The sequence below is a fragment of the Spirosoma terrae genome (genome assembly GCF_010435915.1).
Lineage (GTDB): Bacteria > Bacteroidota > Bacteroidia > Cytophagales > Spirosomataceae > Spirosoma > Spirosoma terrae.
In genome coordinates this window covers 1-57671 of sequence record NZ_JAAFZH010000024.1, presented here as the reverse complement: position 1 = coordinate 57671, position 57671 = coordinate 1, and the positions used below count along the sequence as shown (strand labels likewise).

The 57671-nt window shown below is 47.3% G+C and carries 38 protein-coding genes (1 of these 38 running past the window's edge); 18 read left to right on the top strand and 20 right to left on the bottom strand.

The genetic code is table 11. The annotated features are described in order from the left end of the window. The 4 genes in view from GK108_RS29920 to GK108_RS29905 are tightly spaced (at most 59 nt apart) and all read left to right on the top strand, a layout consistent with a single transcriptional unit that may run on beyond the window. Positions 1-337, top strand: partial view of a Gfo/Idh/MocA family protein gene (locus GK108_RS29920; protein WP_163955271.1) — the final stretch only. Its footprint begins 1031 nt before the window's first position; only the last 337 of its 1368 coding nucleotides appear in the window; its start codon lies beyond the left edge, outside the window; the stop codon is at positions 335-337. A 23-nt stretch (positions 338-360) separates the two neighbouring features. Further along, a complete protein-coding gene (gene nagA, locus GK108_RS29915) occupies positions 361-1560 on the top strand; it encodes an N-acetylglucosamine-6-phosphate deacetylase (RefSeq protein ID WP_163955270.1) in 1200 nt (399 codons plus the stop codon). Positions 1561-1619: 59 nt separating this feature from the next. After that, positions 1620-2384 (top strand): glucosamine-6-phosphate deaminase, encoded by a 765-nt coding sequence (locus GK108_RS29910; RefSeq protein WP_163955269.1) that lies wholly within the window; start codon positions 1620-1622, stop codon positions 2382-2384. Between the two features lie 37 nt (positions 2385-2421). Next, entirely contained in the window at positions 2422-3735 is a 1314-nt protein-coding gene (locus tag GK108_RS29905) for a sugar MFS transporter (RefSeq protein WP_163955268.1), read from the top strand. 134 nt (positions 3736-3869) lie between these two features. Here the strand turns inward: GK108_RS29905 and rpsU are convergent, their stop codons facing one another. Then, a complete protein-coding gene (gene rpsU, locus GK108_RS29900; protein WP_163955267.1) occupies positions 3870-4067 on the bottom strand; it encodes a 30S ribosomal protein S21 in 198 nt (65 codons plus the stop codon). A 56-nt stretch (positions 4068-4123) separates the two neighbouring features. On the opposite strand from rpsU, the gene GK108_RS29895 reads away from it, so the two are divergent. The 3 genes from GK108_RS29895 (at position 4124) to GK108_RS29885 (ending at position 7627) form a co-directional block, all read left to right on the top strand. Next, positions 4124-5047 (top strand): Ppx/GppA phosphatase family protein, encoded by a 924-nt coding sequence (locus GK108_RS29895; protein WP_163955266.1) that lies wholly within the window; start codon positions 4124-4126, stop codon positions 5045-5047. Positions 5048-5152: 105 nt separating this feature from the next. Next, complete coding sequence (locus GK108_RS29890; protein ID WP_163955265.1) at positions 5153-6139, top strand: bile acid:sodium symporter family protein; 987 nt, start codon at positions 5153-5155, stop codon at positions 6137-6139. A 126-nt stretch (positions 6140-6265) separates the two neighbouring features. Then, the gene (locus GK108_RS29885; RefSeq protein WP_163955264.1) at positions 6266-7627 is read left to right on the top strand and encodes an FAD-dependent oxidoreductase; all 1362 of its coding nucleotides are present in this window, start codon (positions 6266-6268) and stop codon (positions 7625-7627) included. 71 nt (positions 7628-7698) lie between these two features. On the opposite strand, the gene GK108_RS29880 is transcribed toward GK108_RS29885, so the two are convergent. After that, positions 7699-9126 (bottom strand): SusD/RagB family nutrient-binding outer membrane lipoprotein, encoded by a 1428-nt coding sequence (locus GK108_RS29880; protein ID WP_163955263.1) that lies wholly within the window; start codon positions 9124-9126, stop codon positions 7699-7701. Positions 9127-9141: 15 nt separating this feature from the next. Then, positions 9142-12267: a SusC/RagA family TonB-linked outer membrane protein gene (locus GK108_RS29875; protein WP_163955262.1), complete on the bottom strand. Its 3126-nt coding sequence runs from the start codon at positions 12265-12267 to the stop codon at positions 9142-9144. A gap of 399 nt (positions 12268-12666) precedes the next feature. Here GK108_RS29875 and GK108_RS29870 point away from each other — a divergent pair, with 399 nt between their 5' ends. The 4 genes from GK108_RS29870 (at position 12667) to GK108_RS29855 (ending at position 16694) form a co-directional block, all read left to right on the top strand. Continuing rightward, positions 12667-13320: an alpha/beta hydrolase gene (locus GK108_RS29870; protein ID WP_163955261.1), complete on the top strand. Its 654-nt coding sequence runs from the start codon at positions 12667-12669 to the stop codon at positions 13318-13320. Positions 13321-13521: 201 nt separating this feature from the next. Further along, positions 13522-14319 carry an alpha/beta fold hydrolase gene (locus GK108_RS29865; protein ID WP_246225277.1) on the top strand — a complete coding sequence of 266 codons (798 nt, stop codon included), beginning with the start codon at positions 13522-13524 and terminating at the stop codon, positions 14317-14319. A 72-nt stretch (positions 14320-14391) separates the two neighbouring features. Further along, the gene (locus tag GK108_RS29860; RefSeq protein WP_163955260.1) at positions 14392-15966 is read left to right on the top strand and encodes a sensor histidine kinase; all 1575 of its coding nucleotides are present in this window, start codon (positions 14392-14394) and stop codon (positions 15964-15966) included. A gap of 38 nt (positions 15967-16004) precedes the next feature. Next, positions 16005-16694: a carboxylesterase family protein gene (locus GK108_RS29855; RefSeq protein WP_163955259.1), complete on the top strand. Its 690-nt coding sequence runs from the start codon at positions 16005-16007 to the stop codon at positions 16692-16694. A gap of 69 nt (positions 16695-16763) precedes the next feature. Here GK108_RS29855 and GK108_RS29850 read toward each other — a convergent pair whose 3' ends face one another. The 3 genes from GK108_RS29850 to GK108_RS29840 all read right to left on the bottom strand — a co-directional run bounded on the left by GK108_RS29850 (position 16764) and on the right by GK108_RS29840 (position 19831). Then, positions 16764-18140, bottom strand: coding sequence for a Gfo/Idh/MocA family protein (locus GK108_RS29850; protein WP_163955258.1), 1377 nt, complete (start codon positions 18138-18140; stop codon positions 16764-16766). Positions 18141-18607: 467 nt separating this feature from the next. Next, positions 18608-19180 (bottom strand): RNA polymerase sigma factor, encoded by a 573-nt coding sequence (locus GK108_RS29845; protein ID WP_317166598.1) that lies wholly within the window; start codon positions 19178-19180, stop codon positions 18608-18610. A 246-nt stretch (positions 19181-19426) separates the two neighbouring features. Beyond that, positions 19427-19831: a c-type cytochrome gene (locus GK108_RS29840; protein ID WP_163955257.1), complete on the bottom strand. Its 405-nt coding sequence runs from the start codon at positions 19829-19831 to the stop codon at positions 19427-19429. A gap of 178 nt (positions 19832-20009) precedes the next feature. Between GK108_RS29840 and GK108_RS29835 the strand changes: the two genes are divergently transcribed. Continuing rightward, positions 20010-20750: a class I SAM-dependent methyltransferase gene (locus GK108_RS29835; RefSeq protein WP_163955256.1), complete on the top strand. Its 741-nt coding sequence runs from the start codon at positions 20010-20012 to the stop codon at positions 20748-20750. A 75-nt stretch (positions 20751-20825) separates the two neighbouring features. Here GK108_RS29835 and GK108_RS29830 read toward each other — a convergent pair whose 3' ends face one another. Further along, the gene (locus GK108_RS29830) at positions 20826-23399 is read right to left on the bottom strand and encodes a DUF5686 and carboxypeptidase-like regulatory domain-containing protein (RefSeq protein ID WP_163955255.1); all 2574 of its coding nucleotides are present in this window, start codon (positions 23397-23399) and stop codon (positions 20826-20828) included. Between the two features lie 121 nt (positions 23400-23520). Beyond that, positions 23521-24060 carry a bifunctional pyr operon transcriptional regulator/uracil phosphoribosyltransferase PyrR gene (gene pyrR, locus GK108_RS29825; protein WP_163955254.1) on the bottom strand — a complete coding sequence of 180 codons (540 nt, stop codon included), beginning with the start codon at positions 24058-24060 and terminating at the stop codon, positions 23521-23523. Positions 24061-24234: 174 nt separating this feature from the next. On the opposite strand from pyrR, the gene pth reads away from it, so the two are divergent. Next, a complete protein-coding gene (gene pth, locus GK108_RS29820; RefSeq protein ID WP_163955253.1) occupies positions 24235-24795 on the top strand; it encodes an aminoacyl-tRNA hydrolase in 561 nt (186 codons plus the stop codon). Positions 24796-25035: 240 nt separating this feature from the next. Continuing rightward, on the top strand, positions 25036-25476 hold the full coding sequence (locus GK108_RS29815) for a hypothetical protein (protein WP_163955252.1): 441 nt from the start codon (positions 25036-25038) through the stop codon (positions 25474-25476). A gap of 457 nt (positions 25477-25933) precedes the next feature. Here the strand turns inward: GK108_RS29815 and GK108_RS29810 are convergent, their stop codons facing one another. After that, entirely contained in the window at positions 25934-28420 is a 2487-nt protein-coding gene (locus GK108_RS29810) for an outer membrane beta-barrel protein (protein ID WP_163955251.1), read from the bottom strand. Positions 28421-28658: 238 nt separating this feature from the next. Here GK108_RS29810 and GK108_RS29805 point away from each other — a divergent pair, with 238 nt between their 5' ends. Next, complete coding sequence (locus GK108_RS29805; protein WP_163955250.1) at positions 28659-29207, top strand: hypothetical protein; 549 nt, start codon at positions 28659-28661, stop codon at positions 29205-29207. An 82-nt stretch (positions 29208-29289) separates the two neighbouring features. Here GK108_RS29805 and GK108_RS29800 read toward each other — a convergent pair whose 3' ends face one another. Continuing rightward, complete coding sequence (locus tag GK108_RS29800) at positions 29290-30003, bottom strand: outer membrane beta-barrel protein (RefSeq protein ID WP_163955249.1); 714 nt, start codon at positions 30001-30003, stop codon at positions 29290-29292. Between the two features lie 216 nt (positions 30004-30219). Here GK108_RS29800 and GK108_RS29795 point away from each other — a divergent pair, with 216 nt between their 5' ends. Beyond that, positions 30220-33237, top strand: coding sequence for a two-component regulator propeller domain-containing protein (locus GK108_RS29795; protein ID WP_246225285.1), 3018 nt, complete (start codon positions 30220-30222; stop codon positions 33235-33237). Between the two features lie 35 nt (positions 33238-33272). On the opposite strand, the gene GK108_RS29790 is transcribed toward GK108_RS29795, so the two are convergent. The 10 genes from GK108_RS29790 to GK108_RS29745 all read right to left on the bottom strand — a co-directional run bounded on the left by GK108_RS29790 (position 33273) and on the right by GK108_RS29745 (position 54220). Next, positions 33273-35654, bottom strand: coding sequence for an ABC transporter permease (locus GK108_RS29790; protein WP_317166597.1), 2382 nt, complete (start codon positions 35652-35654; stop codon positions 33273-33275). Between the two features lie 69 nt (positions 35655-35723). Then, positions 35724-38075 carry an ABC transporter permease gene (locus tag GK108_RS29785; protein WP_163955247.1) on the bottom strand — a complete coding sequence of 784 codons (2352 nt, stop codon included), beginning with the start codon at positions 38073-38075 and terminating at the stop codon, positions 35724-35726. 195 nt (positions 38076-38270) lie between these two features. After that, a complete protein-coding gene (locus GK108_RS29780; RefSeq protein WP_163955246.1) occupies positions 38271-40655 on the bottom strand; it encodes an ABC transporter permease in 2385 nt (794 codons plus the stop codon). A gap of 270 nt (positions 40656-40925) precedes the next feature. Further along, the gene (locus GK108_RS29775) at positions 40926-43304 is read right to left on the bottom strand and encodes an ABC transporter permease (protein ID WP_163955245.1); all 2379 of its coding nucleotides are present in this window, start codon (positions 43302-43304) and stop codon (positions 40926-40928) included. 196 nt (positions 43305-43500) lie between these two features. Continuing rightward, on the bottom strand, positions 43501-45927 hold the full coding sequence (locus tag GK108_RS29770) for an ABC transporter permease (protein WP_163955244.1): 2427 nt from the start codon (positions 45925-45927) through the stop codon (positions 43501-43503). A gap of 45 nt (positions 45928-45972) precedes the next feature. After that, entirely contained in the window at positions 45973-48369 is a 2397-nt protein-coding gene (locus tag GK108_RS29765; protein WP_163955243.1) for an ABC transporter permease, read from the bottom strand. Positions 48370-48394: 25 nt separating this feature from the next. Next, positions 48395-48691 carry a hypothetical protein gene (locus tag GK108_RS29760; protein ID WP_163955242.1) on the bottom strand — a complete coding sequence of 99 codons (297 nt, stop codon included), beginning with the start codon at positions 48689-48691 and terminating at the stop codon, positions 48395-48397. Between the two features lie 67 nt (positions 48692-48758). Further along, positions 48759-51143 carry an ABC transporter permease gene (locus tag GK108_RS29755; RefSeq protein ID WP_163955241.1) on the bottom strand — a complete coding sequence of 795 codons (2385 nt, stop codon included), beginning with the start codon at positions 51141-51143 and terminating at the stop codon, positions 48759-48761. 101 nt (positions 51144-51244) lie between these two features. Then, a complete protein-coding gene (locus tag GK108_RS29750) occupies positions 51245-51817 on the bottom strand; it encodes a hypothetical protein (RefSeq protein ID WP_163955240.1) in 573 nt (190 codons plus the stop codon). Between the two features lie 12 nt (positions 51818-51829). Next, the gene (locus tag GK108_RS29745) at positions 51830-54220 is read right to left on the bottom strand and encodes an ABC transporter permease (RefSeq protein WP_163955239.1); all 2391 of its coding nucleotides are present in this window, start codon (positions 54218-54220) and stop codon (positions 51830-51832) included. A 222-nt stretch (positions 54221-54442) separates the two neighbouring features. Between GK108_RS29745 and GK108_RS29740 the strand changes: the two genes are divergently transcribed. Continuing rightward, entirely contained in the window at positions 54443-56662 is a 2220-nt protein-coding gene (locus tag GK108_RS29740; RefSeq protein WP_163955238.1) for a restriction endonuclease subunit M, read from the top strand. 29 nt (positions 56663-56691) lie between these two features. After that, a partial coding sequence (locus tag GK108_RS29735) for a restriction endonuclease subunit S (protein ID WP_212592928.1) occupies positions 56692-57671 on the top strand: 980 nt, incomplete at its 3' end.

Here is a 57671-nt window from a genome sequence, read left to right as displayed (position 1 = left end):
CGGCAATTCATATAAAGTCTTTGACCTGGACAATAAACTGGTTAAAGACGTTAAAAATGATCTTCAGATTGATCCTCGCAATCGGATGAATCCGTCGCAGGCGCTGGATGCCATTCACATTCAGAATTTTTTCGACAGCATCAAAAAAGGAACGCCACTGGCTTCTGATATTGATGGCGGTCATAAAAGCACGCTACTCTGCCAGTTAGGCAACATCGCACTGCGGTCGGGCGGTATGCTTAACATCGACCCATCGAACGGTCATATCAAAAATAACAAAGAAGCCGAAAAGCTCTGGAAACGGACGTATCAGCCAGGCTGGGAGCCAACCGTTTAATCGCCGATTTTATCAGCCATACCATGAGCTACATCAAGCTTAAAAACGGTACGCTCATTACTCCTTTCCGATCAGTTCGGGGCGGTACTGTTGTTATTCAGGATGGGATCATTGCCGGTGTACACGACCGGGATGTCGACGTACCGGATGCACTCGAACTGGACGTAAAAGGACGCTACATAGCGCCGGGCTTTATCGATATCCACGTTCATGGCGGTGGAGGTCACGATTTTATGGACGGCACCGATACCGCTTTCATAAAGATTGCCGAACTCCATGCTCAATACGGCACTACGTCGCTGGTACCGACCACGCTGACGGCCGAAAAAGACGACCTGCTCAAAACGCTCGACCACTACGAACGAGCTACCCGAAAAAATCGCCGGGGAGCCAATCTGCTGGGTATGCATCTCGAAGGACCTTATTTTGCGATGAGCCAGCGCGGTGCTCAGGACCCGCGCTACATCCGCAATCCTGACCCAGCTGAATATGAGGAAATTCTGGCTTATTCGTCATCCATTCTCCGGTGGAGCGCGGCTCCTGAACTGGAAGGGGCTGTTCCATTTGGCCGTCGCTTGCGCGATAAAGGCATTCTGGCCGCCATTGCCCATACCGACGCCGTCTATGATGAGGTGCTGGAGGCTTACGAGAATGGCTATACACTGGCGACTCATCTTTATTCGGCCATGTCGGGCGTAACCCGCCGGAACGCCTTTCGGTACGCAGGCGCTATTGAAAGCGCGCTGTTGCTCGACATGGATGTTGAACTTATTGCCGATGGCATTCATCTCCCTGCGCCCCTGCTAAAACTGGTTTACAAAATCAAAGGGGCCGACCGAATCGCGTTGATTACGGATGCCATGCGGGCAGCTGGTATGCCCGAAGGCCCTAGTATACTTGGCTCACTCAAAAACGGACTGCCTGTTCTGGTTGAAGATGGCGTAGCCAAACTCCCCGACCGATCGGCCTTTGCGGGGAGCGTCGCTACCGCCAATCAACTGGTGCGGAACATAGTACAACTGGCCGACGTATCGCTGCTCGATGCCGTTCGGATGGCCAGCACCACACCTGCCCGAATTATGGGCGTAGCATCGCGTAAAGGCTCACTCGTGGCAGGAAAAGACGCCGATCTGGTTGTGTTCGATGATGCGTTCACGGTCAGCACCACGATAGTTGGGGGAACTATTGTCTACAGCAGCCCGCAAACGGCCAGTACGCCCTAACGATTCAATCAGGAAGACTCGGCTTTTAAATACGTTTATGATTAGAAAAGACTTTTACAATGAAACCAGTAATTGAGCAAGTGGATGCCCTGGCAGTGCGCGTTTTTGAGAACCGACAGGATATGGGCACAGCCGCCGGTATAGACATTGCGGCCAAAATCAGAGAACTGTTGGCTAATCGGGAGGTCCTTCGGATTGTCTTTGCAGCCGCGCCGTCGCAAAATGAGATGCTGGCCTATTTAGCCAACGACGAAGCAATTGACTGGTCGCGCATCGACGTATTTCATATGGATGAATATGTCGGCCTACCTGCCGATGCACCGCAACGGTTCGGTCATTTTTTAACCGAGAAACTGTTTGGGAACGTATCGCCACGTACTGTCAACCTGATCGATGATTCGTTGGGCGCAGAGGAAGCCTGCAAGCAGTACAAACAACTGATCGAAGAAGCGCCAATTGATATGGTGTGTCTGGGTATCGGTGAAAATGGGCATCTGGCATTCAACGATCCGCCCGTAGCCGATTTTAATGATCCAGACGTAATTAAACGTGTTCAATTGGACACCATCTGTCGGCAACAACAGGTCAACGACGGCTGTTTCGCTACGTTCGACGATGTCCCCCAGGAAGCATTGACGCTAACTATTCCCACCTTATTAGCAGGCCAGCACCTGTTTTGCGTTGTTCCTGGAAAAACAAAACGCGAAGCGGTGAAAGCCATGCTCACCGGCCCGATTACAACGGAATGCCCGGCTTCTATTCTTCGTCAGCACCCCAACTGTACGTTGTATGTCGATCAGGACTCATACGGATCGTTAACGTAGTAGACTCTTTATTGCCGTTGCTTAACTGCTTCTGACTATGGTTACTACCGATACATTGGATAACAAGGCTGCCAGAACACCAAACACAACAGGACCGATCATCATCATAGGGATCATGTTTTTTGTGTTCGGCTTCGTTACGTGGATCAACTCAATCCTGATTCCTTATTTCAAGATCGCCTGCGAACTGACGCATTTTCAGTCCTATCTGGTTGCCTTCGCCTTCTACATCTCGTATCTGGTAATGTCGATGCCCGCATCGGTACTGCTGAAGAAAGTAGGGTTCAAGCGAGGTATGATGGTTGGTTTTTTCATCATGTCGCTGGGCGCACTGCTTTTTGTTCCGGCGGCATACACCCGCACGTATGGGCTGTTCCTGACGGGCTTGTTCACCATTGGTACCGGGCTGGCCATTCTGCAAACGGCATCAAATCCCTACGTAACGATTTTAGGCCCTATTGAGCGAGCTGCCCAACGAATCAGCATCATGGGCATCTGCAACAAAACCGCCGGTATTGTGGCTCCGCTGTTGTTTGCAGCCGTAATTCTGCGATCCTCCGACGCCGAGTTATTCAAGCAATTGCCCCAAATGACGGCTGAAGCACGTAGTGTGGCGCTCGACGAACTCATCCGCCGGGTTATGGTTCCCTACGCCTGCGTGAGTGCCGTCCTGTTCGGCCTGGGCTTATTTATTCGTTTTTCTTCACTACCCGAGATTGATACGGAACAGGAGAGTGCAGAAATCCTGATTGCGAATTCTGATAAAACCAGCGTAGTTCAGTTTCCGCATCTAGTGCTGGGCGCTCTGGCCATCTTCTTCCACGTCGGCTCGCAGGTTATTGCTATCGATACCGTTATCGGGTATGCCAGTTCAATGGGCGTTACGTTGCTGGAAGCGAAAGGGTTTCCCTCCTACATCCTGTTTGCTACGATCTGGGGCTACATTATCGGTATTATAACCATTCCCCGGTTTATCCGACAGGTCAACGCGCTACGTATCTGTACGCTTCTAGGCAGTTTGTTTAGCCTGGGAATTATTCTGGCACCCGGCACCATTACGCTATTTGGTCATACCATGCCCGTATCGTTCTGGTTTCTGGTAAGCTTAGGGTTGCCTAATTCGCTGATTTGGGCGGGTATCTGGCCACTGGCGATGGACCGGCTGGGACGCTTCACAAAAGCAGGCGCTTCGTTACTAATTATGGGACTATGCGGTAATGCCCTGATGCCGTTGGTGTACGGCTACTTTGCCGATAGTTTCTCACTCCGCGAGGCATACTGGGTTCTTCTCCCCTGTTATCTATACCTGCTCTTTTATGCTGTTTATGGCCACAAAATCAGGCAATGGTGATCATGATTTGGGTAGAAACAAAAAATCCGCAAGCCTGAGCCTGCGGATTTTCATAGTTCTGTTTCAGAAATCGCTGACTGCGCATTCAGCGATTATCGACTAGTACAGCCGAACATCATTGCCTACCACTGAGCCTATTGCTCGTTGTGGTTACCGTACATTCTTTCTTTGTAGGTAGCTTTGATAATCTCAGTACGGCGCTTTACCGACGGTTTTTGGAAAGCCGTCCGCGACCGCAACTGCCGCAACACGCCCGTTTTCTCAAACTTCTTTTTGAAGCGCTTGAGGGCTTTGTCGATCGACTCGTTGTCTTTTACGTTAACAATTAGCATGTTATAATATTCTGTTTTAGCTAAAACCGGACGGCAAAGGTAATAGATTTGCATCTATGAAACAAGCCATTATCGATTTAGGTACCAATACGTTCCACTTACTCATCGTTGAGAAGATCGATCAGTCGTATAAAACGTTATTCCGGGAAAGTCGGCCCGCTAAAATTGGGCAGGCCGGTATTAATCAGGGGATTATCACGGCAGAGGCTATCGAACGGGCCTTAACTGTATTGACTTACTTCCGGAAGGTTCTCGACGAGTTTGCTATCGCCCCGGAACAGGTGGCAGCCATCGGCACCAGCGCCATTCGGGTGGCCCGCAACCAACAGGAATTTATTGATCAGGTTCGGCAAGCAACGAGCGTTCAGATTCAGGTTATTTCGGGCGATACCGAAGCCGACTACATCTATAAAGGTGTTCGGATGGCCGGTACGCTAAACGACGCTACGTCGTTAATTATCGACATTGGTGGAGGGAGTGTTGAATTTATTCTCGGTAATCAGCAGCGTATTTATTGGAAACAAAGCTTCGAAATTGGTGGTCAGCGCCTACTCGAACGGTTCATGGCTACCGATCCAATTAGTCCGGGTAATAGGCGTCGGCTATACGATTATTTTCAGGAACAACTATTACCATTGGCCAACGCCATTCACCAGTACCAACCGAATGCGCTGGTTGGCTCGTCGGGTTCGTTCGATACGTTGGTCGATATGTGGTACATGCACGAATACAATCATCTGCCTGATCCGGAACAAACCGCTTTCACGCTTCCCGTTGAGGAGTTCTACCGGTCTTGTCAACTACTGGTTGGCAGGGATCATACAGAGCGAATGCAACTTCCCGGCATGATTGAATTACGGGTCGATATGATCGTTGTAGCCGTCTGTCTGATCGACTATATTCTCAAAACGTTTGGAATCTCAAGGATCAAAACATCGACCTATTCGCTGAAAGAAGGCGTATTGAGTAGCTTGCCATAAGGAGCTGCTTTTTAGATACGGTGGAGTTATTACGTCCACCGTACCTAAAACCTAACTCTTTGCCTGGGCCTGATTGCTAACAACCGGCCCGATTTAGCTAGTTACATGAAAGCCGAAACAAACGCTCGTTCATCGTATCAGAATCTTATTTACACGGCCCTGATTATTGCGGCCGTTGCTGTAGCATTGTCTTTTCCAGGACCATTTACTGAGATTAATGGCTTCCCGCTGAAGAAGCTCATTGTGCCTTTACTACAGATTATTATGCTTGGCATGGGAACAACCATGTCGATTAAGGATTTTGAAGGTGTTATTCAGCAGCCACGAGCTGTTTTTGTGGGGGTTGCCTGCCATTTTCTGATCATGCCATTGCTGGGTTTTACCCTGGCCACTACGTTCGATTTTCCGCCTGAAATTGCCGCTGGTGTGGTGCTGATCGGTTGTTCGCCCAGCGGGCTCGCATCGAACGTCATGTGCTTCATCGCCAAGGCCAACGTACCGCTTTCTATTACGGTAACGACGCTGTCGACGTTGATGGCACCTTTCCTGATGCCTGCCTTGATGAAGCTGCTGGCTGGTCAGTTCATTGAGATTTCGTTCCTGAAGATGATGGTCGAAATTATTGAGATCGTGATTTTACCCGTTGTTGTCGGGTTAATTCTGAATCGCATTTTCCATAAATCAGCCGTTATTATCAACAAAGTGATGCCGCTGATTTCTATGGCGGGCATTGTTCTGATCGTTGCCATCATTACCGCAGCCGGTCGCGATAGTCTGCTGACCGTTGGCTGGACACTGGCTTTCTGCGTTCTAATTCATAATCTGATGGGCTTCACGTTCGGCTATTGGTCGGCCCGACTGTTTGGCATGGACGAACAAAGCTGCCGCACCGTTGCCATTGAAGTTGGTCTGCAAAATGGCGGTCTGGCCTCTGGCATTGCTGTTCAACTGGGTAAGGTAGCTACTGTAGGTCTTGCTCCTGCCCTGTTTGGCCCGATCATGAATACAACCGGCTCGTTACTCGCTACGTACTGGAGTCAACACCCGCCTAAGGATGTTCCGGTGGTTGCTGAGCAGGAACCTGTCCAGTAGTTTATTCCGAAAACATACCTAAAAGCGTAGTGGAGCTACTGGCATCGCTACGCTTTTTTGTTGCTGGCTCGACTTACCTTTCCTACTAACTATCATAACTTTTAAGGCATATCCCTATCCTCAAAAATGAAATCGATCCACAGTTCGTATGATGCCCTAATTATTGGTTTTGGCAAAGGAGGAAAAACCCTGGCCGCTTATCTGGCCAATCAGGGCTGGACGGTAGCGCTGGTTGAACAATCTCCGCTTATGTATGGCGGTACCTGCATCAACATTGCCTGCATTCCTACCAAATTTCTTATCCACAATGGCGAACTGGGTAAGCCATACCCCGAATCAATTCAGGAAAAGGATCAGCTGACGGCTGCGCTCCGGCAACGCAATTTCAACATGGTTGACCAGTCGCCCAATGCCACAGTAATCACCGGTAAAGCCAGTTTCGTCTCTCCCCACCAGGTTTCCGTTCGACTTATCGATACCGACGAAGAAATAGTCATCGAAGCGGAGCGAATTTTCATCAACACCGGCGCCAAACCCATCATTCCGGTTATTCCAGGTATTGAGCAAAGCCAGCGTGTGTTTACCAGCACAACCCTTATCGATCAGCAGCAACTCCCCAGCGAGCTGGTCATTATTGGTGGCGGATACATTGCGCTGGAGTTCGCCACTATGTACGCGCAATACGGTGCTACGGTCACGATTCTGGATCGGTCAGCCCATTTCCTGCCTAATGAGGATCGGGATATGGCAGATGCCGTTTTGGCTACGCTGGTTGCCAAAGGCATTCGGATTGAACTGGGGGTAAGCGTAGATGAAATCATTCCTGGCGAAGGTCAACAGGATACGGTTCTCTTTCGGAGTCAGGAAGGCAATCAACAATCCATTCAGACCTCCGCCATACTGGTAGCTACGGGCAGACACCCCTACACAGAAGGATTGAACGTAGCAGCCGCCGGTGTGGAACTGGACGTCAAAGGATATATTCGGGTTAATGAACGTCTACAGACCAACGTTCCTCACATCTGGGCAATCGGGGATGTTAATGGCGGCCCTCAGTTTACCTACATATCGCTGGACGACTATCGTATCATTCGTAGTCAACTCTTCAACAGTAAACCCTATACACTGCTGGATCGAAACCTGGTTGCTTTCAGTTTGTTCACCAGTCCTCCTTTTTCTCATGTTGGGCTGCGTGAAGAGGAAGCTTTAGCCAAAGGGTATCGCATCAACGTAGCGACGCTACCGGCAGCTTCCATTACGCGCGCGCAGCTGTTAAAAGAACCCGCAGGGCTCTTAAAATGTATTGTCGATGCCGATACAGATCAAATTCTAGGGTGTACCCTGTTCTGTGCCGATTCCCATGAATTAATCAATCTGGTACAACTGGCCATGCGAGCCCGCTTCGATTATACGGTACTGCGGGATACCATTTACACGCACCCGACCATGAGTGAAGGCTTAAATGATTTGTTTGCCAGAGTGTCATAAGCCAGAAGGCAGCAAAAACAGAAGCGCGGGTTTAGGCCCGCGCTTCTGTCATTTCAATGATCTTGCAAACACTATTGCTTATCCCACCAAAGCGGAGTCGATAGCGGTACGTCAGCCGGTACGTTCTTGCCGTTTTTCGAGATTTCGCCGTTCGGATAGGCCACACGCCGAATAAAGGAAGTACCAAGCGCAGCATTGAGCGGCAACGTAAAGCCCTTGTACTTATAATCAAACCGCCGGGCGTCGTTCCAGGCTTCTGGATTTAAATACGTAGCGACATATTTTTCCTTGAAAATCAGATCAAGAGTCAAGGCATCAGCTCCTACACTGACCGCAGCATTAGCTACGTAAGCATCACGAGCGGCAGCCGCCACACCGAATTTATCCATGTTGGCCCGAATCCCGTTCAGATAAGCGGTATAGGCACGCGCTTTATCGCCCGACCGTAGGGCCGCTTCTGCTTCCACAAATCTCATTTCGGCATTAGTAACAATAAACAACGGCGATGCATCACCGGTCCAGGTCGAGTTGAGTGAAATATAGACTTCGTCTTTCACCGTGTTATTACCGCCCACATTACCCTGCCCATTGCGGGTACCGACATACGTACCGTTTACGGTTTTGTCGGTAATTTTTTCGATACGTGGATCGAATAGGCCATACGTAGTACCATTCAGTTGATTAACCAGTTGATTGGATAGCCAGCCATCGAGTACCAGGGCGGCATTATTACGAGCCACGGCAGCCCACGGACTACGTAGCAAATATGACGACATCTGGGCATCGTCGGTATTAGCCGTGTATGATTTCGATACAGCATCGAGTACATCGGCTGGTTTGTACGTACTTTTCTTCGACACCTTGTTCAGCATCCTGGCTTTCAGCGCGTTAGCTGTTTTGAGCCAGGCGGTATTGCTACCCTTGTGAATCAAATCGTTGGCGGCTGCCAGTTTTACTTTCGAGTCCGTTTTTGCCAGTTCGGTCACTGCTTCGTTGAGCAGGCCAAGAGCCGTTGTGTACAACGTTTCTTCTGAATCGTAGGTAGGCGTTAACGTAGTGCCCGTAAAGGCATCTGAGTATGGTCCCGACCCAAACGTATCGGCAATCAAATTAAGATGATACGCCAGCATCACATCGGCCACCCCAACGTAGTCGGTTGCCCCTTGCTCCTGCGCCTTCAGCTTCATGTCGCGCAGATCGGCCATGGCAAAATAGATGTAATCCCAGGTAGAGGTATAGTCTGTAATCTGATACGTATCGGTTTGGCCACCGGCACCAGGGCTGGCCAGATACTGCACAAAATAGGACGTAATGTTCCCCACCCGCTGCGAACTATAGGCTGTTTTCTGAGTTGTGGTCGACAGCAGCGAGTTCAGTGGTGGATTACTGATCAGGTTCGGATTATCTTTCATGTCGAAATAATCCTCCTTACAACCACCGGCGCCCATCAACAGAAGAGCGGCCGTGGCTAATGTGATATATTGAGTACGTAATTTCATAAGTCGTTTCAGGAATTAAAAGCCAGCGTTTATCGTAAACAGGAAACTCCGCACGGCAGGATAGGTAAAGCCCGTGAAGCCATCCACATTACTACCCGCACTGGTTGAACTGGTTTCTGGATCATAGCCACTGTATTTTGTCCAGAGAAGCAGGTTGTTGCCCGTTACGCTCAGCGACAGACTTCTGAAAAGCTTGTTTTTCAGAACCGAGGAAGGGACCGAGTACGACAAACTGGCTGACCGAAGCCGATACCACGATGCATCTTCAACAAAGTTTTCGGAAGATCCGCGATGTACGTTCCGGTAAAAACCGATACCATAGTCAACGCCATCAGGACCTTTGCCCTGACCAAGCCAAACTGGTTTGGTGTTTCGTGTTCCGTCGGCCAAAACACCATCGAATACAATAGTTTCGTTCCGGTTTTCGGATTCTTTAGAGATACCAAACGCTGAGAACCAGTTCGCCATCTGGTTATACCGATCCTGCCCTACGCGCGCATCGAACAACGCCGTGAACATGAAATTGCCGTAACGCAGCGTATTGTTCAGACCACCAATCCAGTCGGGTTGCGAGTTACCAATAATTTTCTGGGTCGTGTTGATAACTGGGAAACCATTCGCTCCGATTACAATAGGACGACTGCGGTCAAGCACGGGCGACGCATTGGCATCGGCTGCATTAGCATAATATCGCTGATAGGACCGGCCATACAGATTACCATAGGCATAACCTGGAACCAGTCGCATGGTTACGGTAGAGTTGGCATAACCCGACTGCGAGGCATAGTTAATCTCCGTTAAGCCTTCACGAATACTCAGAATTTTGTTTCGGTTAGCCGAGAAGTTCAGGTTTACATCCCAGCTGAACTTGTTCGTCTTAACCGGCGTACCACGCAGAATCAGTTCAACGCCCCGGTTACGCATAGAACCCGAATTGATAGCGGCATTCACATAACCCGTTGTTGAGGTTACGTCGACCCGAATAATCTGGTCTTTACTGAGCGAATTATAATACGTAAAATCAACACCCAGTCGGTTGTTCAGGAAGCCCATTTCTACGCCGGTTTCGAACGTATTAGTAAACTCAGGCCGTAGGCTCGGATCGCCCAGCAGAGAGCCGCGCGTAAACCCGGTTGTACCCGATGGCAATTGCTGATACGACGAATAGCCCGTAATAGTCGAGTAAGGGGCGGCATCCTTACCAATCTGTGCATACGAAGCCCGGAACTTACCCTGCGTAATGACTTCGGGTAGTTTAATGTGCTGCGAGAAGATATACGACAAACTGGCCGATGGATAGAAGAACGAGTTGTTCGGAGCCAGCAGCGACGACGTACGGTCATTACGTCCCGTCAGCGTCAGAAACAGATAGTCTTTCCAGTCGAGGGTCAGCTCTCCGAAAATACCCATCAGGTGATAGTCTTCACTATTCTGGCTTGGTACAACGGTACGGGCGTTCCGCAGGTCGAAATAATTATAAACCGATAATTCAGTTCCTTCTGCACCAAATTCCCGAACCCGGCGGTCGTACAGATCATGCCCTAACCGTAACGTAGTGTTCAGGTTGGCGCCAAATTTCTTGTTTGCACTGGCCGTAAACGTGGATGTAATGGCCCGGAAGCTGGAATTATATTGATACACAAACCCCAGCGCGTTGTCTCCAAACAAACGTTCTCCGGCAATACCCTGTGGGCCCGGAGCCGTTCTAAGCCGATTTTCGCTATACGTATCCAATCCTGCCCGATAGCTTAAGGATAACCAGGGCATCGGATTGTAGAGAAAAGTTAATCCACCCACAAGCCGGTTCACATTATCGCGGAGCTTGTTGGTCATGGCGCCATAAATGGGGTTATCATTACCGTAGGTTTTATACGTACCGTCGGCATTCAGGTAGTCGCGAATGTCCCAGCGGGGCGACCAATAGCTCAGGCTTTCGTTGAAACGGTCGGCGTTGTAGCGATCACCGCCTGAATTGATGTAGTTCAGCGACGAACCGATGCTGAACTGATTGCTGATCTTAGCGTTTGTATTGAGCCGCACCGACAACCGGTTGAAGTTGGTAAACGGAATCACCCCCTCGTGGCGCAGATGACCAATAGAAGTCAGGAACGTAAGCCGATCACTGCCGCCCGTAAACGACAGGTTATTCTGCCACTGCTGCCCCGTGTTGAATGCGTCTTTGTAAATGTTGTACAGTTTTTCGGGATGCGTCGGGTCGATTTTACGCGCTTCTTCTACGGTTGGCCCCCACGATGGGAAGAAATCCTGCGGGTTATAAACTCCCGAAAACCCAATCGTGTATTTATCCTGTGTTTCGGGGATTTTGTTAACATTCTCAAAACCATACGTACTGCTGAAGTTGGTACGGAACGAACCCGATTTTCCTGATTTGGTCGTAATAACGACCACACCATTCGCACCACGCAGACCGTAAAGGGCCGTAGCCGCGCCACCTTTCAGAATATTCATCGACTCAATATCGTCGGGGTTAATATCCGACGCCCGGTTCGACATACCGCGCAAACTAGCGCCCGAGTTCGCAGAGCCAACGGAGGTGCTGTTATCGAGCAGAATCCCATCAACAACAAATAAAGGCTGGTTATCGCGGCTGACGTCGAGCGAGTTAATTCCCCGAATCAAAATACGGGCACCCTGCCCCGGCGCTCCGCCTGTGCTGGTAATAGTTACCCCAGCCACTTTTCCCTGAAGGGCATTAACTAAGTTCGTTTGCCGGTTTTGTACAATCTCCGACGACGTAACGCCCTGGGTAGCATAGCCCAGATCTTTTTTCTGGCGGGTGATACCTAAGGCCGTTACAACAACCTCGTTAAGCATTTTGTTATCAGACTTGAGCGTTACGTCGATGCGGGTGCGACTTCCGATCGTAACCTCCTGACTTTCGTACCCAATATAACTGAATACCAATACTGTATTTCCCGAATTTGCCCGGAGTGTGTATTGGCCTTTTTCGTTGGTTTGCGTACCAACACTTGTTCCTTTCACCGATACGTTCACACCTGGCAATGCGGACGCATCTCCATCTGAAGAGACAGTACCGCTCACTTCAATCTGCTGCGCCCTTATGGCAGTAGAACAGAGAAGAAAGGCCAGTCCCAGATAAAGTCGTAACAGTTCCTTCATAGTTTGTTTAAGTAGAATTAGTAATTAAATATTAAAAATAACTTAAACAAAGATAGATAGCCCTTAAAATTCCGCAATACATACACATCAACAAATTATCTTTTGCCTATATACTTGCTACTATTTATACGGCTTGAAGTTCAGCCCAATACCACATGATCTGGTAAGTATAAATACGCAAACAAAAACTACTACGTACTGATCTACAAGCTAGTATAATCATAGCCAGAATAAATCATTACGCCATATTTACTTACTTAGTTACCGATTAAAATTTATTTGGGAAAGTATCTTTTTTGTGTAACCGTTAGCCACATAATTGCTTACCAGGGCCGTATTTGGTGATTATTAGTGGTAATCTGTTAGTTGTATCTTTCCGGGAAAGTCGATATTTGCGGCATGATCGAACATCACCTTAGCGTTCAGCGAACGGCTCGCTACTATACCATTGGAGAGCTGACCGATCAAACGCAGTATATCTGGTTTTGCCTGCATGGATTTGGGCAGTTAGCCCGGTTTTTCAGCCAAAAATTTACGGCGCTCAACGATGGCAAAACGTTTATCGTTGTACCGGAAGCATTATCCAGATTTTACCTAACGAACGACTATAAACGAATCGGCGCGTCCTGGCAAACGCGTGAAGACAGAGCGAATGAGGTTAATGACTTTATTACTTATTTAAACTCACTTTATACCCATATTCTGGCTCAAGTGCCATCTGCTTCGCTGCCCGTTACGTTGTTCGGCTTTTCGCAGGGCGCAGCTACGGCCTGTAGATGGTTAAATGATGGGCATATTCAAATTAGCCGATTGCTGCTTTGGGCAGGCTATTTTCCGGACGGGCTCAATGAACTGATCAACCCCGCTAAGCTTGCCGACATTGATGTTCATTACGTGTATGGCGACAAGGACGAATACCTGATCCAGCTAGAAAATCAGGACGAGTATATAGGTAAGTTGATGCTGGACGTACCAACGTTAACAATTACTACGTTCGCGGGAACCCATCGGGTAGAACCATCTGTACTATCCAAGCTTATTAAAGGCGAATGACTCCGTCTTTTTCACCTATCAATCTCTAACATAAACCTTATAGTCAATTTTATAACCAATTGTAAACTTTATATATATAATTACTTCTATTTTAACTTACTATAACCGTTTTACTTATAAATTTCGGGTAATTTTCAAGTCCTTACATCCACACGCAGATAGCTGAAGTATTTACTCAAATGGCCAAATCACGAACAGTAAATGTCTGTACTTGATAGAAATAACGTACATCTGGTTGGCAACCTAGAATCAGAGAAAACCCTGGTTTTTGCTCACGGATTCGGAACCGACCAAACTGCCTGGAAAGATATTGTACCTGCTTTTTCCGATAGCTATAAAATAGTTCTGTTCGATTATGTCGGCGCTAACGAAGCCACAACACCCTATTTTAATCCGCGTAAATACAAACAGTTATACGCTTACGCTGACGATATACTGGACATTTTCGAGGAGCTACACCTAAAGGATGTTTTTTTTGTTGGTCATTCGGCGGGAGGCATGAGCGGCACATTGGCCGCTATTCAGGAGCCGGACTGGTTCTCTCAACTGATTTTGCTGAACGCATCTCCCTGTTACCTTGATGAGGAAAGCTATAAGGGCGGATTCAGCCACGAAGTGCTCGATGGTCTTTTCAAACAAATGGAAAGCAACTTTCATGCATGGGCGAGCGGTTTTGCGCCTATGGTCATGGCCAACACCGATCGGCCGCAATTTGCCGACGCCTTTACCAAAACGCTGACGGGTATGCGCCCTGACGTAGCGCTGGCCATTGCTAAACTTATTTTTCATTCAGACCATCGGAAGGATATCACCAAATTAACTCATAAAACACTCCTTGTACAGGCTACGGAAGATTATGCCGTACCTAACGATGTTGGTTACTACATGGAGAAACATATGCCAAATGCAGTTCTGGCTTTTGTAGAGACTGAAGGGCATTTACCGCACATTAGTGACCCCGATAAGGTTATAAAAGCGATAAAACCTTTTCTAAACTAAGCTTTTGTTCTAGATTTCGTCTAATAGTCGCTGATACGTCCTGTAGAGGGAAAAATTTGGCGGACATCTTATATGATGGACTTTAAAGTTCTTGAGAAACGATTTCGGAGCGTTGAAGCAACGGAAATTGGCCCAAAGCTGCAGGAAGCATACATACAGGAAATAGTAGCTTTTCTAAAAGCAGACGGCTGTTTTATTATACAGGAACGCGATGAATGGACCGCTACCATTCAGTTTTCCAATACAACAAAACAAAACTCCCCCCAAATTAATCCTGCGCAGTTATACGACCTAACCCAATCATCGCCTTTCTTTTTCGATCCTGATTTTACGCCCCGACGAGCACTCAAAAGCTTTCTGAGCCCTTATAAACAACTGGCTGGCTATCGATTGAATAACTATACATTCAAAGGATGGATACTGGTAGGCTGGAGTCAACCGACCAACGAAGCCCTGGATGACATTGAAGATGCGCTGTACCGATTCAGTGATAAAGTACTTGTCAGTAGTTTGTCCTTACAACGTATTGCTTTAGAACAGCAATATCGTTTCTTATTTGGCATTGTACCCCAGGCCATTGTTCTCATCAATGAAGATGAAGAAACAAGCTGGGTCAACCAGGCTGCTATTGAGCTATTGAATCTCGAACCTGGCGAATTACGTCCTTCTCCGGCCGACTTGTCGGTTGGCATGATGCAGCTCCGTAACAAGGCACTTAATATCGACGAAATCAACCAGACGGCCGCCCGATTTATTCATGATCCCAATTTTAGCATTAAAGAATGGATCTGGACATTTGACGACAAAATTCTGTCGGTTCTGACCCGGCCTATTTTTTCGCCTTACTTCAAAGGCAGAATATGGCTCTTCAACGACGTAATGGAGCTGTACAAAAAAAACCTGCAACTGTCAGATGCGTATCGGGAAATCGAAAACTTAATCAGCGTCATTGCCCACGATCTTAAATCTCCGCTATCGACGCTCAGTTTTGTTTTCAGTTTCCTGCCGATGACAGGCCCTTTAAACGACGAGCAAACCGAAAATATCGAGTATGGCCAGAAAACCATAAAACGCGGCCTCAATCTGATTGACAGTATTGTTTATTTCAATCGGCTGATCACCTCAAATCAACCCGTCAACCGGGAAAATATTGAATTAGCCGATCTCATCCATGTCATTGTCGACGGCTTCACGGCACAGGCTTACCAAAAAGACATAAAACTCCACGTCCAGCACGCTGGGCATCCTGTCATTCTGTATACCGATCCAGAATCACTTGTACGGATTCTTGATAACCTCATCAGTAATGCGCTGAAATTTTCGCCCTTTGGACGTAACGTATATGTTCAGACCGACATGCGCGAGCAAGGGTTAGTAATAGCCGTCAGAGACGAAGGTCCGGGAATTTCGACCGAAGACCAGGAGAAGCTTTTCAAGCGTTTTCAGCGATTATCGGCCCAGCCCACCAATAACGAAAGTACGTCGGGGCTCGGCTTGTCGATTGTGAAGGCACTAACTGAAAAACTGGGGGCTACCATTGAAGTAGACAGTACCGAAAATGTTGGCACTACGTTCAAACTGGTCTTTCCAGCCGAATACGTCAAATTTGTTGACAACGTTAATGCCGACAATCAGGAAGCTTTGTAAGCAGATTTATCAATCTTTACGGTATTACTACGTCGGCTATGCGCTTATCAATCACCGTTCTTCTCCCGTTTTTCTTGTTACCTATTCTGGGTTGTTCACTTTTTGCACAGGTTGATCCCAAAACCAAAGAAAACTATCCCTACCTGCTTTACCTGCCTAAAGAGTACGCTGCAACAACAAGCTATCCGTTAGTGATTTATCTGCACGGCGGATCGCATCGGGGAAATGATTTAACGAAGCTCAACGGATATGGCTTACCGGCTCTTGTAGAAAAGGGGCATGATTTTCCGTTTATTATTGCCTCGCCCCAGTGCCCGGATGGGAAATTCTGGTCTACCGACAATTGGCTGGAGCCACTGTACGACAAACTAACGACTACGTATCGAATTGATAAAAAACGGATTTATCTGACGGGGATCAGTATGGGTGGATATGGTACCTGGCAAACAGCAATAGCCTATCCCGACAAATTTGCCGCCATTGTTCCATTATGTGGTGGCTGCGACGACTCTACTCAGGTTTGTCGAATCAAGAACGTACCTATATGGACATTTCACGGCGTTGCCGACGATATAATTCCCCTATCGGAAACCGAGCGACTTGTTCGCCGGCTGGAAGCCTGTAAAGGGGACGTAACGTTTACCCGGTTAGCGAACGAAGGCCACTCCATTCAATACCTCTACGAAGACAAAAAAATATACGACTGGCTATTGAAGCAGCACAAGTAATAAAGCCCTATAAACCATTTTCCCGAAAGCGTTAACGAGTAAGGCTTTCGGGAAAATGATGCTGATCAGTTATACTTTGGTAGGGTCTGGGTGAACCCACGGCTGCCGATAAGGGCGTGCCAGTAAACCATTGGCTTCACGGTCGCCCACGATCTCCCGTTTTTTAGGATCATATACAATAGGACGACCCGTTTTCATCGACATATTGGCCAGAATACAACTGGCGGTAGAAATATGTCCTTCTTCAATATCGGCAATCGGGCGGCTGCCTTTGTCGATTGCATCCAGAAAGTTTAGCATATGCAGGCGGGTGGCAGGGGCTGCATTCAGCTCGATTTTTGGCTCAGTAGGTTCCGTAAGATCTTCAGGATATTTCTCTTTTTCGTAGACAACATCCTTATGGATTTTTTCGCCTTTGCCCTGCGGAATAAAGTCGTACGCCATCGTACTTCCCCATAGCGTGCCTTTATCGCCATAGAGTGTAAACGACCACGGATAATCTGGATTGGCGGGCGTTCCCCAGGACCGATGCTGCCATACACAGTTAAGATCATCGTATTCAAAAAGAGCCGACTGAGTATCGGAGATGTTCGATTTCCCTTCTTTTTGAACGTAGATACCGCCCGTTGAACTAATCCGTTTAGGCCAGCCCAGCTTCAACATCCAACGTACTGTATCGAGCATATGAACGCACATATCGCCCGTGATGCCGTTACCGTACTCCATAAACGTGCGCCACCAACGAACGTGAGGTAACCCATCGTAGGGTCTTAAAGGAGCAGGCCCCGTCCACATCTCATAGTCCAGAAAATCGGGAACGGCCTGAACGGGTGGATTTCCGTTATTCCGCATCGGGAAATAGCAGCACATCTCCACATGTGATACTTTTCCGAGCAAACCAGCATCTACGATATTTTTCTTAGCATCGATCAGATGCGGAGTGCTTTTACGCTGCGTACCAACCTGAACCACTTTATTGTATTTCCGGGCAGCCGCTACCATGGCTTCCCCTTCCATTACGTCAACACTAATTGGCTTTTGTACGTATACATTAGCCCCGGCCTTAATACAGTCAATGGTTTGTAAAGCGTGCCAATGATCAGGCGTTCCAATCAGCACAATGTCAAACTGATTATCGGCCAGCATTTTCCGATAGTCACCGTATAATTTAGGCGTTTTACCTGATTTCTGGCGCTGACTAACCAACTTGGCTGCCCCATCGAGCATTTTTTTATCAACATCACAAAGCGCCACCACTTCCACAGGAGCCACCTGAATCAACCGGAGCAAGTCACTTTTGCCGTACCATCCTGTTCCAATCAGCCCAACACGTAGTGTGTTTGCGGGATAAATCAGATCAAGACCACGGGCCCCAAACGTAGTAAGTGCAAGAGAAGCCGTTGTCCCCTGCAGGAAACGGCGACGATTAATATTGAATGTATTCATGCAAGTTGAGGGTTTCAGGCAGCCTCTGCCGACTAGCTATAGGATCTGTTTTCGGGAATCGCTTAGAGCGAAAACCTTTTTTCAGTAAAGGCAGAACCTTTTAGAAACTACCAATTCAGCCTGCAACATTAATCGTGATTGAGTAGATACGATCGCCCTATTGTATCCGGCCTGTTTCTTTAATGTCCATTTTCTCTGTAGCGCCGGACTTTTCTTAGTGTCTAGCTGAACGGAGTGCTGAGGTTGTCATGGACAGCATCCTGCTGTCGAAGCCGTAGGCTAAGTTGTAATGCCCCAATTAGCCACTGAGGTTGTCATAGACAGCAGGATGCTGTCTATGACAACCTCAGCACTCAATACCTCTAGCCCCTTGTCTGCATTTACGGAGTGCGTAGAAGACTACTTAATAACAGCAACTAAAGCCTGCTCAAACGTAGTGAGCTTATAATGTAGACGTAAACGGAGCTTTATAAACGTTTGGTTTGATGATACTGTAGCGTTTTATATAAATAGGCGATACGATCACGACTTCGTTTAAGGCGCATCTTAACGGTATTAACTTTACTACTATACAAGTCGGCAATTTCATTAACACTCAGCCCTTCTTCGTACTTAAGCCGTAACAGTCTTATATCCTTGGGAGAGAGGTAATCGATAGCTCGTTCCATAAGCTGTATAGCCTCTTCGTGTACCAAACTTTCATCAGCTTCCGGAATATCAAAAGCGGAATCGTCAGCAATGATTATTGTATTGATACGTCGCGCGAGCTTAAGCTGATCCAGGCAATAGTTGTAGGCAATCGAGTAAAGCCAGGTTGAAAAACGAGCCCGCTCCTGAAAAGCGTCGAGCTTAGAGAACGCCCGCAAAAATATATCGTGTGTAAAATCTTCGGCCTTCGTAGTATCCTGAGTTAATGATAAACATCTACGATAAACCTTGTTAACGTAACGCTTGTAAAGCGTCTCAAAGCAGTGGGTCGGCTGCGACGAGAAGTAAGCACGAATCATCTCCTCATCTGTCAGCATGTGCGTATTATTCACAGAACAAAAGCGCGGGTTAATAGCGATTAGTCCGCTTACGTACGCCCTCCTGTTCAATTTAGATTCTTTATAATCAATAAATACAATCAAAAATTAATTGATTACCAAAATGAGATAGCCCGAAAAGCAAACCGAACGGGTTAGCCTTATCAGAAGGCTATTTACCGTTTAGCAGTCAGAATTTTCACAAAAAAGAAGCACCGGTCCAGGACCGGTGCTTCTTTTTTGTGAAAACCCGAAGTCAACTTACGATTTCTTAGTAGTTTTTTTCGTGGTAGTCTTTGTTGTGCTTTTCTTGGTGGTAGTCTTTTTAGAACCCCCATCCAGCGAGTTAATCCAGGAAGCCAGTTTCAACGCATCTTCCTTAGGCACCTGTTTCATTGGAGCCATTGGAGGATACCCTGGCCAATGAGATGGATTTGGGTTGTAAATCAGATTTACAATTTCCTCATCCGAGTAATTCTTCTTGGCAACGTCAATATAAGCAGGACCAACCAGCTTCTGATTAGGGCGGTGGCAGGCTATACAGGTATATTTGCTCATCAGGGCATTCATATCCGCTGGAATATCAGCTGGAGCCTGAGCGTTAACATCAACAGAAACCAAGGCTAAGGCAGCCGCAGCCAGGAGAAATCCAAACGATTTTTTCATGAGAATCGGGTAACGATAAATGAACGGAACAAATTGATAATTGGCTATAGGTCAACCCCGCAAAAATAGATGGTTCCAACTTATAACCCAATTTTGCCATTAGTTTTCCTCTTTAAACCATTCGTTAGACAATTGTTCACACAAAACGTTTAATTACAGCTAAAATAAAAAAATAAACATGACGCCACTCGACCGTTTTTCGGGTCATGCCGGTTTATACGCCCAATATCGTATTGACTACCCTGCTGATCTCTACGATTTTCTGATGACTTATGTTACCAATCGACAAATGGCCTGGGATTGCGCTACGGGTAACGGCCAGGTAGCAAACGTACTGGCCGATTTATTCGAACAGGTTGAGGCAACGGACATTAGTGAAACACAACTGCTGTTAGCTGTCAAGAAATCAAATATTCACTACCAGCAAAGCCAGGCTGAGCATACTCCCTTTAGCGACCATACCTTTGATCTGATTACGGTAGCTCAGGCACTGCATTGGTTCGACATCAACGCCTTTCATCAGGAAGTTCGTCGGGTTGCTAAACCCGGCGCCACCATCGCCGAATGGGGATATGGACTGGTTAAAGCGGGCCCCGATCTGGATAAACTAATTGTTGATTTTTATCGGAATCGAGTTGGTCCGTACTGGGACCCGCAACGTGTCCATATCGATAATGCCTATAGCAGTCTTCCTTTTCCGTTCGCGGATTGTCAAGTCAAACCATTTACAATCCGCCGAAGCTGGCCATTAGACCGATTCCTAAACTACCTCCGAACCTGGTCGGCCGTTCGGCAGTACATTCATGAAAATGAAGAAGATCCGGTGAATGACCTTGGCGACGTACTAAAACCGCTCTGGGGCGAAACCGAGCGGGAGCTAACCTTTCCCGTATTTTTACGAATCGGCAAGGTCAACTAATCCAGACATTACGTACTAAAGCCATGTGTGCCAGAAAAACGTTGTGTTTCTCTGGCACACATGGCTTTAGTGTCTTTAGAAATTAAACGAGGCTGATGCTTTAAGTGCAAATGGACTGATCGGAATGCCATTATAGCCACCATCCAGATACGTTAGCCGGTGAATAGCCTGAATACGGATCAGTTTAAAAATATTTTCGATACCGTAGCCTACTTCTAAATACGGTTTCGATCCATCGAGCGATCCAAAATGAATAGGTTTCATCCCACCCGGCAATGGCCTGAACGTCTCGACGTCCTGATTTTCTTTCGATAAACTACCCCACAGTGCATCTACGTTAGCCACTAATCGCCAGTTCAGTTTTCGAATACCGGGAATACGGTTAAACAGGAACCCCTCAAACCGATGCTGTACATGAATAGATACAAATCGATCGCTAACAAATTCGTAAAACTGCATCCGGTTGAACGTATTATTGGTCAGCAGTGGAGTCGGATTACCCGTATGAGGAAATAATAAAGGAGCAGGTAACGTAGACGGCGTAAATCCACCCGAGAGCAAATAACTCATACGGCCAAATGGCCCGATACGTAGCGACTGCTGAGCACGTAGCGTCAGACGATCATAATTAAAATCGCCCCCCAACGACCGTAGGCCCCGAGTGTATCGAATGGTGAAGACCGGCGCCCGTTTCGTTCCCAACGTAATACGGTCATTACCATCCATAATATACTTTTCTTTTCTGGCCAGCCGTGCTTCTACCGACCAATACGTATCATAAATAGTAGACTGCAAAGGCGACAGATCGCCCATGTCGGGATGTATGCGATAATGAAAAGGAAATATTGGATCAAATGTTCGGCTGCCTAACGTAGCGGTCAACAAAATACCCCGAATGGGTTCGCTACGAAAAAACAACTCTTTCTGCTGGCTCCGGTACGCTCCTCTGTACCGTCCAAATCGGCTTAACGCGTAAAATATTCGATTGCCACCAATAAGCTCAGGTGTTAATCCTAGCCGTTCCAGATCGTCAGACATTTTCACCCCAGCCATTGTCCAGTGCTGACGGGAAAACAAATAATTCACTTCGCCACCGTATTTAAATTTACGGTCGAACGTCCCATAAGCCAGATACCCTCTGAAAATCCAGTTCCGGCTAAACTGATCATTGGTTCGGAAACCAATTCGGGTCCGCAGGCCCTCTACCGTGTTAATAGCGAACAAATAAGGATAGGGTCCCAACTCAATGCCTCCCATTTTATAAAAACCGGTAACTAATACCTGCCCTACTCCTTCCGCCGTTTTCACCGCTGGCACTGTCCGCAATTTGTCGATAATTTGGCGAGCTTTCAGGTCGTCTTTGTTTAAGGATTCGGCCCCGGCTAGCGTTTGTTGTACCTGATCCCAATAAGCCTCGTTCGCTGTCGCAACAGTATCACTCGGTTCAATCGGTTGTTCATAAAAAAACAACGGATGCGGTTTATTGATAACGATATTGCTACTGTGCAAAGCTACTTCGGCCCGCAACCCAAGCGATTGTTTACCAACGCCAGTCAAATCAGCCATCAAGCGGATCGTAGTAGGCAACCAGCCAACGGTAGCCTGCCCGATCGATGACGAATCGATCATTGGTTCAAGCTCCTGTTCGATTGTTAACTGACGTACATAGTTCAGATTGGCTCCACTACCAATGTGCGTTTCAATCTGGCAGAGTGCAAACGTAGTCGTATCGATCCAGGCTTTTCCCGTAAAAACAAGGTCTTCCTTACGTTTAGGATCAAATTGGATTTCGTAGCAGATATGATCACCAATCTTCGTGGTATCGGCCAGGTAGAATTCGTACCAGTTTTTCCAGTTATCGCCAATGGGCGATGCGAAATCCTTTCCCAGGATGGGAATATAGTTGTCGTAAAAATTCTGATTAACGAGGTTCGTGCCTCCTAGTAGCTGCGAACTCAATCCGGCATCATCGACAGCAACCCCTTTGATACGGGTTTTACGAATATCCTCCCGCTTCCGCGATGGATTATCCCGGTAGTAGTAGCGCGATACAGACTCCGAGACCAGAATCGGTAATAACCGATGCCCTTCGCTATCGATGATGGAATCGTGCTTGCTCATGGCTTCATTAATCCGTTTGATAAGCGGATTACGACGCATTCGATCCGACACGTGACTAAGAGCAACCTGCGTTTTTACGTAATTGTCACTTTCGTAAGCAGCCAGCCGCTTGCGGTCGTTTATGAAGCGATTTTTACGCACCTGACGTAAGACACGAAACGCCGGGTTCTCGCCCGCCCGAACCGTTATTTCCTGCAAAGCCGTACCGCCAGACACGAGTTTGATGTCCACTGCCTGCGAGGTGCGCTCACGATCAATAAACTGACGCTGCGTTACGTAGCCTAGCGAACTGACCGCAATAGAATCAGAGAGGATTTTAGCATGAATTGTATATCGACCTCGCTCGTCAGTTACGGTACCCACTCGGCGCCCCACCAATGCCACACTAGCAAACGGAATAGGTTCACCTGTCCGGGCATCTGTGATCAGCCCGGTCACGGTATACATAGTCTGTGCCTGGGCCTGATGAGTAACAGAAGCCAGTAAAAAACACAGCAAAAGAATGAGTAATTTCTGAGGAGGTTTCATACGTATAATTACGGTTGGCGAAATTACAAAATTCCATCCAATCACAAATTATACATATTGCTCAACTGTCATTAATAAGTCATTAAATGCCAATACGTTGGTATTAACCGTACTAGCCAATTTAGCCAACTAACCAGATACGGTCGGCATCTGCCCCTTGTTCAGTCCATTCCACTAAAACGCGTTGCGATTCAAGCGTATTGACTCGTTTTCCTGTATAATCTGGCTTAATCGGTAAATCGCGGTTATAACGACGGTCGACCAGAACGAGCAGTTCCACTTTTCGAGGCCGGCCAAACGCAGTCATTGCATCGAGTGCCGCTCTAACCATCCGTCCGGTTGCCAGCACATCATCAACCAGAATAACCCGTTTATCTTCTATAATGAACGGTACATGGGTTGTATTAGGACGTAACGGCGAGTCGCGTCGTCGAAAATCATCCCGATAGAACGTAGCGTCTAAATAACCAAACGGTACGTCATGGCCTAGCGTACGAGTTAACTCACGCCAGACACGCTCAGCAAAAAATATTCCTCGCGGCTGCATTCCCAGAATGACAGTATCTTCAAAGTTCTGGTGATTTTCGATCAGTTGCTGCGCCAGACGGCTAATCACAATTTCGAGCAGCGGACTGGAAAGAATCAGACGTTGTTGGTTCATGCGGTAAAAATAGGAGGTAAAGCTCAGAAACATCATGCTAATTTTGCAGTGTTAACAATCAAACCGTTGCCCGATTGGCAGGAAAGCTATCAAACAGGTAGTGACACGCTAACTGAACCAGGTTGCTCTTGGGCACCGATACGCTTAATACGTTCTCACAGGATTCCGTTATTCATGAAATTTTTACTTGTTGGCCTCGGTAACATTGGCCCTGAATATGCACTTACCCGCCATAACGTTGGTTTTATGGTCCTCGACCGTCTGGCCGCTCAGCACGGTTTTAATTTTACGATGACCCGCCTGGCCTACACCGCCAAATGGCAATACAAGGGGAAACAGCTTTTTTTCGTGAAGCCAACTACGTATATGAACCTTAGCGGTAAGGCTGTTCTCTATTATATGAAGCAGGAAAAAATTCCTGTCGAAAACATCCTCATCATTACGGACGACAAAGACCTGCCGTTCAATAAGCTTCGGCTCAAACCCAAAGGTTCGCCAGGAGGCCATAATGGGCTACGTAATATCGATGAATTACTTAACACCCAGGAATACGCCCGGTTACGGGTTGGAATCGGGAATAATTTCTCGAAAGGAAAGCAAGTTGACTTTGTTCTTGGCGAATTTCCAGAGGATGAAATGATCCAATTACCCGATTATTTAGACCGGGCCGGCGACGTAGCCCTCGCTTTTTGTACTATGGGTATACAGTTCGCCATGAACAATTACAACCAATAATATAAACTTTTAAAGAATTTTACATTTTTCCAAAAGAATATTTTATACATATTAACAAAGTACAAAGAGAAATATTATTCCGATTAAAGCTAAAAAAAAGCCATCTATTCCAAAAAATAACTACCAAACAATATTTTATTCAAAATATAATTCCGAAAGCGCCTTAATATTGTTTTGCATTTTCAGAACTTCTATTGACCTTTGTGCGTTGATTAATTGAAACGAAAATAGAACAAAACAATGAAATCGCGTGTTATCTTTGCGTCGTTGATTCTTGGATTAGGATTAATGACAAATCAAGCAACCGCGGCTACCACCACCAACACTGATGATAGCCCGGCAAACTCCAAGCCGGCTAGTGCAATGCTGGTTAACGGTTCAGAAAAGCAGTTCGCTGCTTATGTTACACAGAACGTTAACAAGTTTACGCGCAACACCAATTGGCAAAATTTTATGAGTGTTGTTTCTTTATACAACCAGACTCCAACCGCTGTTCTAACTATTAGTTCAGCCGACCGGACCAAGTTTAATGAAGCAGTTGCTCAGTTAAATAATCAACTGGCCAAACAAAATAAAGTAGAAGCCAGTCGCTGGATGAACCAGGCTAATCACACAGCCCGGATGATCAACTTCCTGTGGGACTTGAATCAATCACTCAGCGAACACTCTGACATTCAATAGTTTAAGCAAAACACTGATTTTGCCAACTATTTGGAACAGAAAAGGGTAAAAGTTAGTTTTTCATGTAGAAAAGGTTAAGGGTTTAGGAATAGTCAGTATAAGGTTCTCTGCTAAGATCAGGGAACCTTATCTTTTTTATAGCCTTTCATAGCTAAGCTTAGCCTTAGTAGCCAGCGGTTGCCAACGCGCAATTGCAGTAAGAACTGATTTATTTTTCTTAGTAAAGTCAGTCATAGTTGTTTAAATAAACATGAATCAGCTAGATTTTAAATTATTTATTTAAGCAACTATTCCCCTAATGATCAAATTAAAGTAAAGCATTGTATATTTCTGGCAGATATAACAAAAAAGCCATACTTCAAGATGAGCATGGCTTTCGCGTTTTCTTAACCTAAACTAGTCTTGAGGATGTCAGATACTGGAAATTAGGCGTCTAACGTCCAGTGTCTTATGTCCTTTAATTTTGTCCTCCAACTCGACCTTGTTCAGCCGATGTAGCTGAATTCCGCTGACGAGCCCCTTTTACGTTCTGATTGCCGAAGCGATACGTAAACGTCAGCATCATCCGACGACTTTCCCACTGCGAGCGAACACGGAAGTTAATATCCTGTACTTCAGCGCGACCATTGAATCGGTTCAACCAGAATGGATCGCTGATATTTAATTTGAGATTGCCTTTTCCTTCCAGTATCTTCTTCTGGACACCTAAACTGAAGGCGCCCATCGGTTGTGCCCGATAAAAACCGTACAGCGAAGATGAGTTGTACCAGGCCGACAGTTCAGCCGATAATGTTTTGCTGAGCGTGAAATTGTTCGATGAATATAGATTATAAGCCACCATCTTCACTTCAAAGGGTGTTCCCGAATAGAAGGTCTGGTAGTGCGTATAATAGGTATTGATATTATTCTGCATTCTCCACCATTTCGTTACGCCAACCGGAAAGCTAATGTTCAGATTGATGTTATCCAGCGATCCTAAGTTTTCAGGTGTTACGTAGGTAACATTTTCCGAAGCAATCTGCCGGGGAGTTTCCCGGTTTATGAAGTCAGTAGTCCGGCTGAAACCCAACGTGGTCGAAATAGCACTCTTATACACGTGTGTCACTTCAATGGAATTGGTGTACTGTGGACGCAGGAACGGGTTACCTTTTTGATACGTATACGGGTCCAGATAGAATACGAATGGATTCAGGTTCTGATAATCAGGACGATCGATCCGGCGGCTGTACGACAAATTCAGTGTATTAGTCGAATCTAGTTGTCTGGACAGAAACAAGGTTGGGAATACGTTCAGATAATTACGATCAACAGTCTGGTTCAGTGTAACCGACGTACCGATTGAGTGTGTATGCTCGGCCCGTAGTCCCATCTGCAACTTCGTTTTCTTGCCCAGATTACTCGCGTAGTTGATGTAAGCCGCGTTAATGTTCTCATCGTATTTAAACTGATTCGACCGGCTTGCATCAAAAACCCACTGCTTATTTTCCTGCTGCAACGTATCGTATAACGTATTGTTATCTGCCTTCACGAAACTGCTTTTCAAACCAGCTTCCAGTTTGGCACCGTTTTTCAGTGGGTGAACGTAGTCCGTTTTAAACGCCATGATATTAATCGTCGATGGCATGTTGTTCCGCACTTCCTGATTTGGCCGAATCACTTCGCTACCAGCACCTAAATACTTCGTATTCAGATTGTTGTAACTCTCGCCATTGTAATGAACATAATCGGCATCAACGGTCCACTCACGACCTTTTCCGTCAAAATCGTATTTATAATTGATGTTACCCGTAACGTTCGACAGAAATTGACGGGCATCAATTTGCGTAGATGGCCGGCTGGTTACTATCCGATTGGCATCGCTGATCACCGTATTGTTGATGCCTAATGAACGCCAGTCGTTTGAGAAACCATTGAACAAGGCACCTACTGTACTTTTCTTGCTGATAAAATAATCGACTCCGGCTTTGTAGGAATGCCCTTCAAAGGTATTAGGCCGGAACGATTTCTGATCGAAATACGTAACACTGCCGTTGTAAGGAATGGTGCGATTCAGCTCATTGCTCTGCACGCTCTGGCGATTTACGTAGCTGTAGTTTCCGAACAGATTTACTTTGCCTTCCCGATGATTCACGTTCAGCGACGTATTGAATTTTGGCAGATCATCACGAACACCGTTCAGGTTATTAACCCAACCGTAGCCCGTACCGGCAATGAACGTACCGTTTGTACCAAAATTCTTATTCTTTTTCATCTTAATATTGATGATTCCCGAATTACCAGCCGCATCGTATTTGGAACCTGGGTTCGTAATAATCTCAATCGAGGCAATGTTGTCGCTTGGCGTATTTTTCAGCAAATTAGATACTTCCTGCTGAGACAGATAGGTCTGTTTACCATCGATATAGACGATTACACCCGATTTACCTTTTAGCTGAATCTGATCATTCTGGCGATCAATCGTTACGCCGGGTGCCTTTTCCAGCACTTCCAGAGCCGTATTACCGCTGGCAACAATGCTATTTTCTACGTTAACTACGGTCCGATCAACCTGCTGCTCAATAAATGGCTTCTTGGCTACTACGTTTACTTCTGCCAGATTTTTCGACTCTTCAGCCATTGCCAGCGCAGGCAATTCAATGGCCGGATGCGTTTCATCGATTGTGAACGTAGCACTATACGTTTTACGGAAACCAATCTGCTGGGCAGCCACCCGATACTGGCCTGCTCCGACATTTTCGAAAGCATATTTGCCAGATACTTCGCTAATGGCTCCTTTCACGAGTGTTGAATCGTTTGCTTTCACAAGCATCATGGTCGCAAATTCGAGCGGTTTACCCGCCACCGTGGCAACTTGACCACTAACAGTTCCTCTGGTCAATATCTGTCCAAAAGACGTTGTTAGCGCAATGAGTGATAAAATAAAGGTGTAAAAAGTCGTTTTCATTGTATTTATTGTTCAGAAGGTTCGTGTGTCTGCGCTGAAGTACATTGCAAAGGTAGGTAGTATGCATCGCAAAGTACCTGTTCTTACACAAGCGGTCTGAACGGCTGGATGAGTGGATTTAGTTTGTGATTGGTGTTCTGGAAAGCGACTTTGACCCAAAGACGCGTAAAAAAGGGAAACGTTGCAGAGGCATTGATTTTTTTCTACTTTTCTTTCGAGTTCCGTCTCGCATAACATTATGGCTCTACTACATATTGGCTGGGTTATCCTAAACCTAAGCCTGGCAATTAGTCTGTTTATCGTGTCCTACCGAAATTTCCGTGGTTTTTCGGAGCGATACGGCTCCTTGGCCAGTATCGTAGTTTTTGTGCTGGTTGCCTCCATGTGCCAATCCCCAGCTAAGCAAGAGAACAAATCACCAGCCGGGCAATATGAACATACAGTCGCTTTTTCGGGACAAACCTCCCATTGGTCGGCCAGTCATGCTATTGTATTGCTGGACTGGCCAACCCTTGAACTGAACCAGGGAATATACCTCACTCATCCACCCAAGTCCGATTCTGTACGAATTGCCAGTCAGACATTTTTAACGGGTACGGTAGTTGGCGTTCAGTGGAAACCGGTAACGACTTTCGTTGACCTCGGTGCCGATAAACGCATTCATTATAGTGCTTCCGGAGTTCTGGAGTGGCGCCTGCTGGGTCTTCCGGTTTACAGCCAGTCCATGTCGTTCGAAGGCGATCAGGCTTATAATCCTGATTACGCTGATTTATCCGCCAGACTATGATTTTGTATTGATTACTACGTTTCATAAAAGGGAAAGCAATCAGCGTAATCCTGCCAAACCGACGTAACGGTGCAAACGACCATTACAATTTCAGGCCAACCGCCCACACACTGGCATCTGGACCTTCGCCCGAACGGAAGGGACTGTTGGGTTCATAACGGAAAAACAATTTACCGCAACCCCGGAAGCCAAGCTCACTGGTCAATCCCCAGCGTACTGGATTGAGATTAAATGAACCGTGTTTACGTACAGCCGATCCTCCTTCGGGCTTCACCTTTGTATAACTGTCGAGACGCATACCAGCGTAAGCCCCGGCAGCGAAGGTCAGCCCTGATTTAAACCGAACATTTAATAACACAGGTAAATTAAGCTGAGTTGTTACTAACTTCGACTTACGAAGATCAACGTTGGCAGCCTCGATAACCAGTTGATTATTTTGCTCGGTAAGCGTGTTACGTCCTTCAAACATGAAGTTATTCCAGGCAACCTCCGGGCCAGTCACCAACCGTAGTTTTGTTGACCCTGCAGTCAGTAAAGGAATTCGTTTTTGCCAGGCTAGCGCCACAAAGCGTGAGCCAATCGGGCGCAAATCGTAACCAGCAGGCATCGAACCGCCAAAGTTGTTGAAGCCTACGTAAATGCTGAAATCTGACGTAATACGTTCAACCGTTTTGAGTGGTTTATTCGTGCGAACAGAGTCAGAATTATCTGAAATAATAGTTACAGAAGTTTGAGCAAACGAAACGGCTGAAGCTGCAACTAAAGCGGTAGTCAATAGGTGTTTGAACGTTTTCATAGCTGTAGTCAATAGTAAGAGTTTAGGAACTTGAAGTTTACGTGTTCAAAAGTTGTGTTCTTTGTGGTATTTGACAGGAAGATGTAAGAACTCGGGTTGCAGGTTGCATGTACTGAAAATATTTTTCTTATTTTTTCATTCACTAACCACAAGCAACTGATAATCAACAGGAAATCAGAGGAAACTTTCTACACCAACTAATTTTTCACGGAATTGATGCTCTTACGCTATCTGGTTATACTATGTCTGGCGAGTAATGTCGTATTGGGACAGACGCCCGACCTGACTTTTCAGAAACTAAGCACTAAAGATGGATTGCCATCCAACTTTGTCTCGGGCATTACTACCGACTCTAAAGGCTACCTGTGGATAGCCACCCGGCTGGGACTTTGCCGCTATGATGGCTACACGTTCAGAAAAATGCCGGAAACCCTACCTGGAGCTGTCAGCAGCATCTGTACACTTCCCAATGGAACACTGGCCGCTAACTGGAGCCGGTCAGGACTCTTCATTATTGATTCGGAAGGACAGATCAAAACGACCGTCGACTCTGTACAATTTAAAGATGCCGACCCGGTTAACGATCACTTTGAGAACCTGTTTGCCGACAGCCAGGGCAATTTATGGTCGAGCAGTCTGGGATTAGTACGTCGTCATGATTTAACCCATCGCAAACGGTATCATTACCCAATCAGCGGCACTAATCATACCAGCGAAGCCAATCATTTTTTTGAAGACAAGCAGCACCGATTATGGATTTATAATGAAGTAGGACTGTATCAGTTTGATAAACAACGAAATAGATTTCGGTGCGTTATAGGCCCAGGCGCATTGAATAAACCGCTACGTTTACCTATCCCCTTCTCGGCCATCACAGAAGACAATACGGGCTGCTTATGGCTTGGCACGCAAAATAGTGGCCTTATCCGGTACGATCCCAGGCAGGAAGCGATCCAGCGTTATCCGGTGGCCGGCACGATCCAGAGTATGGCTTTTATTGTTGGCCCATCCGGAACGAGCAATCTTTGGCTGGGTTGCGACAATGGACTAACGATCTTTCATCCAATCACGAAATCGGTTATAACCTCCAATGAACTCACCAAACAAGGAATCAGAATTAGCCAAATTCATTCCGATCCCCACAAGAATCTGGTTTGGCTAGGCACAAACGAAGGGCTTTTACAATTTCGATCGGGCGCAACGGCCATCCAAACGGTTCTTCTGCCAGACTCAATTGTCAAACTTCCAGTTACGATCAAGTCAATCGTTTCATCAACGCCCGATACGTACTGGCTAGGCTTATCACACACGGGCGTACTCCAATGGAACCGAAAAACTAACTATTTCCGTCTGTTTCCGTTTCCGAACGAATCGGTTAGCGCTACGTTATCGTGGATCAATAGCAAACTCTGGGCAGCCACCGACCGGGGCCTTTTCCGTTTAGAGAATGACCGTTTCCACCGGGTGAATCTACAGACACGATTTTCGTCAAATTCTTTCCAGAAAGTCATTATCGATAAGCATAACCGACTTTGGGTACTCCACCGAAGCGAAGGATTGCAGGTTTTTGATGCTAAAACGCTACGGCCTCTTACGCTCTGGAATGAACAGAAAGCACTCAGTTTGTGGCAGACGAATAGCTACCACGACCTAACCGAATCAGCCGATGGTAAAATCTGGATAGCCGCCTGGTATCCTAAAAGCTTTGGTATGATCTGGTACAATGAATCGGAACGGCGGTTGCAGGAAATGGCCGATTTTAACGTACACACATTTTTTGTCGGCGACTATTTCAACCAGGTCTCAACTGGCAAAAACGGCAAGTTGCTCTTCTCCGGGGGCGGGGGCGTTAACATAACCAACGCGAAAGGAATCATCGACACCGCCCAATCGGTGTATGCCCGTAGCGAATCGAGCCTGGCCAGCGATTTTTGCGTCGGTATTGCCGAAGACAATGAAGGGGAACTCTGGATCGGAACCGGCGAAGGACTCCATGCCTACAAAACTCAAACCAAACAAATCCGGCGTTTTACGGAAGTGGATGGCCTGCTGGCCGATGACGTAACGAATGGTTTTCTAATGACCGATAACGACCTGATACTGATCGGGCAACAAAATGGAATCAACCTGGTCAGCGTTGCTCAGCTACGTCAGCCCGCACCCTTGCCCCAGCTAACCATATCCAGCGTACAGGTGAATGGGCAATACCGACAACTTGACGCCAGCAAACCCATCGCCCTGGCTAAACATGAAAACGACCTCCGTTTTACCTTTACGACGCTCAACTTTTCGCCGAACAGCGCTACGCATTTCCGGTATAAACTAACGGGCCACGAAAACTGGTTTAACCTCAACACCACCAACGAAGTAAACCTAACCAATCTAAAATCGGGCGATTATACGCTGACGATTCAGAACGGCGACGTAACAAACCGCTGGAATCCCAGACAGGTGACCATCCATTTTTCGATTGCGCCCGCCTGGTATGAAACAGGCTGGTTCCGTTCACTGCTTGTGTTGGCTCTTCTCAGCACTTTATACGGCTTTTACCGATTACGGATCGGTCAGGAACGACGCCGAAGTGAACTAACCCGCCAACGCGCCGAAGCCGAAACGCGCGCCTTACGGGCGCAGATGAATCCGCATTTTATTTTCAACTGCATGAATACCATCGATGCGTATATTCTGACCAATCGGCCAGATGATGCTTCGATATTCCTACAGAAATTTTCGCGGCTGGTTCGGCAAGTCCTCGAAAATTCGCGCGAAACGCTTATCCCGATTGAGCGTGAAATTGAAACCCTGGCCTTATACATTGAGCTGGAAGAAGAGCGTGCCGATCATCGGTTTGGGCACCGTATTACAGTTGACCCCGATACGGCCAACAAGCTCATTCCTCCGCTTATCCTGCAACCATTTGTCGAAAACGCCATCCTGCATGGATTAAGGCACAAGATGGATGGCCCTGGCCACTTGTCGATTACGATCGAACAACATAACAATCGACTGATCTGTATCATTGAAGACAATGGTATTGGCCGAACAAAAGCCGAATTCCTAAAAACCGACGTAGCGGGCCGCCGTTTTCAATCGTTGGGCAGTACGGTTACAAGCGAACGCATCGACTCCCTACAGGCTATGTTTGGCTCCGAAGCCTCCTATCTAATCACCGACCAGAATCCGATTGCAAAAACCGGCACTATTGTTACGTTAAACCTCCCTTTGCTAAGCTAACATTCTGTATACAAACACATTACCTACATATTAATCTATTCAGTACGGAGACTATCAGCAGGATTCGTTATTGCGGTTCGATACGTGCGAAAGCCAATAGTTAGTCCACCCAGCAACAAAAGCGCGCCAAAGCAAAGGCCCAGCATACTAGCACCGACCGAAATATGATAGGCAAATGTTGTCAGAAACAAGCTCGACGCCAGATACCCCAGGGGAATGGCAATAGCACCGGCAATCAGTAACAACTTCACAAAATCCCAGGACAGTAGCCAAATGACCTGATCTATCCGAGCCCCCATTACCTTCCGAACAGCGACTTCCTTAGTACGCAGCTCCATCGTATACGTAACCATACCCAACAGCCCAAGACAGGCGATTGACAAAGCCAGACCAATCAGAAGTGCCAAAAACGCTAAATCGTCGGTATGGCTGTGTCGATCATTCAGGAACGTATCGTACCATATCCCAGCAAACGGTTCATAAGGCTGTACACGTTTCCAGATACGGGCAATGGCGCTACGAACTTCCTCTGGATTACCACTGGCCACTTTTACAGTAAGGTAGCGGAACGTAGCAGGCTGATACCGCATAATCAGTGGGCTGATTTTCCAAACTAATGTAGTAAACTTAAAATCGTTCAGTACACCCGCTATTTGCACATCGGTGCTGTCGTTTAGCCAGATGGTCTGCCCAATTGCAGCCCCTGCATTGCCCAGATGAAACGAACGTACAGCCTCTTCATTAATCAATACTAAGCGCGAAGCCGAATCAGAAGCAGACGCAGGTAGATTATGACCCGCTATCATTGACAAGCCCATTACTGAAGTCAGATTCGCATCCATAGAAAAGATATGTGCCTGTGTCGAATCTCCGCCCGATCGATCCCGGCGAACCGTCTGCCAACCATCGCCATGATCACCAAATAGAGCCGACGTAGCGGCTACGCGCTCTACTCCCGCCAACTGATTAATTTCTGTCTGCAAGCGTGTAGCAGAAACTCCATTTAAAGGAATCACAAATACATTACTACGATCGAATCCGTAGTCGGTATGTCCCATATAATGCTGTTGCCGAGCCATCGACAGAAGCGTAATCATGGCGAACAATGAAATTGCGAACTGGGCAATTATCAATGATTTCCGAAGGGTAATCCCACGAAAGACCCGCAGCCCTGTCTGACTACGTAATACCTGGGCGGGTTGAAACTGGGTTAATACTTTAGCCGGTAGTAGTCCGGCCAATAAACCTGTCAGTACACTGAACGTAACAAAAATAAACCATACACCTACGTTACTCTCCCATTCTACCCCACCAATTAACCACTGCTGAACAAACGGCATTGGCTTAATCAGTTGTAACATCCCATAAGCCATACTAAGTCCAAAAAGCGATAACACAACCGACTCGGCCATAAACTGCGCCATTAATTGCCAACGTAACGCGCCAGCTACTTTTCGAATACCGACTTCACGCGCGCGACTCAACGACCGGGCCAGGGTTAGATTGATATAGTTAAAAGCAGCTAACAGAAGTGTTAATAAACCGACTCCGAGTTCCGTTTCCAGCTTGCCAATTGTCGGTTCATACGTTGCGTTCATTAATTCTTCGCGAGCCGGAGATAGTTTCGTCAAAGGCTGGCTTCGTAGCGTATACCCTTTTTCAGAGGCAAAACGTAGTCCGTTCGTAGCTCGGTTACTTAACTCTGGCAACACTTTCGCCAGCGCATCCGTTGCCATTCCGGGCTTTACCATAACGTAAGTGTAGCCCTGCGAATAGTTTCTCCAGTCGGCTAATGCCTGCTGCCATGCCGGTCCTGACAAAGTAGCTACCGATACCAGCACATCAAAGTGCAGGTGCGTTTTAGCGGTCGATTCACGAAGAACCCCCGTAACCGTTAATGCGCCCAAATCATGATGAGTAAGCACTTTGCCTATTGGGTTAGCGGAGCCGAAAAAACGCTGAGCAGTCTCCTGAGTCAGAACAATTGTTTTTGGTGCAACAGCCGGCTGGCCTTTTTCTAAACGAAAGCCAAAAATCCGGAAGAAACCCGCATCAACAACACTATATAGTACGGGTAATTGCTTCGTGCCAGTCGAAAAATCGCCGTTATTTCTGATCACCCGCGTTACCTCCTCAACAAACGGATACTTCTGCTTAAGTTCGTCAGCAAGAGGCAGGGGTGACGTAGCAAAACTTCGATTATCGTTATCCTGAGTTACTACGTCCGTTAAAATACGATATGTACGTTCGGGGTGTGGATGAATCGAGTCATAATCAAAGGCACCTTTAATGCCAATCATCGCCAGCAAACAAACCAGCAGCCCTGAGGCTAACCCAAACACATTAATAAACGAGAACAGCTTATTTTTCCAGAGATTTCGCCAGGCGATTCTAAAGAAGCTATAGAACATAGTCATGGTTAAAGAATTTAGGCATTTAATACTGGCCAGTTCAAGACCTATCTGTCATGTCGGCTCATTTATTCATTATTCGTTTCGCAGGCTCTTCACTGGGTTTGTCAGAGCGGCTTTGATCGACTGAAAACTTAGCGTTATCAGGGCAATAACAATGGCTATACCCCCCGCCAACGCAAACGTCCACCAGTCCAGATCAACCTTATAGGCAAAGCTCTGTAGCCAGCGATCTGCTCCCCAATACACCAACGGACTCGCCAGCAGAATGGCCAGCAAAACCAGCTTTAGAAAATCTTTAGATAGCAACGCAACAATACTCGCTACCGACGCGCCCAGCACTTTACGAATGCCAATTTCCTTTGTTCGACGTTCGGTGGTGAAGGCGACTAACCCGAACAAACCCAGGCAGGAAACCAAGACCGTTAAACCAGCAAATCCGTTGAATAGCGCAATCATTAACTGGTCTCTACGATATTGATCGGCAAACGATTCGTCAAGAAACGTGTACTCAAACGGATAGCTTGGATAATGACTCGCCCAGATTGTTTTTACGATGTCAAGATTACCCGGCTTGATACGTAGCATGACGTTATTGACTGGAAACGTATTATAGATCATTACCAATGGCTCAACCGGGTTATGCAGTGATCGGTAGTTAAAGTTCTTAACGACCCCAACCACTTCGCCTTTATGACCGAAACCCGAAATCGTTTTACCGACGCCTTCTTTCCAGCCCGCCAGTTTCACGAATGCTTCGTTCACCAAAAAACCGCCATTCAGGTCTGCCTTTGTCTGAGACGATAAATTTCGGCCCGCCTTCAACCGAATGTTGAGTAATGGCAGGAACGTATCATCGATAAACATATAGTTGCTCATCAACTCCCGCTTTTTACCGTTCGATTGAATCGTTGTTGAAGCCATAGCCGTCGGCCCGTTCGCCAGACCCGACCCTAACGTAACAACTCCCACTTCACTACGTTCCTTCAGACGGTTAGCCAGTGCATTAGCTCCAGCTCTGGCCGTCGAATCGTCAGGTAGATACACACTAAGAATCTGTTCACGGGTAAAGCCAATATCATACTGCTGCATATACGTCATCTGCCGACGAACAACCAGTACGCCAGCAATCATGCACACGGCCAATACAAACTGAAACACAATGATTACTCGTCGAAGCCACGCCCCCTGCCCGTACGTACTCAATGTACCTTTCAGGACGGCAACGGGCTGGTAGCCAGACAAGACAAAAGCTGGATATAAGCCTCCTAGTAACGTAACGACCAGCCAGATACCAAGGATCAGCAACAACGCCTGCTGCCAGGAAATGGATAGCTGAACAGTCAGCAACTCGTTAAAAAACGGGATAACCAGCACCGCCGTCAAAACCGCCCCGGCCAGTGCCATACCACTCAACAGAAGCGACTCGAACAAAAACTGACGAACCAGCTGACTACGCTCCGCTCCGTTCGCTTTGCGAATACCAACTTCTTTAGCTCGCTCTGTAGCTTTTGCCGTTAGCAAATTAATGTAGTTCAGCAACGCAATAACCAGCACAAAAGCAGCCAGGAAGACGAATAAATAACTGTACTGCTTATTACCTTTTGGCGTATCTTCTATTTTTCCCTGGCTATAATGCACGTCACCTAGTGGCTCGGCCGAAAACCGGATAGAGTAGCCGTCTTCTCCCATTTTTTTGAGTTCAGGGTCAACAGACTTCGCAGCCAGTTGATCCAGCTTTTTCGTGAAACCAACCAAATCAGGCTGATTTCTAAAGAGAACAAAGGTGTAGGCTGGAAAATCTTCGTCGAGCCAGGCTCGGCTCTTGGGTGGTTTTTGGGACAGCAACGCCCGAACCGGCATATCTGAATTGGTCGGCGGATTGGCAATAACACCGGTGATTTGGTACGTTTCCTTATTGATCTCCAGAGATTTGCTCAAAACGTCGATTTGTCCGAAATAGGCATTGGCAAACTTCTCCGTTATAACAGCGCTATTAGGATTCGTCAGGGCAGTGGCGGGATTTCCGGATAAAAACTGGAACGAGAATACCGAAAAAACATCCGCATCAGCATAATACACATCCGGCTCACTAATCAGTTTAGCGGGCGTCCGGACAACGGCCGACGTAATACGAAAGCGAACTGCTGTTTCAACCTCCGGGTAATTGCGTTTCAACTCCTCGGCCAGTAGCATGGGCACCGACGCAATGGCCAGTGGCGATTCGGGTGTTTGCAAGTCGGTCGTTACGCGAACAATCCGGTCGGCTTTTGGGTGATGCGTATCGTACGAAAACTCATGACGAACATATAACACAATAACCAGACAGGCCGCTAAACCAATGGCTAGTCCACCTACATTCAGACCCGTGTAGAGTTTGTTTTTCCAGAGGTTTCGGAAAGCAATTTTAAGATAATTTTTGAGCATGGAGTATAAGTAAGTATTCCCCCACAAGGTACGTATACTCCAGATAATGAGCTTGTTAAAAAAACTTAACCGCCGGGCGGCCCCGCGGGATTTATGGGATTTACCTGACTGACTTTGGTTTTGTTTTCGCTTCTTCGAAGCGCTCTAATCAATACAAAATCAAAGTCAGTCAGGTAAATCCCATAAATCCCGGTTCTACTCGCTACGCAAACTCTTCACCGGATTCATCAGGGCGGCTTTTACGCTTTGGAAACTAACGGTAAGTAAAGCAATGCTAACGGCCAGCAAGCCCGACAAGGCAAACACCCACCACTGAATCTCGATTCGATACGCAAAATCCTGCAACCACTTGCTCATAGCATACCAGGCCAGGGGTGTTGCAATGACAATAGACACCAGCACCAGTTTCAGGAAATCGCGGGAAAGCATAACCACAATGCTACCGACCGACGCACCAAGAACTTTGCGAACGCCGATTTCTTTAGTACGTTGTTCTGCCGCAAAAGCCGCCAGTCCGAACAGGCCCAGACAAGCGATCAGAATGGCCAGAATCGTAAAGGTGAGTAGTACCTCCCCCTGTTTCTGTTCCGCTTTGTATTGTCTCGAAAAGTTTTCGTCCAGGAAGTGAAAATCCAGCGTAGCCGACGGATCAAACGTGCGATACACCGATTGGATATAGGCTAATGCTTCAGCTGTCTTAGCGGGTTTGATCCGCACGTAGACATTGTCTTTGTCGAAGGGAGCGGGTAGCCCCAGTACTAACGGCTCTATTTTATGCTGTAGCGAATAGGTATGAAAATCCTTAATAACGCCCACCACGCGGGCTTCGGCGGTATTCTTATCGCTATCGATGTAATATTTAACCCGTTTGCCAATCGGATTTTTCCAGCCTAATTGCTTCTGCAGGGTTTCGTTAATGACAACCGCCCCCCACAAATCACTCTTGAACGACTCCGAAAACCCACGGCCCTGCATCACTTTGATACCCAACGTCTTGAAGTAATCCGAATCGACCGAGAACTTCTGCACAATTTGAGTGGCAGTAGGCATTATACCATTCTGCTCGAAGAACATACCCGCCCCACCGATGTTGTTGTTACCGATCGGATTGCTGGCCGCCGAAGCTCCTTCAATCAATGGACTACGTAACAGTTGCTCTTTCAAAGCATCGACGCGCTGGCGTACGTCCCCATTATCGATATGAAATGTGAGTACCTGATCTTTGTTAAAGCCCAGATCTTTATGCTGAACGTAGCGCATCTGCTGATAAACAACAGCCGAACACGTAATCAGCGCTACGGTCGCAACAAACTGAAACACAACCAGCGATTGCTTGAATGTTATGCTCCCCAACTGATTACCAACCTGCCCTTTGAGCGCCGATACCGGTCTAAAATTAGACAAGAGCAGGGCCGGATATAAGCCACTCAGCATACCAATCAAAACAGACAGTAACGCAATCACCAGCAACGTATTACCCAATCCGCCCACCGATAATGTCTTGTCGGTGATTTGATTGAAATAAGGCAGGGCAACGGTCACCAAACTAATACTAACCACCCCAGCAATAAATGTCATCAGCATCGATTCCGTCAGGAACTGACCAATCAATTGCAGCCGATACGATCCAATTGCTTTTCGTACGCCAACTTCACGCGTGCGTTTGAGGGAACGAGCCGTATACAAATTGATATAGTTGACACAGGCAATGAGCAGAATCAGTAAAGCCACAACCGCAAACGTATAAACCGTTGTCACGTTACCATTGGGGCTTATTTCATAATCGAGGTGCGAATTCAGATGGATTGACGTAATGGGTTGAAGTTCCAGCCGGTAATCGAGTTCGCCCATCTCCTTCTTGATGTATTTATCATAAAAAGGCGGCAACTTCGCTTCCAGCGCCTTAACATCGCTCCCCTCGTTCAGAAGCAGGTAGGTATAGAGTTCGAAATTTTCCCAGCCATTTGTATAGTTGGCAGGCAATGAACGGACGGCTCTAAACTGCAGATGCGAATTTTCCGTTACGTCATCCATTACGCCCGTAACGGTATTCGGAAAATGATTACTAAACTCCACTACGTTGCCAATCGCTTTCCTGGCATCTCCAAACAGACTTTCAGCAAGACTTTTCGTCAGAACAATACTTTGCGGTTTACTCAGCGCCGTAGCCGGATCGCCATACAGCAGCGGAAAGGAAAAAATGGAAAAGAACGTATTATCGGCAAAACAAATATCGTTGACCTCCAGCTTCTTATCGTTCACAGACATAACGCCACCACCTTCTGGCTGAATACGAACAGTTTTTTCGATTTCTGGATAATCGTTTTTCAGTGCAGCCGCATAGGGAGCCGATGTTGGTGCTAATTTAAGACTTCCACTAGGCCACTGAGCGTAGTGAACCACGCGAACAATCCGGTCTGCTTTGGTATGGAAGCGATCGTAGCTTAATTCATCCACAACGTATAGCACCATTAGCCATACAGCCACCATACCAACGCCCAAACCAACTACGTTCAGACCACTGAAGAGTTTATTTTTCCACAGACTGCGAATGGTTATTTTCAGATAGTTGCGTAGCATACGTCCGCTTAGTTTAGGTGTAACGATACAAATTAATGACCAAATGGCGTACCAAAAACACAATACACTTAAAATCAGACACTTAAAAAAGTAAGCCAAACCAAACTGTCCGTAAGTGGACGCCATTTGTCCGCACCAGAACCGGGATTGAGCTGATTTTAGGATTAACGAGATTTTGTTAGCTGGAAGCAAAGCGCTTTTTTGAAGCGAGACTAAATCCCGTTAATCCTAAAATCAGCTCAATCCCGCGGGGCCGCCCGGCGGTTCAGATTACTCGCTACGCAAACTCTTCACGGGGTTGACCAGTGCGGCCCGAATTCCCTGAAAACTGACGGTTGCCAGAGCTATTACGATAGCCAAAACCCCCGATGCCACAAACACCCATACGCTTAAACCGATCCGGTATTGATACGTATTTAACCAGTTGTTCAGAAAATAAGCTGCCAGCGGACTCGCGATTAGACAGGCAATACCCACCAGCCAGACGAAATCTTTCGATAGAAGCCCCCAGATACTGCCGACCGAAGCGCCCAACACCTTCCGAATTCCCACCTCTTTGGTTCGCTGCTCGGCCAGATAAGCTGCCAGTCCAAACAGACCAAGACAGGAAATAAAAACAGCCAGCACGGCAAACACACTGGCCAACTTTCCAACCAGTTCCTCCTGACGGAACTTCCGCCCATACTCATCACTAACAAACTGATAATCGAACGGATAGGCAGGATTGAATTGTTGAAAAATCGGTTGAACCCGCGCAATAGCCTGCTGAACGTTTACGCCTGGCTTGAGCCGAAAAATAATGTTATTCTCCCAAAGCGGATTATACACCAGCATCAGCGGATTTATTGGATCGTAAGGCGACTCGATGATGGCGTTTTCGACTACGCCAATAACACGTAGTTTCTGCTCCGGCGCCCAGACCATGCTTATTTCCTGATCAAGTGGTTGTTTGAGCCGCATGGCTTTTACGGCGGCTTCGTTCAGAATAACTGAAAGCGAATCAGCCCCGTCGGCCCGAAAATCGCGCCCTAACTTAAGCTTACTACCAAGCGTACTGAGATAATTGGGCGACGTAGCAATCAGGTTAAGCCGCATAATTTCGTCGGGAGCTTTTCCGGCCCAATCGACCCGTGTATCGTTCAGAATGGTTGTAGCGGGGCTGGACGCTTTCGTTACGTTGTCTACCACGCCCGAACCGATCAACCCATTCCGAACCGCTTCATAGTTCCGGCTTAAATCGGTGGTCAGCGACACCATCATTAACCGATCAGGATTGTAGCCTACGGGGCGATGTTTAGCGTACTGAATCTGCTGATAAATCACCACCATGCTGATGATAAAGGCAATGGAAACCGTAAACTGCGTCACCACCAGAATTTTGCGAGGCCAGTTGGCACTACGTCCCGCTTTGATAGGTCCTTTTAGAACACTCACGGCCTGGAACGACGACAGATAAAACGCGGGATAACTTCCGGCCAGCAAACCCGTCATAGCTGTAAACCCGGCCAGCAGCAACCAGAAAGCAAGGTTATTCCAGGGCAGAGATAGCTGTTTTTGGGTAAGTTCGTTGAAGAAGGGCATGCCAACCAGCACAATTACCAAACTCAGTACCATAGCCAGCCCCGCCACCAGCATCGATTCGATCAGGAATTGACTTATCAGTTGTGAACGTAGCGAACCCGTTGCTTTCCTGACACCAACTTCTTTGGCCCGTTTCTCCGAACGTGCGGTCGACAGATTCATGAAATTGATGCAGGCAATCAGCAGGACAAACAAACCCACCATCCCAAACAGTCTGACGTAACGTATGAAGCCGCCTACATTTTTACCGTTCTGAAACTCGCCGTACAAATGCCATTTGGCAACCGGATGCAGAAATACCTCGAAAATCGACTCTGGATGATGGCGCTTCAGAATCCCAGCCAGTTTAGGCGCAATGGCTTCGTAGCTGGCATTGGGCTGCAACTCAACCAGCAGATTAACCATATTATTGTTCCAGTCATTACGACTATCCTTCATCCAGGGAGTATTTAGTTCAAAATGGCGGAAGGGAACCAGAAACTGAAAATCCCAGGACGTATTGGACGGTAACTTTTTCAGGACGCCCGTTACGCGCAGATCATACTGATTGTTGAGCCGGACGAGTTTACCCATCGGTTCAGCGGTTCCGAAAAGAGCGTCCGCTGTCTCTTCCGTCAACACAATGGAGTTTGGATCACGTAGCGCATTAGTGAGGCTACCCTGTATCATGGGAAAACCAAACATCGACAGAAAATCCGTGCCCACGTTCTGGCGCTTCCGAAGAACTTTCGTCTCCCCGACCTGGAGCGCGTCGTCGGCCTGCAACGACATAGTCAGACTTTCCGTAACGGTCTTGATTTCAGGAATTTCGTTACGTAGCAAATCGCTCAGCGGCAGTGGCCCATTGGGTTGAGTGGTTGTTTCTCCATTGGCTGTTCGGTTGAGCATCACCTGATACAGCCGCGACTCATTGCCGTAAAAACGATCAAACGTCAGTTCATCCCAAACCCATAGCCCAATCAACGTAGCAACGGCCATGCCGACCGCCAATCCTGCAATGTTTATAAAACTAAATCCTTTGTTTTTACGCAGGCTACGCCAGGCAATTGTCAGATAATTCTTGATCATGAGCGTACATAAATGATTGACTGCAAGGTACGTACGCTCCAGGAAACGAGCCTGTTAAAAAAAGTTAAGCCCGAACAGCCCCACGGAATTTAACGAATTAGCGGATTAAAGGGATTTTGTTAACTGGAAGCAAAGCGCTTCTCTAAAGCGAGACAAAATCCCTTTAATCCTGAAATCAGCTCAATCCCGGTTCAGATTACTCGCTACGTAGACTCTTTACTGGATTGGTCAGAGCTGCTTTTATGCTCTGGAAGCTGATCGTCACTACAGCGATGACAACGGCCAGCAGGCCTGCCAACGCGAACATCCACCATTCTACGTCTATTTTATAAGCAAAGTCCTGAAGCCATTTTTGGGCAGCATACCAGGCAATGGGCGATGCAATCAAAATGGACAAACCAACCAGCTTCAGAAAATCTCGTGATAACAACACCACAATACTCGATACCGAAGCGCCCAGTACTTTCCGAACGCCAATCTCTTTCGTACGCTGTTCGGTGGCATAGGTTGCTAAACCAAACAAACCCAGACAGGCGATCAGAATAGCCAGCCCAGCCGCCAACGAGAAAATCCGACCGTATTGCTGCTCAGACTGATATTGCTTCTGGTAATTCTCATCCACAAAATAGTATTCAAAGGGATTACCCGGAAACAGCTGCTTGTACAACTTTTCGAGTTCAGCGATTTTTGTTTTGATATTATCGGTCGATAAACGTACCGTATAATTCGTGCTGGGGTAACCTGGAAAAATAAGCAGCGGCTCAATCACCTGCTGCAGCGACTGGTGATGATAATCCTTTACAACACCAACGACCTCGAACTCTTCGCCGAATTTAACTTTCTGACCAACAGCCGCTGACGCCGAAGCAAATCCGAGCGATTTAGCAGCTTTTTCATTCATCAAAACCCGTCGCGAATCATTCCCTTTAAGACACATGTCGGCGGAAAAGTTCTGACCTGCCGCTAACGTAATGCCGTATGTTTTCAGGAAACGGTCATCAGCATACGTAAACGCATAGTTCTTCTTCTCATCACCAGGATTGGGATTCAACCGGGTTACTCCGTCAGAATTGAAGTTATACCAACCACCCGGCACGCTACCCGAATTGCAATAATCCTCTACGTAAGGCAAGCGGGCAATTTCATTCCGAAAGGCAACTTTACTGGTCCGGCGAGCTGAATCCGCGCCCACTTCAGCCCCTTTAATGACCAGCAATTGTTTCAGGTTCATGCCCAGATTCTGATTCTGCATAAACGATAGCTGACGATAAAGAACTACCGTGGCCACAATCAGCAGGATTGAAATCGAAAACTGGAAAACAACCAGCACTTGCCGAACGCTGGCTCCTTGTCCCGACCGGGCAAATGCATTTTTGACGATACTCACAACCGGGAAACCCGATAACATGAAGGCCGCATAACTACCCGACGCAACCGCCCCGATTAACACCGCCACCACGCCAGCCAGCCACAACGAACTCTGGCCAATTGTCGATACCGACAGCGTCCGGCCAACCAGTTGATTAAATGGATGCTGTAATGCACTAACCAGCAAAACAGCCAGCCCTAAACCAAGCAAATTGAGAAAAAACGATTCGCCCAGAAACTGACGAATGATTTGATCCCGACCCGCGCCAACCACTTTCCGAACCCCAACTTCTTTAGCCCGTTTGAGCGCACCAGCCGTCGACAGATTGATATAATTCAGCCAGGCAATAACCAGAATCAATAGCGCAATGCCACCCAGCAGATAAACAAACCCCAGCTTCCCGTTCGTAGGGCGTGTATCGCTCAAACTCTCGCCAAGGTGCAGATAGGTCAGCGGCTGAAGTTGAAAAACATCCTGCCCTTCCGGGCGATTTTTCCGAACCAGTTCATCGGCTTTTCTCGTAAAAGCGACTGGGTCAGTTTGCGCATCCAGCAGCAGCAACGTCTGCGAAAAAGCCCCTTGCCAGCGATCCAGGCGCGCCCAGTCATTACCGTTCAAATTGGCCTCGTTATTGAGCGTACTCAGCGAATACACCATATCGAACTGGAGATCTGAATTTTCCGGCACATCGGCAAACACGGCCGTTATGGTGTAGGGCGTTTTCCCAAACTGGCTGTTCAGCGTAATCACCTTGCCAACCGCGTCCTCATCGCCAAAATAAGCCCGTGCTTTCGTGCTCGATAAGGCTACGGTGTTGGGCTGGCTCAACGACGCCGATCCGGCCAATATCGGAAAGGAGAACATACGAAAGAAATCGCCATCGACCGTAATCGAGTTGGACTCCCGAAACGAACGTACCGGTTGCCCCTGTTTATTGGCCGGTAACGTAACAACGCCCTGCTGAACAAAAGCAATCCGACAGGCAGCCTGCACTTCATTAAACTGCTGCTTCAGCGATGTAGCTATGGCCGACGGCACAAAATCGTCACTTTTCCCATCATTGTGCTGCAACAATACCCGGTATATCCGACCAGCGTTCTGATGAAACTGGTTATAACTTTTCTCGAAGCTAACGTATTCCAGAATCAGGATAAACACAGCAATACCCAGACCCAGGCCTGCTACGTTGATAAGCGAAAAAATCTTGTTTTTACGCAGATTACGCAGTGCAATTTTGACGTAGTTGATGAACATAGCGGTAGACAGTGAGGGTGTTTAGGTTTTACGATTGCTTATCCTTTACTCAGAACGTAACGATTTTACTGGATTCATCAGCGCAACTTTTATACTCTGGACACTTACTGTCAACAGCGCAATCAGTACCGTAAGACCACCAGCCAGCAGGAATATCCACCAGTGAATAGTTGTTCGATACGCAAAGTCATTCAACCAGTTATACATGGCATACCACGCCAGGGGCGTAGCAATGACCAGTGCGACCAACACCAGTTTCAGAAAATCAGTGGAGAACAGCCTGACCAGACTAGGCACCGATGCGCCCAGCACTTTACGAATACCAATTTCCTTCGTACGTTGTTCAGCAATGAACATAGAAAGCCCAAACAGACCCAGACACGAAATTAGAATAGCAATACCGGCAAAAATGCTGAACAGCGTCTGCTGGGTTTGTTCCCGAGCGTACAGTTTATTGAACCGCTCGTCCAGAAACTGGTATTCGAACGGGCGGTTCGGGAAAAAGCGTTTCCAGACCGTTTCAACCTGGCTCACTGCGGTCGGTACATCGCCCTGTATAGGAACCGACAACCAGTTGAGCGTATTAGGCTGTAAGATCATAGCGACAGCCGACAGTTGCTGGTGCAGTGACTCAAAATGAAAATCGTTGGTGACGCCAATAATCTGACCTTTGCTCTCTCCGTAATAAAACAGCTTTCCAATAGCCTGTTCGGGCGTCCAGCCCAACCGATGTACCGCCGTTTCGTTCAATACAACCATTGCGGTATCCGTCGAATAATTCCGCGAGAAATTCCGGCCAGCGGCCATTTTAATCTGATAGGTCGGAATAAAGTCATAATCGACGTACAATCCGCGCAGGTTGATGTTAACCGGAGCCAGCGAATCGCCTTTCATTACCTTCGCTTCCTGCGAGTCAAGCAACCGGCCCGACGGAATCCGCGACGAACGCCCCATGTTACGTACTACGCCCGTTTGCATCAACTGCTGTTTCAGCACATCGTAATTCGTAGTTGAATCGCCCAGATCGGAAAGAACCAGCACCTGATCTTTAGCATAGCCCAGGTGGTAGTTCTGAATATACTTCATCTGGTTATAGACAATGGCCGTACTGATAATCAATACAATGGCGATAGAGAATTGCGTAACAACCAGCACCTGACGAAGCTTACCACTCCGCATGGTCGATGCAATCTGTCCTTTCAGTACGCCTAATGGCCGGAAAGACGTCAGAAAAAAAGCCGGGTAGCTCCCAGCCACAAGGCCCGTCAGCAACGTAATACCAATCAGAACAGATACAAAAACTGGATCGATTAATTGGCTAACAGACAGCTCCTTTTTCGTAAACTCACTGAGCGTCGGCAGGCAGAGCATCACCAGAAAAATAGCAATGCCCAGCGCAAAAAACACCAGTAGGAACGACTCGTTCAGAAACTGGCTGATCAGTTGAGTGCGTAAGGCCCCTACAACCTTACGCATCCCAACCTCCTTAGCCCGGCCCGCCGAACGAGCAGTAGCCAGATTCATATAATTGATGCAGGCAATGAGCAGAATGAACAACCCAATGGCCGAAAAAAGATAGATATAACGAATATCGCCCGTTGGTTCCACTTCCGAATCGGTATGCGAACGCAGGTGAATATCGGTCAGTTTTTGAAGATTCAGTACCGACCAGGTCGATGCGTTGCCGCCCGGTACGTATTTGTCCTGAAAGGCCGGGAAGGCCGTTTCAATACGTTGTGGATCACCACCTGGCTTAAGCAGCAAATACGTATTGAAGGAGTTGTTGCCCCAGTTGGTACGTAGCTGCTCCGCGCCATAAACGCGGCTGTCGTTGAACGTATTAAACGAAACCAGAAAGCTCGGATGAAAATGAGATTGCGTAGGTAAGGGATTAAAAACACCCGTTACGGTCAGATCGAATTGATTTTCCAGACGAACGGTTTTGCCAATCGGATTTCCCCGGCCAAAATATTTCTCGGCCATTGGGCGCGACAACATAATGGAAAACGGATTAGCCAGCGCATAGTTGGCATTGCCAGCAACGACCTGAATATCGAAGACCTTGAAGATATTGGACTCGGCGAAGAAAATATCCCGTTCGTGAAAAGCATGTTCGCCGTAACGAATCAAGGCATCTTCATCAAGCGTCCGCACAACTTCTTCTATTTCCGGGAAATCCTGCCGGATTAACGGCGCAAACGGTGGGGCTAACTGAGCCAGTTTCAACGTAGCAACTCCTTCCGACGACAGGAATGTGCGCGTAACGCGGTAGATGCGGTCCGCTTTGGTATTGTATCGATCATAGACGAGTTCGTTTTTTACATAAATCGCAATCAACAGGAAGCAGGCCAGACCGACGGCCACCCCGACAATATTGATGAAACTAAACGTTTTGTGTTTCATCAAATTGCGAAACGCGATTTTGATATAATTGCGAAACATGGCTTTGTTCGTTTACAGTTTTCATTCATATTACACCCGTCATCAGCTTGCGCTGAATTTCCCGATCGCCTTTCTTCACGAAGGCAATCGGCACGAAATCGTCGGTTGGCGCGCCAATGTAGTAAAGCGTCCAATCCTGGTCATAGTGGGAGATCATTTCCCGCAGACATTCGACCCGATCAAATGAAGGCACATTACAATCTCCCCAATAAAAAAGCTCTACACGGTAGTGCAGTTCGTGCTTCTTACCGTTGATGGTTACATCAATTTCGATGTCCTGTTTTCCAGGTGTCGATGGAATCGGTATAGCGATGTGTGCCATAGGTGTTTAGATTTAGAAAAGTGAATGCCAGACCATCTAATCGAGAATTACTAGTTGATTTTTGACCTTATTCCGCCCGTAAACTCTTTACAGGATTTCTTACCGCTGCTTTTACGCTTTGATAGACAACGGTAGACCAACAGATCAGCAACGTCAACAGGCAGGATCCCACAAAAACCCAGACGCTGATGTCGGTTTTGTACGGAAAAGTCTGCAACCAGGTCGACATCGCATACCAGGCAATCGGAATAGCAATGGGGAACGAATACAGAACCAGCTTCGTAAAGTCGCGGGAAAGTAACAGAACCACACTCGATACCGACGCGCCCAGCACTTTCCGAACGCCAATTTCTTTCACTCGCTGCTCGGTGGTGAAGGTAGCCAGACCCAGCAATCCCAGACAGGCAATGAGAATAGTTAAGGCCGAAAACGCCGAGAAAATTCGTCCACGCAGCTCATCGGCCCGGTAAGCCGACTCAAAATCCTGGTCCAGAAAACGATACTCGAACAACCGATCCGGGTAGGTTTCACGCCATTTTTCGCCAATAAACGCGACCGTTTTCTCTACATCTTTCGGTTGTATCTTAATGTGAACAACGGCATTGTAGGGACGATACAGAATAATCATCGGATCAATCGGGTTATATAACGACTGCTGATGAAAATCCTTGACCACGCCAACCACTTTAGCCATTAGCGGAGCGGGCTGACCGTTTTGCGGTAAATTACCCAGCAAAATCTTCTTGCCCAGGGGTTGCTTCCATCCCATTCGGGCAACAACGGCCTGATTGATAATCACACTATTGCTCGTATCGGCCGGACTATCTTCCGAAAAATTCCGGCCACTGGTAATCTTCATGCCCATTGCCTTCAGATAATCCTGATCGATACCCATCGGTTTAAATGCCATTTCCTTCAATCCGGCATTGGTCTCTACCGAAAAAATGACACGGCCACCAATATTGCTGGTTGGCGTAGAGGCCGTAGCGACACTGCGAACATTTGGATTGGCCAGCAGGGCGGAACGTAACGCCCCGTAGCGGGCGCGCGGTTGGTTGTCCTGATAATTGATTGTCAGTACCTGCTCCCGGTCATAACCCAGATCGTGGTTTCGCATGAAATTCAGCTGCTTATACACGACCCAGGTACAGATGAGCATGATCAGCGAAATAGCGAACTGCGATACGACCAGTGCCTTTCGGAAGAAACTCCCGCCTTTTGCATTGAACGAGCCTTTCAGCACGGCAGCGGGCTCAAACGACGACAAATAGAAAGCAGGATAACTACCACTGATGAATCCAGTAAATATCACGATCCCCAGTGCAATCAATAGAAACTGAGGACGTAGCAATTCCTTGAATTCAATTTCTTTACCGGCTACCGTATTGAAATAAGGAAGCAGAAAAAAGACCAGAACCAGGCTTGCGGCCAGTGCCATCACCGTCATCAATACCGATTCAGTTAGGAATTGAGCCATCAGCCGGCCCCGTATCGATCCCAGCACTTTCCGTAGTCCAACCTCTTTGGCTCGTTTAGCCGACCGTGCAGTCGCCAGGTTCATGTAATTAATACTGGCAATCAGCAACATAAAAAAGGCAACGGCACTAAATGTATACACATACCCAATATCGCCGTTCGACTCGCCTTCGAGTTTGGAATGCAGGTGAATATCGGCTAATGGTTGCAGCTCATACGTAATTTTGATCCCCATTTTCTTAAAAAACGAGGCCATATACTTGTCGTAAAGCTGGGGAAACTTGCTGGTTAACCGGCTCGTATCAAAGTGTTCGGGGAGTACGATATAACTGCTGACGTAAAAATTACCCCAGTCATTTGCCGTTTTTTCGCGAGCCCCGGCCGACAACAGCGCGTTGAACGTAAAGTGAGAATGGCGCGGTACGTTTTCAATCACACCCGTCACTTTGTAGGACGTCGTATCGTCGGTTCGCAACGACTGGCCCAGAGCACTTTGAGAACCAAAAATTTTCTGCGCCGTTCGTTGGGTCAACACCACGTTGCCAGGCTGGTTTAACGCGGTTTTCGGATCGCCTTCAATGAACTTATAGCTGAAAACATCGAACACCGTCGAGTCGACGGCATAGATATCATCCTCATAAAAACGTTTTTCGCCCTCTCTGAACGTCAGTCGACCGTAGGGGAAAAACCGGACGTAGTTCTCAACAAACGGATACTCCTGTTTGAGCGTCTTAGCCACAGGAGCCTGTGTAGAGGTCCAACCAAACGATTTGTCGGGCTCCCGAATCTGCGAAGCTATTCGGTAGATCCGACTGGCATTCGTATGATATTTATCGTAGCTCAGCTCGTCCGTTACGTACAAAAGCAGTAACAAACCACAGGTAACCCCTATGGTTAAGCCGATGATATTCAGCAGACTATAAAACCGATCTTTCTGCAGATTTCGCCAGGCAATTTTAAGATAATTCGTTAGCATAGGTAGGAGGACTTAAAGTCTGAGAGACAAAACAAGGGACAACACACTACGTAAGGCCCCTTGTCTGAATGATGATTAGTTAGTACGTTCGATTGAACGAGTTACCGGCTTTTTGCGGGAACGCCAATCTCCTTTTCGATTCCTTCAATTAGCTGTAGCCGTTCCTCTTTCGATTTGTCGCGGGCATTAAGCGTACGCTCATACGTAATCTCTTCGCCATCTTTCTGGAATCGATAGCGGAGATACAGCTCTCCGGATTCCGAGTTGTATTTTACTTCTTTGGTGTATGGGTTCTTGCCTCCAACTGCCATTGTCAGATCATTGGCTCCCCTGGCAACTACCGTTGGCTCATCACCGCTGATGATCGTCACGGATTCGCTACGTAGTCGAGGAGCTTGTGGAGCTCTTGGCGCAACGGGAGCTTTGGGTGGCTCTGGCATCGATACGTTCAGCGAATCCAGCACCCGCACCCGAAGCGCATCCCGTTCTTCTTTCGTCAGATTGGCTACGTCGAAGGTGCGGTTATAGTCAATCGGTTCGCCATTAATGGTACCGTTCACACGAATCGACAGCGTTTTACCATCGTCGTTGATGCTCCGGTTAAGGGACGAGTGTTTCTGCGCCAGAACCAGCGAACCGGTTAATGCGAGTAGAGTTGTCAGGATTGTTTTCATCGAATTAGCTATCTATTCTGTTTTTAACGACTTAACGGGATTTACCAGGGCGGCTTTAATACTTTGTACACTTACCGTGACTAAGGCAATGCTAACCGCCAGCCCGCCCGCCAGGGCAAACACCCACCACGAAATATTGATTTTATAAGCAAAATCGCGCAACCACCAATTCATGGCGTACCAGGCCACAGGTGTAGCTAGTAAGATCGCAACGGCCACCGGTTTCAGGAAATCTTTGGACAGCAACGTAACGATACTAGCCACCGATGCGCCGAGTACTTTGCGGACACCGATTTCCTTGGTCCGTTGTTCCGCCGTGAACGTAGCCAGACCGAACAACCCTAAGCAGGCAATGAAAATAGCCATGCCCGAAAAGCCCAGAAACAGATCACCTTTTCGTTCGTCGGAGCGGTATTGTTCGGCAAACGTCTGGTCCAGAAATGTGTACTCGAACGGTTGGTTCGGGTTTAGGCGCTCATATACATCCCGGATGTAAGCCAGTGCACCCGGTACGTTCTGCGGTGTCATTCGGATCAGTAGTTTGTCGCCCCTGTCTTTGTGCAGAACCAGAATCAGCGGCTCAATCTTACTACGTAACGAGCGCATATGGAAGTCGCGGATAACCCCCGTAATCGGGATGCGTCGGGTATCGATCTCGGCCAGACCCGCTGTACGCTTTTTCCAGCCCAGCCGCTTAAGCATTGCTTCATTGACCAGTACCGCATCCGTCGTATCGTTGGCCAGCTCGCTCGAAAAATTCTCACCTTCTTTCAGACCAATCTGTAATACGTTCAGATAATCCTGATCGACCGAGAAATATTCGGTGCTAACAGACTGCTCTTTGCCGCCCGCGTAGAAGTGAAACGTGGATTTATCATTTATGCCACCGCCAACCGATCCGTCGGTCAGGCTTACGCCTTTAATGACTGGATTTTGCAGTAGTTTATCTTTCAGCACCGTAGCCGTCCGCTGAATGGCGGGAGCCTTGAGCGGCAGAACCAGAACCTGTTCCTGATTGAAGCCCAACTGCGTATGCCGCATATATTGCAACTGCTGATACACCACGAACGTCCCCACAATCATTACAATTGACATCGTAAACTGGAAGACCACCAGCGACTGGCGAAACAGAACACCTTTTCCCTTGTTGGTAAACGTTCCTTTTAATACCGCAACCGGTTTGAACCGCGACAGTAGAAAGGCCGGATAAAGACCACTCACCACCCCAACCAGCAGGCTGAAACCGAGGAGTACACCTATTGTTTGGCCATTCCATAGATCAATAGTCAGGGTCTTGGCCGCTATATAGTTAAAGAAAGGCAATAGTACCTGTACCAGAATAAGACTGGCGGCCAGCGCCAAAACCGACAGCAGAACGGATTCGGTCAGAAACTGCCCAATCAACTGCGTACGTAACGATCCAATGGCTTTACGGACCCCGATTTCCCTGGCACGACCAGCCGATCGGGCCGTGGCCAGATTGATGTAATTGACAATAGCAATCAGTAAAATAAACAGGCCAATGACCGAGAATGTGTAGACGTAAGCCATGTTGCTCCCGTTCTCTTCGCCCATCAGGTGGCTAGAGTGCAGGTGCATGGACGTCAGGGGCTGGAAGGTGATATTGAACGTAACGCCTTTGCCCGTTTCATCGCCGATTGCCTGGGCAATGTACTTTTTGTAGAAAGCGGGCATTTTACGTTCTAGCTGACCTACCTCGCTGTTTGGCTGAAGTAATACGTAGGCAGCCGTACCAAAGCTATCCCATTTATCCAGGTTGACCCCGTTAACTTGCCGGTTAACGTAGGGAAGAATGGCTTCAAACGCCAGATGGTGGTTGGCCGGTACATCCCGAATAATGCCAGTAACCGTTAAGGGCTGCTCATCTTTGACCTTAACCACGTTGCCTAATAGCCCGTTGGTGCGACCGAACAGCGCCAGCGCCATTTTCTGAGTCAGGACAATATTGTTGGGTTGCAGCAGAGCCGTTTTGGGGTTGCCGTCGATGAATGAGTAGTCGAAAAACGAAAACAGGCTCGTATCAGCGAAGATAAAATCCTTGGCGTACAACGCTTTTTCGCCCACCCGAAATAGCATATCGTGACTTGGTATCACCCGAACAACATTTCTGATCTCGGGGAATTCCTGCCGGAGTGCCGGACCCATCGGCGCCGAACCAACCCCCATATTCAGTTCATTATCGCCCCACTTAATATCTACATTCAGCCGGTAAATACTGGCTGCATTTTTATGGTATCGGTCAAACGTTAGCTCATCATACACGTAAAGCCCCAGCAGGATAGCGCAGGTTATTCCACTGGCCAGGCCCATCAGCGTAAGTGCGCTGTAGGTCTTGTTTCTGACCAGGTTTCGGTAAGCTATTTTGAGATAGTTCGTTAGCATGAGCCAATATGAGAAGCTCCAATCATTACCCCAAACTTTATACCAAAAAATCAAATAACTGACTAACAGTTATTTACGACAAAAACTATTAATCAACTGTCCATAAGCGGACGCCTACAACGGCCATTTGCGGACATCGAAGAGTAGAAAAGATACTCTTTCTGAAATTTGATTTCACCGCTAATCTTAGCAGCTTTACATCTATTTCTATCACGTTTTGCAATGGATTTAATTCAGGAAGGCTTAGCCAAAAAATACATCAAGTTTGATTCTGAGGAGCGTAAATACATTACCTACGTCATTCCAGGCATAAAAAAATCATTCATAAATCCAGAAGAACGAGTGCGGGCGGAAGCCTACCTTCAATTGATTCTGCAATACAACTACAAACCGCAGCACGTTGACGTTGAAGTTACGGTTCCGACCCGCGTTCCCTCAATCTATGCTGACGTTGTCGTTTATAAAGACGATGCCAAAAAGTCGCCTTACATTATTGTCGAGTGCAAGCGGGAAACCGTTTCGGAGGCTGAGTTTGTGCAGGCCATTGAACAAGGCTTTGGCTATACGCACTCGTTACGTGGTGAGTACCTTTGGGTTACGTCGGGCCTGAAGTCGAAGTATTACGACGTTGGTAATTTTCCGGCGGGCGAACGTATCGACAACATCATTGCCGCTATTCCGCGCTTTGGCGAAACTGAACTAAGTAAAGCAAAATTCTACAAGGGCGCAATTAACGAGAAAGGCAATCAGGCGTTCGATCTGGAAGTTGTGGCGCAGGATGAACTGACCCGCGTATTCTCGCAGGCTCACCAGGCGCTTTGGGCGGGTGGAAAACGAAATCCATCCGAAGCGTTTGATGAACTCGATAAGCTTATTTTCTGCAAAATCTGGGACGAAAAACGACCTCGCAAAAATGGCGAGCCATATGACTTTCAGGAATTTACGAAAGAAGACCCCAGCTTTTTGCTGACCCGCATTCGGGCTATTTATGAAGAAGGTCGACTAAAAGATCCCGAAGTGTTCCGCGAACCGATCCGGCTATCGGCGGCTGAGTTACGTACTATTGTTGGTTATTTAGCGCCAATCAACATTGGCGATACGGATCTGGACAGCAAAGGTCGGGCGTTTGAGACCTTCCTGGGTTCGTTTTTCCGGGGCGACTTTGGCCAGTATTTTACACCCCGCGAAGTGGTTGATTTTATCGTGAAAGTACTACCCATCACCAACGAATCGCGGGTGCTGGATACGAGTTGTGGCAGCGGTGGTTTTCTGCTCTATGCGCTGGATAAAGTACGGCGGCAGGCCGACCGCATGGCCGACGAAGGCTATTTTAAGAAAGAGAGCGTTAAGCACTACAATCACTGGCACGACTTCCCCGAAAATAACCTCTACGGCATCGAGATTTCGGAAGGGATTGCGCGAACGGCCAAGATGAATATGATTATTCATGACGACGGCCATACCAACGTGATTAGTTTCGATGGTTTGCAGACGGATCAGGAAATCATCGACAAAACGGGTAACAAAGGCTTTACCTTCAATACGTTCGACTACATCATTACCAACCCGCCTTTTGGCTCATCAGTAAAGCAAACGGAACAGGCTTATCTGAAAAATTACCGCCTGGGTATCAAAGACGTTAGCTGGATTGACCGGAAACAGAAAAACATTAGCCAGTTGGGGCCGCGCGACAGCCAAAGCACCGAAGTCCTGTTTATTGAACAGTGCCATCGGTTTCTGAAGCCGGGCGGTACGTTGGCCGTGGTAGTGCCCGATGGCGTATTGACCAACAGCAGCTCGCAGTACGTGCGCGACTGGATGGAAGAACATTATCGGATTGTGGCCGTCATTTCGCTGCCTCAGGATGCTTTTAAAGCCACCGACGCGGGCGTGAAAAGCTCGGTACTGTTTCTGCAAAAACTCACCGAAAAACAGACCGAGCAAATCCAGCACGCGAAAGAAAAAGTACAGGATCGGCTTTGGACAAAACCAGACTATAGCGAGGCCATTGCCACACTGGAAGCCGAACGCGACGGCATTGTAAAACAAAAACAGGGATTTGATGCTGATGGAATAAGCTGGGAAAGCGAAGAAAATCAGAAGAATTTAAAGGGCCAGACCGTCGAAGCCGATTTGTTTGGCAACGCGAAGCAGCTCAACAAACTCATCGAAAAAACGGAAGAATTCCGGGCCTGGAAAGCTGAGATTACAAAAAACTACGCCGAACGGATTACGGAAATTAAAGAAAACTTGCAGGACGAATACCAGGACAAGTTGAACCGCGACGTTACGAACTACCCGATTTTCATGGCCATTGCCGAACAGATTGGCTACGACGCTACGGGCCGCAAAACCGCCGTAAACGAACTCGATACCATTGCCGACGAACTAAGCCGATTTATTGCTGACATCAACACCGGGCGAGAACGTTTTTTCGGCTAAGCCCCGGTTTAGACGAAAACAAACTGTTTTTGTTGAATCGGGGCGATGTTAAAACCCGGCTGAGTCCAAACTATTACCAAGCATTAAAAAACGCTCAAATTCATTCCAAATATCCTAAGAAACGGCTTTCGTCTCTTGTTGATACGTTCAGTGGCGGGACACCTTCAAAAAACACCCCTGAATATTGGCAAGGTGATATTGGCTGGATATCACCTAAAGACATTAAGGAGTTTTACATTGAATCTGCGGAAGATTTTATTTCTGAAAAGGCTATAGAAGACTCGAGTACTAAACTTGCTTCTAAAGGCTCATTGGTAATTGTTGTTAGAAGTGGCATCCTTGCGCATACATTGCCTGTATCTGTTTTGTCTAATGATTTTGCTATCAATCAAGACCTTAAAGCAATATTGGCGCGAGATACTAGCCTTGTGTCAGAATACTTAGCTATTTTCTTGACAGTTTTTCAGGAAAGACTTCTACCTATTATTACAAAGCATAGTACAACCGTACAAAGTGTCAATTCTCACGAATTTCTGAGACTCGAAATAGTTTGTCCGCCTATTGACGTGCAAAATGAGGTTGTTGAACTATTTCAAAATAGTCTTGCCCAAAAACGTCAGCAGGAAGCTCAAGCCCAAGCGCTGCTCGACAGCATCGACGGGTATTTGCTGGGTGAGTTGGGCGTTACGTTGCCCCCAGAGCCGGAGAATACTATTCAAAATCGGATGTTTAAGAGCTCATGGCGGCAGATGTCGGGCAGCCGATTTGATCCGACATTTCATCAAGGTAACGTGTATGGTCCGATTGCAGATACCCCTTTTGACTTAGTTCCACTACGTAAATTGGTCAGCTATTTCCAAACAGGCTTTGCTGCTGGCCGAGGAGATCAAGACCTTGAAGGGAAAGGTATTATTCAGATTAGGCCAACAAATATGAATAGTAATCGAGAGCTGATTTTTGATAAGAATGTTCGCATAAGTCCAGAAGAAGGGCAAGACTATTCACGCGA

Excerpts from the sequence above, each read along its gene's own strand:
- nagA (WP_163955270.1), top strand. The coding sequence starts at position 361 with ATGAGCTACATCAAGCTTAAAAACGGTACGCTCATTACTCCTTTCCGA.
- GK108_RS29910 (WP_163955269.1), top strand. The coding sequence starts at position 1,620 with ATGAAACCAGTAATTGAGCAAGTGGATGCCCTGGCAGTGCGCGTTTTT.
- GK108_RS29905 (WP_163955268.1), top strand. The coding sequence starts at position 2,422 with ATGGTTACTACCGATACATTGGATAACAAGGCTGCCAGAACACCAAAC.
- rpsU (WP_163955267.1), bottom strand. The coding sequence starts at position 4,067 with ATGCTAATTGTTAACGTAAAAGACAACGAGTCGATCGACAAAGCCCTC.
- GK108_RS29895 (WP_163955266.1), top strand. The coding sequence starts at position 4,124 with ATGAAACAAGCCATTATCGATTTAGGTACCAATACGTTCCACTTACTC.
- GK108_RS29890 (WP_163955265.1), top strand. The coding sequence starts at position 5,153 with ATGAAAGCCGAAACAAACGCTCGTTCATCGTATCAGAATCTTATTTAC.
- GK108_RS29885 (WP_163955264.1), top strand. The coding sequence starts at position 6,266 with ATGAAATCGATCCACAGTTCGTATGATGCCCTAATTATTGGTTTTGGC.
- GK108_RS29880 (WP_163955263.1), bottom strand. The coding sequence starts at position 9,126 with ATGAAATTACGTACTCAATATATCACATTAGCCACGGCCGCTCTTCTG.
- GK108_RS29875 (WP_163955262.1), bottom strand. The coding sequence starts at position 12,267 with ATGAAGGAACTGTTACGACTTTATCTGGGACTGGCCTTTCTTCTCTGT.
- GK108_RS29870 (WP_163955261.1), top strand. The coding sequence starts at position 12,667 with ATGATCGAACATCACCTTAGCGTTCAGCGAACGGCTCGCTACTATACC.
- GK108_RS29865 (WP_246225277.1), top strand. The coding sequence starts at position 13,522 with ATGTCTGTACTTGATAGAAATAACGTACATCTGGTTGGCAACCTAGAA.
- GK108_RS29860 (WP_163955260.1), top strand. The coding sequence starts at position 14,392 with ATGATGGACTTTAAAGTTCTTGAGAAACGATTTCGGAGCGTTGAAGCA.
- GK108_RS29855 (WP_163955259.1), top strand. The coding sequence starts at position 16,005 with ATGCGCTTATCAATCACCGTTCTTCTCCCGTTTTTCTTGTTACCTATT.
- GK108_RS29850 (WP_163955258.1), bottom strand. The coding sequence starts at position 18,140 with ATGAATACATTCAATATTAATCGTCGCCGTTTCCTGCAGGGGACAACG.
- GK108_RS29840 (WP_163955257.1), bottom strand. The coding sequence starts at position 19,831 with ATGAAAAAATCGTTTGGATTTCTCCTGGCTGCGGCTGCCTTAGCCTTG.
- GK108_RS29835 (WP_163955256.1), top strand. The coding sequence starts at position 20,010 with ATGACGCCACTCGACCGTTTTTCGGGTCATGCCGGTTTATACGCCCAA.
- GK108_RS29830 (WP_163955255.1), bottom strand. The coding sequence starts at position 23,399 with ATGAAACCTCCTCAGAAATTACTCATTCTTTTGCTGTGTTTTTTACTG.
- pyrR (WP_163955254.1), bottom strand. The coding sequence starts at position 24,060 with ATGAACCAACAACGTCTGATTCTTTCCAGTCCGCTGCTCGAAATTGTG.
- pth (WP_163955253.1), top strand. The coding sequence starts at position 24,235 with ATGAAATTTTTACTTGTTGGCCTCGGTAACATTGGCCCTGAATATGCA.
- GK108_RS29815 (WP_163955252.1), top strand. The coding sequence starts at position 25,036 with ATGAAATCGCGTGTTATCTTTGCGTCGTTGATTCTTGGATTAGGATTA.
- GK108_RS29810 (WP_163955251.1), bottom strand. The coding sequence starts at position 28,420 with ATGAAAACGACTTTTTACACCTTTATTTTATCACTCATTGCGCTAACA.
- GK108_RS29805 (WP_163955250.1), top strand. The coding sequence starts at position 28,659 with ATGGCTCTACTACATATTGGCTGGGTTATCCTAAACCTAAGCCTGGCA.
- GK108_RS29800 (WP_163955249.1), bottom strand. The coding sequence starts at position 30,003 with ATGAAAACGTTCAAACACCTATTGACTACCGCTTTAGTTGCAGCTTCA.
- GK108_RS29795 (WP_246225285.1), top strand. The coding sequence starts at position 30,220 with ATGCTCTTACGCTATCTGGTTATACTATGTCTGGCGAGTAATGTCGTA.
- GK108_RS29790 (WP_317166597.1), bottom strand. The coding sequence starts at position 35,654 with ATGACTATGTTCTATAGCTTCTTTAGAATCGCCTGGCGAAATCTCTGG.
- GK108_RS29785 (WP_163955247.1), bottom strand. The coding sequence starts at position 38,075 with ATGCTCAAAAATTATCTTAAAATTGCTTTCCGAAACCTCTGGAAAAAC.
- GK108_RS29780 (WP_163955246.1), bottom strand. The coding sequence starts at position 40,655 with ATGCTACGCAACTATCTGAAAATAACCATTCGCAGTCTGTGGAAAAAT.
- GK108_RS29775 (WP_163955245.1), bottom strand. The coding sequence starts at position 43,304 with ATGATCAAGAATTATCTGACAATTGCCTGGCGTAGCCTGCGTAAAAAC.
- GK108_RS29770 (WP_163955244.1), bottom strand. The coding sequence starts at position 45,927 with ATGTTCATCAACTACGTCAAAATTGCACTGCGTAATCTGCGTAAAAAC.
- GK108_RS29765 (WP_163955243.1), bottom strand. The coding sequence starts at position 48,369 with ATGTTTCGCAATTATATCAAAATCGCGTTTCGCAATTTGATGAAACAC.
- GK108_RS29760 (WP_163955242.1), bottom strand. The coding sequence starts at position 48,691 with ATGGCACACATCGCTATACCGATTCCATCGACACCTGGAAAACAGGAC.
- GK108_RS29755 (WP_163955241.1), bottom strand. The coding sequence starts at position 51,143 with ATGCTAACGAATTATCTTAAAATTGCCTGGCGAAATCTGCAGAAAGAT.
- GK108_RS29750 (WP_163955240.1), bottom strand. The coding sequence starts at position 51,817 with ATGAAAACAATCCTGACAACTCTACTCGCATTAACCGGTTCGCTGGTT.
- GK108_RS29745 (WP_163955239.1), bottom strand. The coding sequence starts at position 54,220 with ATGCTAACGAACTATCTCAAAATAGCTTACCGAAACCTGGTCAGAAAC.
- GK108_RS29740 (WP_163955238.1), top strand. The coding sequence starts at position 54,443 with ATGGATTTAATTCAGGAAGGCTTAGCCAAAAAATACATCAAGTTTGAT.